Source organism: Nocardia sp. MDA0666 (genome assembly GCF_003023875.1).
GTDB lineage: Bacteria > Actinomycetota > Actinomycetes > Mycobacteriales > Mycobacteriaceae > Nocardia > Nocardia aobensis.
The window spans coordinates 57,672-114,441 of the sequence record NZ_PYHT01000022.1; the positions used below are offsets into that span (position 1 = coordinate 57,672).

Here is a 56,770-nt window from a genome sequence, read left to right on the forward strand (position 1 = left end):
TCACGGTCAGGAAACCGAGGATGATCACCCACGGAAATCCGCCGTCGGTCCAGAACGCGGACGCGACCAGCACCTGCACCGGCTCGCGGCGCATGTTGTGCAGATTCGTCGAGGCCGACAGGATCAGCCGATGCCCGGCGAAATCGCTGATCCCGCGCAGTGTCCACCAGGTGACGAACAACGTGAACGCGTAGGCGCAGGAGGCGGGCGCACCGGCCAGATGGTCGTGGACGGCCTTCCCGGCCCGGTAGATCCGGTCCGGGCCGTGCCACCAGTCCAGCAGTTGCCGCCGCCCGGCGTCGAGGTCGAGAGTCCGGGTCCACGGAGACCGGTAGTGATTCATTGCGGAGGGCGCCACGTATGCCAGTGTCGCCCGCGCCGGGCTGCTGCGCCCACCGACCCGCGTAATCCGATGCCGCGGGTTCGCCTCGCGGCGGATTCCTGCGAGCGAGCTGTGCGATCACCGGATTGCGCGGGGTTCACGACCGCGGTCGTTATCGACGGTGCCGATGCGTCTCGTCGGCGGGGTGCTCCTCACGGGCGAACGGCTCGGCCGCTCGGGGTCCGGACTCGGCGCTGCTCGGCCAATACCGGCTCGCGCGCTGCCCACGGATACGCGACAGATCCGGTTCGTGGATATCGGTGATGCCGACCTGCAGGAACAGCAGCAGCGTCACCATGCTCACGCCGATGATCAGAGGGGTCAGCAACTCGTTGGCCTGGGCGCCCGACGGTGCCTGCATATGGTCGGCCATATGGGCCTGCATGGCGTACATACCGGTGTAGTGCATACCGCAGACCGCGACGCCCATGATCATCGCCGAAACGATGGTGGCGAGCAGCCCCTCCACGTGCAGCGCGAACCACAGCGCCGCGGTCGCCGCCACCACCGCGATCACGATGGAGACGATGACCGGCCAGGGGTCGTAGTGCATCGCGACATCGGTCTTCATCGCGTACATGCCGGCGTAGTGCATCGCGGCCACACCCAGTCCGGTGACCGCCCCGCCGGTCACCAGGGCGGAGGTGTCGCCCTGCCGGCGGCTCACCAGCGACAGGCCGATCCACACCACGACCACCGCGATGGCGGCGCTGATCAACGTGATCGGGATGTCATAGCGAATGGTCGCCCCGCGGACCGAGAAACCCAGCATCGCGATGAAGTGCATCACCCAGACGCCCGTGCCGCCCAGGGCGACCGCCGCGGTGACGATCCATCCGCGGTGCCCGGGGTTGGCTCGGGCGCGCACCATGCAGCGCAGCGCGAGCAACGAACCGATGACGGACATGAGGTAGGCCAGTGTGGGTGTCAACCACCCGTAGGTGAACTGGTCGATCTGAAGCATGCGGACTCCTTGCCGAAAGTGCGTCACCGCATCCCCATGCCGGTGACCGTCCGCACATTAGCGATATACTCGCAGGTAGTAAATTTCCCGAACGTTAGTCCTGGAAAATAGCTGGCGTTTGCCGGAGCTCGAGCCCAGTTCACATCGGCGGTTCGCCCGACCGGTCGCCGATCGCCGTCACCTGTTCAGGGGACTCGACCGCGCCGCGAGCCCCGCAATCTCACAGCAGCGGCGGCGGGCGCAGATCCAGTCGGCGCATCACCCGATCCACCAGATCCGGCGGCATTCCCGGTTCGCGCCGGGCCGCCAGGGCTTCACCGCGCCCGGCGTCGAGGACGTCGTTGCTGATCGTGCGCAACTTGCCGGTCAATCGCATGGCGTGCTCGACGGCCTTGCTACCGTCGGCGGCCTCCGCCGCTTCCGGATCGGCGCGCATCAGCCGGCGTTCCACGGTGTCGCGCAGCCGCTGATACACCTCGTCGGGCAGATCCTCGTTGTCGGCGATCTCCTCCAGCCGGGCAAGTTCCGCCCGCAGGATCCGCGTCCACAACCGCCGCTCCATGGCCCGTTCGACCTCGGTATCGGCCTTCACTCCGGTCCAGCGGGCCACCCAGGGCAGCGTGGGTCCCTGCAGCAGCAGTGTGAACAGCACGACGACGAACGCGATGAACAAGACCTCGGTGCGGCCGGGAAAGTCCGCCCCCGAATCGGTGGTCAGCGGCAACGCCAGCGCCAGCGCGACGGTCACCACCCCGCGCATGCCGGCCCACCAGGTGACCACGGTTTCGCGCCAGGTGTAGGGCTCGTCCACGCGCCGGCGCCGCCACCAGCCGCGGAACAGCCCGGTACTGGCGAGCAGCCACACCAGCCGTAGCCCGACCACCACGCCGACCACCGCCGCCGCACCGCCGAGCAGACGCGGCCAGTTCGGGCCGGTGGTGGCGAGCACCGTGCTCAGCTCCAGGCCTACCAACCCGAAGGCGAACCCGGTGACCAGCATGTCGATCACATCCCAGAACGAATCGCCGACGATCCGGTACCCGACATCGCTGAAATCCGTTGCCGCATCGGTGAGATACAGCGCGCACACCAGTACCGCGAGCACCGCCGAACCGTGTGCGGCCTCGGCCAGCCCGTAGGCGGCGAACGGCAGCAGCAAGCCGAGGGCCACCTGCCACGGCGCTTCGGTCAGCCGCCGCATCATGGCACTGCCGGCCCAGCCGAGCGCGAGTCCGACCGCCACCGCCACCACCGCGGAGACCACGAAGTCGATCGCCGTCCGCCACGCCGAGAATTGTCCGGTCACCACCGCGTGCACCGCGACGTCGTAGAGCACCACGGCGGTCACGTCGTTGAACAGGCCCTCACCTTCGAGCACCGCCACCAGACGCCGCGGCAGGCCCAGCCGGTCCGCCATAGCGCTCACCGCCACCGGATCCGGCGGCGCCACCACCGCGCCCAGTGCGAACGCCGTGCCCACCGGCAGCGCCGGATACCAGACGTGGAAGATCGCGGCGACCGCGGCCGCGGTGGCCACCACCAGGCCGACCGCGCGCAACAGGATGGCACCCGCGTTGGACGCGAACTGCTGCCAGGAGGTGCGCCGGGCCGAGGCGTACAGCAGCGGCGGCAGGACCAGCGGGAGGATGAGATCGGGCGCCAGCGCGATATTCGGCACGAACGGCAGGACGGCCATGACGAGTCCGAAGACCGTCATCAGCACCGCGGGCGCCAAACCGATGCGCCGGCCCAGCGGCTGCGCCAGGATCGTCGCGAACGCCAGCACGAAAACCAACACCAACTGATCCACGACAGCCCACCCTATGGGGCCGTCGCGGCGATACGCCGGACATAACGACGATGCCGCCGAGGCGGAACCTCGGCGGCATCGTCGGTGGCGTGAATATCAGTCCAGGTAGTCGCGCAGCACCTGGGAGCGGCTGGGGTGGCGCAGCTTGCTCATGGTCTTCGACTCGATCTGGCGGATGCGCTCACGGGTGACCCCGTAGACCTGGCCGATCTCGTCGAGGGTGCGCGGCTGGCCGTCGGTGAGGCCGAAGCGCAGCCGGACCACGCCCGCCTCGCGCTCGGACAGCGTCTCGAGCACCGACTGCAGCTGATCCTGCAGTAGCGTGAAACTCACCGCGTCGACCGCGACGACCGCCTCGGAGTCCTCGATGAAGTCGCCGAGTTGGGAATCACCCTCGTCGCCGATGGTCTGGTCCAGCGAGATGGGCTCACGCGCGTACTGCTGGATCTCGAGGACCTTCTCCGGCGTGATGTCCATTTCCTTGGCGAGCTCTTCGGGCGTGGGCTCGCGGCCCAGGTCCTGCAGCAGCTCGCGCTGGATGCGGCCCAGCTTGTTGATGACCTCGACCATGTGCACCGGAATACGAATGGTGCGGGCCTGGTCGGCCATCGCGCGGGTGATGGCCTGCCGGATCCACCAGGTGGCGTACGTGGAGAACTTGTAGCCCTTGGTGTAGTCGAACTTCTCCACCGCGCGGATCAGACCCAGGTTGCCCTCCTGGATCAGGTCCAGGAACGCCATGCCGCGGCCGGTGTAGCGCTTGGCCAGCGAGACGACCAGTCGCAGGTTGGCCTCGAGCAGGTGGTTCTTGGCACGGTTGCCGTCGCGCATGATCCACTGCAGATCGCGGCGGGTGGCCACCGGCAGCTTCTCGCCCTTGTCGGCGAATTCGCGCAGCTTCTCGGTGGCGTAGAGACCGGCCTCGATCCGCTTGGCGAGTTCGACCTCCTCCTCCGCGTTGAGCAGCGCGACCTTGCCGATCTGCTTGAGGTAGGCGCGCACCGAGTCCGCGGACGCGGTGAGCTCCGCGTCCTTGCGGGCCTGGCGCAGGGCCTCGGACTCCTCTTCGTCCCAGACGAAGTCTCCGGAGGCCTTGTCCTTCTCCGAGGGCTCGTCGGCTTCCTCGTCGGCTTCGGCCTCTTCGTCCTCGGCGGTCTCTTCGACCAGATCTTCGCCGTCCTCGCTCAGATCGTCCTCGGAGACCTCCAGATCACCGAGATCGTCGAGCTCCAGCGACTCGTCCTCGAGGGGTTCGTCGGATTCGTTGTCCGCGCCGGGGGCCGCCTTCTTGGTGGTGGCCTTCTTGGCGGGCGCTTTCTTCGCAGCCTTGGCTCCCGCCTTCTTGGCGGGGGCCTTCTTCGCGGCGACCTTCTTGGCCGGGGCCTTCTTCGCGGCAGCCTTGCGGACCGGCCGTGCTGCGGTGCCTTCTGCGGAGTCGGCAGCTTCGGCCGATTCGGCGGTCTGTCGGGTATTCGTGGCTACCACGTACGCCCTTTCGTGACGGTCTCGTGCGGCGTCACGCCAGAGTAATCATCCGGCGGAGCGGTTCTGTCGGGGTTGAACCCGGCTCTACGTGCCGGGGTTGTTTTCCGGCTCACCGCCGGTCTCGTTCCATTGTAACTATCGGCAACGAGTGCTCACGGCGCGATACCGCTATCCACGGCCATCGCGGCGCCCACGATACCCGCGGTATTGCGCAGATGGGCGGCCGCGACCGGAGTCCGATTGGCCAGCAACGGGATCCAGTGCTCGGCATCGCGGCTGATCCCGCCGCCGGCGACGAACACCGTCGGCCAGAACAGGTCCTCCAGGGTGACCAGCACCTTGGTCACCTCGGCGGCCCACTCCTTGTACGACAGATTCTTTCGTTCCTTCACCGACGACGCGGCCCGATGTTCGGCCTCCTTGCCGTGTACCTGGATGTGGCCCAGCTCGGTGTTGGGAACCAGGACGCCGTGGTTCAGCAGCGCCGAGCCGATGCCGGTGCCGAAGGTCAGCAGCATCACCAGGCCGTCGATGTTGCGAGCCGCGCCGTAGCGGTCCTCGGCCAGGCCCGCCGCGTCGGCGTCGTTGAGCACCACCACCTCGCGTCCGCCCAGCGCCAGCGAGAACAGCTGACGCGCGTCGGTGTCGATCCAGCTCTTGTCGATGTTGGCGGCGGTGCGGGCGATACCGTTGACCACGACGCTGGGCAGGGTGAGGCCGACCGGGCCGTCCCAGTCGGCCTGGGTGACGAGTTTGGCGACGGTTTCGGCGATGGCGTTGGGGGTGGCCGGGTGGGGCGTGGAGATCTTGATCCGTTCGTGGGCGAGGTCGCCGGTGGCGAGGTCGACGACCGCGCCCTTCACCCCGCTGCCCCCGATATCGATACCGAATGCTTGCCCCCGAGCGGACATCGCGAACTCCTCGTTCCCTGTGGTCTAGGCCGATGAAGGTGCCAGCGGCACGTTACACCGCGCGACGCGCCCACGGCTGCGACCGCGCAGATGCGAGTCCGGGCGGATCTGTGGTCGGATGGAAACCGTGCCCGAGACGAATTCACCCGCCGATATCGCGGAAGCGCCCGTCCTCGATCCTGCCGAAATCGCCGAATTACGCCGTGTCTCAGTCTATCTGGCCGAAACCGCGGCCGCACACGTCCGCCGCCGCCGTCCCGAGGTCTTCGGCCCGGGGCGGACCGAGGGCGGCTCGGTCCGTACCAAATCGACGCCCACCGATCCCGTCACCGTGGTCGACACGGAAACCGAGCGGCTGATCCGCTCGCTGCTGGAAGAGGCCCGCCCGGGGGAGACGGTCCTCGGTGAGGAGGGCGGCGGCAGCCTCGGCGCCGCCGGCGAGATCGTGTGGGTGGTCGATCCGATCGACGGCACGGTCAACTTCGTGTACGGCATCCCGGCCTATGCGGTATCGGTGGCGGCGATGCGCGGTGGCCGCTCCCTGGCCGGTGCGGTCGTCGACGTGGCCGGGGAGCTCACCTACAGCGCCGGACTGGGCGCGGGCGCCACCGTGTCCGGCCGCGACGGCGAGCCGATCGCATTGCGCTGCAACGATATCGACTCGGTGCGGCTGGCCCTGGTGGCCACCGGCTTCGGCTACGGCGCGGCGCGGCGGGAACGGCAGGGCGAGCTGGTGGCGCGGCTGCTGCCGCAGGTCCGCGACATCCGCCGGATCGGCTCGGCCGCCCTCGACCTGTGCATGGTGGCGGCGGGCCGCGTGGACGCCCACTACGAGCACGGCCTCAATCCCTGGGACTGGGCCGCCGGAGCGCTGATCGCGGCCGAGGCGGGCGCGGTGCTGCGGCTGCCCGGGGCGGACTCCACCGGTGCGCAGGGGGCGCTGACCGTGGCCGCCGCCGCGGGCATCGCCGATGAACTCGCCGAACTCTTCGACCGGCTCGGTGTCGCCGCCCCCATCCCGGAGGAGTGAGCGCGGCCCCACCCCGGAGGGGTAAGTGCGGCTCAGCAGCGGGCGGTGCGGGCGGCCTGCAGCAGCGCCGAATCGACGTCCGGGCCGTTCGGGGCCGGGTTCTTCAGGGCGCGCAGCACTTCCTCGGCATCGGTGCTCGGCTGCAGATCGTTGCCGAACAGCGTGCCCAGGGCCAGGTCGACCGTGTCGTCGGTGCGCTGGTCCTCGATCAGCTCCGCGCACGGCGCGACGAGCTGGACCGCGGCCGCGGCGGGGCGTCCGCTCACGCCGTAGCGGATCTGGCCGGTGCACACCAGGTCGCCGCTCAGGTAGACCGGATCGTTGCCGAAGACCGGGGCCGGCGGGCTGGCGAAGCCGTAGTCACCGAGTTTCGACGCGATGTGCTCGGCCAAGCCGCGCTGGCCGGAGCCGTTGAGCACCCGGACCTTCGCCTGAGCCAGCGGCGCCGGCTCCACATCGTGCAGCCGCGACGGGGAGACCACCTCGCCCAGCGGCGCGGGCTGCGGGGCGTTCGGATCCGACGACGCGGGGGCCGGCGAATTGCAGGCCATCGCGGTATGGGCGGTGTCGGCGGTGGTCAGCGCCTTGATCCACACGATTGCGCAGATGAGGGCGAGAACCGCGATGAGTGCGACCCACGGCTGGTAGCGGCGCCGCAGGAACGGACGGCCCTTGTTGTCGACCGCGCTGCCTTCGGTGATCAGTGAAACCACACGCACACCTTACGAGTTGGCGGGCCGCGGTCGCGCACGCGGACACCTGCGCGCCGATTCGCTGGGGCGGCATCGCGGGAACAGGGGGCTACCGGGACAGCGGAAATGTGGCTACCGCCGCGGTGGAAATCGGCGGTTGCGGCCGCGGTGGATATCGGGATCGTAACGATCGGCGGGGCCGCGGGAATCGCGATCGGGTCACAGGCCGGGGAACCGCCGGGCACGAAGCGGTGGCGTATCGCCACACCCGTGCGGTCGCAGTGACGATTACCCGTCGGTTTCGACTCGCTCGAGTTTTGATTGCGACTTTTGCCCCGGCGTCCGCTATTGTCTGGCGGCCCGATACGAATCGGCTGATGTGAATCAGGGAAGCGATTTCGGGAACAACCAGGGCATGCCCTGCGTTGACCGAGCGCGATCCGGTATGGGTCAGGGTGATCCGGCCGGGCGGCGAGCGGTGTACACGTGACGTACACCACGGCGGGGCGGCATCGCCGGGCGATTCCTACAGGGATCGACGTTCGGCGGAGCCGGTCCGGGATATACGGAGTAAGGACGAGGGGAAGACGACATGGCAACCGACTATGACGCACCTAGGCGCAGTGAATCCGACGAAGTGTCGGAGGACTCGCTCGAGGAGCTGAAGGCTCGTCGCAACGAGGCCGCGTCCGCCGTCGTGGATATCGACGAATCCGATACCGCGGAGTCGTTCGAGCTTCCCGGCGCGGATCTGTCCGAGGAGGTGCTCTCGGTCCGGGTGATCCCGAAGCAGGCCGACGAGTTCACCTGCTCGAGCTGCTTCCTGGTTCATCACCGCAGCAGACTCGCCAGCGAGGCCGGCGGGCAGATGATCTGCATGGATTGCGCTGCCTGAGCGGATCCGTGCGGCCGCAGCGGATTCGTTCCGCGGGTAGCAGAAGAAACGACGACAAACAGCCCGGCAGGTCCCGTCAGCCCGCGCTCGGTACGCCGAGCGCGGCCAGCACCTGTTCGGGTTTACGCGTGCTGATCAGCCAGTACGGAGCGGGGTCGTCCGGATCGTCGAGGACGAGCAGGATCATCGGCCCGATCCACGGACGATGCTGGACGAATGCGGCCGGGTCGAGCTGACGACCCAGCGCCGCGCTCTTCGCGCTGGCCGGCACCGCCACCGCCCGGGATACATACGTTACCGGTAGGTGGGCCCGGTCCGCGCGCAATTCGAGGATGCCGTCGGCATCCGGCGCCACCTCCACGCGGTGGCGGCTCATCCATACCAACGCCCAGACGGGTACCGGGAACAGCAGTACGTACGGCAGCCACGCCCGGATCCCCGGCGCGCCCATGTGGATTTCGGCGGCCAGCAGACCGGTCACCGCCAGCGCCACCGGCCACCACCACAGCGGGACCCACAGCCGTTCGGAGTAGACCGGGGCGGGGGCGTCGGCGTGCGCGCGCGCCGGAGACTCGTGGGGAGGTACTGCGGGGGACTGGTCGGACACCACATCATGCTAGGTCAGGCCGACATATTCGCTGTCGGCGGGAGCCGCTGCGCGCCGTCCGCGACCGCCGTCGATCGTTGCCGCCACATCGGGGCCCGGCGCTCCCACGGCCCGGCCGCCGGACGCGTAGGCTCGCTGGACGTGACCGGAAATGCACCCATACCTCTGCTGCGGCTCGATCCCGGCGTCCCGGTGCCCACGCGTGCGCACCCGGGCGATGCCGGAGTGGATTTGTGCACCACCGAAGACGTCATCCTGGAGCCGGGTGAGCGGGTGCTCGTCGGTACCGGAATCGCCGTCGCGTTGCCGGTGGGCACCGTCGGCCTCATTCATCCCCGGTCGGGACTGGCCGCCAAGACGGGCCTGTCCGTCGTCAATACGCCCGGCACGGTCGATGCCGGCTACCGGGGTGAGATCAAGGTCTGCCTGATCAATCACGACCCGCGTACGGCGATTCAGTTGCGTCGCGGCGATCGGATCGCACAATTGCTGGTGCAGCGTGTGGAACTGGTGGATTTCGTGGAGGTCGACCAGCTCGACGAGACATCGCGCGGCGCAGGCGGTTACGGGTCGAGCGGCGGACACCACAGTCTGTCGCCGCAATCCGGCGGGGTGGGCCGCGCCGGAGGGGAGGTATGAACATGTTCGGCCGTGGAGATCATCGATCCGATCATGACTCCGAGCGGGACGACACCGACTACGGCGATTCCTATTACGGCGAGGGATACGCCGAGGGCGGCTACCGGACCGGCACCCACCGGGCACCGGATCTGGGGGACGGGGGAGAGTACGGCGAATCCGGCTACGCCACCGGCTATTCCGAGCCGGAGTACCCGGGCGGACACACCGGGGGGCGGCACGGCCGCGCGGAGCCGGACACCGAGATGACTCCGCCCGGATACGGATCGCCGGGCCGACCGGTGCCTCCGCCGTATCCCGGCGCGCGACCGGACCCGTACGAGACGGGCACGCACGCACGAGTTCCGGCGCGGCCGGGTACTCCGCCGCACGGTGAGGCGCCGGTCCGTCCGCCGCGGCGAGCGCCGGGCGGATCGCGGCCGGATCTGCCGCCGGCGCACGGAGATATGGACGACACCGGGCCGATTCCACGGATTCCGCCCGGCCCGCTGCCTCCGCGGCACGCGGGCGGCACGGGTGCGATCCCGCGCGTACCCGACGGCCCGGCGGGTACGGGCGCGATGCCGCGTATTCCCGGCCCGGCCGGCACCGGTCCGACCCCGCGTGTGCCCGGCGGCCCGATCGGTAGCGGTGCGACCCGGCGCGTCCCGGGCGGTCCGGCGGGAACCGGTGCGACGCCGCGGATTCCGGGTGGTCCGGCCGGCACGGGGGCCACGCCGCGGATTCCCGGCGGACCGCGTGTCCCCGGTGCGGTGCCGCGCAATCCCGGCCCGCCGGCCGGTACGGGCCCGACGTGGCGCAATCCTCCGGGTCCGGAAGGCACGGGTGCCGTGCCGCGGCTTCCCGGCGCAGCGCCCGGACCGGTAGGGCCGGTGACGGGAGCGGTCCGGCGGATTCCGCCCGGCCCGAACCCGGCAGGCCCCCCGACGGGCTCGGTCCCACGCCTTCCCGCCGGCCCCGGACGTCCGGCGCCGGGTCCGGGTGCGCTGCCGGGCGGGAGGCCGGCTCCGGCGAGCCCGCCGCCAGGAGCTCCGCCTCCGCCGCGACGCAGGCAGGAGCCGATGGGGGCGCCCGCGCCGACGGCTACCGGCCGGCACCCCGTGGTGCCCGCCCATCAGCGCCCGGATTTCGGTGACGCCGACTACGGCCACCCGCAGCGGGGGCGCCATCGCCCCGCGGATGTCGACGCCGGCTATCGCGAGCCCGCGCAGCCGCGTGCGGCGGTGCCGGACCCCTACGCCGACCACGGCTACGATCCCGCCGAATCCGGCCCGGCCACAGGCGGTTTCGCCGCTGCCGACCCCTACCGGCAGCCGGCCGCGGCACACCCGGGCGACGCGTACGCCGAGACTCCCGGTTACGCCGATGCCTACGCCGAGGAGCCCGCCGGAACACCCGGCTACGCGGACGGTTCCGCCTATGCCGGTGCGGAGGCGTACGCAGAGGACGACGGGTACGACGCCGAACCGCTCGATCACGGCGCCGACGAGTACGACGCCGACTACTCCGACTATGACGACGAGTACGACGCCGACGACTACGACGACGAGGACGGCGAGACCGAGGATTCCGCACCGCGGACCGGCCCCTTCGATTACGAAGAGGTGTCCGAGATCCTCGCCGAGATCTCCGATCAGCATCTCGATCTGGGTTCGGTGCTGCTCCCGGTCCCCGACGGCGGTCAGTTGCAGGTGGAGATGACGCCGGACGGCACGCCGCAGGCGGTCCATCTGGCGACCCCGCACGGACGTCTCACCGTGGCCGCCTACGCGGCACCGAAGTCGCCGGGCCAGTGGCGCACCGTCGCCGCGGACCTGGCGGAATCGCTGCGGGCCGACGGCGCGCAGGTCTCCGTGCAGACCGGGCCGTGGGGCCGCGAACTGCACGCGGTGACCGAGGGCGCCGATCTGCGTTTCATCGGCGTCGACGGCTATCGCTGGATGGTCCGGCTGGTGGCGGCGGGGCCGTCGGGCGCCGCCGACGAGGGTGGCCCGCTGGTCGAGGCGGCCCGCGCGATCCTCGCCGAAACCGTCGTGCGTCGCGGCGACGAGCCGATGCCGGTGCGGGAACCGCTGCCGGTGGTGCTGCCGCAGGAACTCGCCGACCAGTTGATCGCCGCACATCAGCAGCAGGTCGAGGCGCAGCAGCAGGCGCTGGCCGCGCAGGCGGCCGCGGCCGAGGCGGCCGCGACGGGCACCTTCCCCGTGGTCACCGCCGAACAGCAGGGCCCGCGCCGCGGCGCCGAAGGTTCGGCGATGCAGCAACTCGGTCGCAACTGATCGGCGCCGGGCGCCCGCGGTAGTGCGGGCGCCCGGCGGCCGTCACGCCTGCAGCCGGGGCGCGATCAGGCCGGGGATGCCCCGGGCGCCGAGAATCCCCGGATCGGCGCCGAGTTCGTCGAGGGTGATGCGGTGGATGCGCGCCTGCGGGATCAGCTCGTACCACTGTTCGGCGACGGTCAGCGGATGCACCGGATCGTCGATCGCGCCCACGATTGTGGTCGGAACCCGCAGTGCCGCAAGCAGTTTCGTGTCCGGCCAGGCATAGGCGGCGGCCTCTTCCAGTGCCCACGGCAGATCGGGCCAGTGGGTGCGCCACGACTGGGTCAGCGCCCGTCCCAGCCAGGCCGGGCTACCCGCCCGCATCCGTTCGATCACCGGCTCCAGGCCGTCGGCGCGCAGCTGAGCCGCCGTGGCCGCCGCGCTCAGCGCCGCCGGGCAGCCCGTGATGTCGGAGCCGGTCCACGCCGGCAGGGCCGCAACCACACCGAATGCCGATTCCGGGTGGGCGGCGGCCCATTCCACCGCGATCGCGGCGCCCAGCGAGATCCCCGCGGCGAGCACCGGCCCGGTGCGGGCCGCCTCGTCGAGCGCCGCCCGGCAGCTCGCGACCACGGCCCGCGGATCCGGTTCCACCGCGACGAACGGCAGATCGATTGCGGCACAAGAAGGTTCGAACGCGCGCCGGGCGAAGTCGGCGTCGGATCCGGTCCCCGGCAGGGCGACGACGACGGCCGGGCGCGGGCTGCCGGAACGGGGTAGCTCTGACACGGGCCGCAGCCTAGCCGGTGGGCCGGGCGAGCCCGCCTCGCGAGGCTCGGAAAACGTGTTCTCGACCACTCGAATCCGAGGGTTCGCGCGCGGATCGGCGGGGAACCCAGCAAACGGTGCGGTCAGCGCCGTCTCGGTGGTGCCGGGCTCCCGTAGCGAGGGCGTCCGGGTGCATCTACAGTGGCGGTGTACGGCCCATCAGCCGGTCGTGTGGGAAACCGACGACGTGTGACCCACGCCGTCTGTAGTGCAGGAAGTGTTGCAAGATGCCTTTCACAGGCGGAAACAAGGCGGGTTCCGGTGCCACGGGCAAGGTGGGACCCGACAGCGGTTATTTCCGGCGTCTGGGGCGTCGTCTGACGGCCGATCTCGACGTCCTCGATGCGGAGGAGCTGGCGGAGACCTCCGAAGCGTCGGGCGCGTGCAGGGCGGCGGAATGCCGACGTGGCGAAGAGGTCACCATGCTGGGGCGATTGCGCAGTGTGGAGGCGTGTCCGAAGTCGGCCAGCGCTTCGGTGGAGGCCGAATTCTTCGACGGCACGGATGCGGTGACACTGGTGTGGATCGGCAGGCGCCGCATACCCGGTGTCGAATCGGGACGCCGTATTCTGGTCCGTGGTCGCATCGGTGAACGCGATGGCGACAAGGTGATGTATAACCCCTACTACGAACTCCGCGAGAATTCCTGACGTATGCCGATACCCCACAACGACGAGGGCGCCGACCCGGCCGCCGTGGCCGGATTCCGCGCGAACCCCGTTGCGGGGCGCGGCCGTCACCGCCTGCGTGAGTCCGACGGTGAATCCCCGGCCCGGCATCCGGCCGCCGGCGAGGACGGCCATGCCTACACCGGCGAGGACCGCGAGGAAGAGATCCAGCAGACGCTGCTCGAGCAACTCGGCGGTATCAGCGGACTGATCTATTCCACGCTGCCGGTGGTGGTGTTCGTCCCCGCGAACACGCTGTGGGGTCTGACGGCCGCCATCTGGACGGCGCTGGCCACCGCCGCCGGCGTCCTGGTCTGGCGGCTGATCCGCCGGTCCCCGATCCAACCCGCGATCTCCGGATTCATCGGGGTCGCGGTCTGCGCCTTCATCGCCCACCGCACCGGCGCGGCGAAGGGATACTTCCTCTTCGGTATCTGGGCGAGCCTGGTCTACGCCGGAGTCTTCCTGGTGTCGCTGCTGGTGCGCTGGCCGCTGGCCGGGGTGATCTGGGGAGTGCTCAACGGCCACGGCCACAGCTGGCGTTCGGATCGGCGCGCGATGCGACTCTACGATCTGGCCACGGTGGTGTGGGTGGTCGTCTTCGGCGCCCGCTATCTGGTGCAGAACCACTTCTACGACACCGACAGCACCGGCTGGCTGGCCGCCGCCCGCATCGCGATGGGCTGGCCCTTGACCGCGGTCGCGCTGCTGGTCACGGTGTGGGCGGTGCGCCGCGCCGGCCATATGCCGGTCTCCTCGGCCACCGAGTAACGCGCCGGACGTTCGACCGGCGGACCGAACCGACTCGAAGTCGGCTTGTGCCCCCGATTCTGGGGGCATACAACGATGGGGTGGGGTGAACCCACCCCTGGGGTATCTATTCCGCGAACCGGATTCAGCGCACGATCGTGTTAGTCAGTAGCGATCGGCGAGAGGATCCCCGGTGGATACCGAGAACAACACGGTGACGGCACTCGGCCCGGCGAAGGGTGCGGGAGTGCGGCCACCGAGATCGGCGCCCGTGGGTTCCGACAGCCGCCGCGCCGCCGCCGAACTGGACCGCCTGATCGGGCCGGCCGCCGCGGGCGATCAGCGCGCGGTCACCGAGATCATCCGCATCGTGCATCCCCTGGTACGCCGCTATTGCGCCGCGCGCGTCGGAAGCAGTAACAACCCGCACGTCACCGCCGACGACATCGCGCAGGAGATCTGCATCGCGACCGTCACCGCGATTCCCCGCTACCGCGATCAGGGAAAGTCGTTTCTGGCCTTCGTCTACGGCATCTCCGCGAACAAGGTGGCCGACGCGTTCCGCCGCGCCCAGCAGCACCCGTCCTATCCGGTGGCCGAATTCCCCGACAGCGCCTCCACCGCACCGGGACCCGAGGAGCTGGCGCTCAATCTGGAGCGCCGCCAGGCCACCCGCGAGCTGATGAAGATCCTCGCGCCCGCCCATCGCGAGGTGCTGGTGATGCGGATCGTGCTCGGCTGGACGGCCGCGCAGACCGCCGAGGCGATCGGTACGAGTCCCGGCGTGGTCCGGGTGATGCAGCATCGCGCGCTGACCAAACTGCGCGCGCAACTCGTCCCCGAAAGCGCTTGAGCGAAGCTCAAATCGAGGTGTGCGGCTCCGCGCCGGTGGGCGCCGCGCCCGCCGGTTCCGTGGCCAGGCTGCGGCGCAGTTCGTCCTCGGCCTCCACCGTGGACACGAACAGCAGCTCGTCCTCGCCCTCCAGCGGATCATCGGGCTGCGGGACGATCACCCGGCCGCCGCGCAGGATCGTCACCAGGGCGACGTCGCGGGGCAGCGAGAGCGTACGGACCGCGCGACCGGCCAGCGCGGTATCGGTGGGCAGCGTGATCTCGACCAGATTCGCCTGGCCCTGACGCAGCGTCATCAGCCGGACCAGGTCGCCGACCGAGACCGCCTCCTCGGCCAGGGAGGCCAGCAGCCGCGGTGTCGAGACGGCGACGTCCACACCCCAGGAACCGTCGAACAGCCATTCGTTGCGCGGATCGTTGACGCGCGCGACCACCCGGCGCACCCCGAATTCGGTCTTGGCGAGCAGGCTGAACACGAGATTCGCCTTGTCGTCGCCGGTGGCCGCGATCACCACCTCGTAGTCCTGCAGGCCTGTTTCCTCGAGCAGTTCGAGTTCGCATGCGTCGCCGTGCATCCAGGTGGCCGAGGGCGCGACCGTCGGGTCGATGTGGTCGAGCCGCCGCTCGAGCAGGGTCACCCGATGCCCGCCCCGCAGCAATTCCTGGGCGATGGAGCGGCCGACTGCGCCTGCTCCCGCGATCACTACGTTCACGACTTGTCCTCGCTCGACGGTGCGGTGGCGGCGACGGCGACGGCCTCGCCGACCTTGTCGGAGACGGCGGCGATGTAGACCGCGTCGTCGGCCTGCAGCACCGTTTTGCTGGTGGGCAGCAGTGCCTGCCCGAAGCGGACCAGGAAGGCCACCCGCACCGGCACCGCATCCTCCAGATCACGCACGGTACGCCCGTACCAGTCCTCGTGCAGGACGAGTTCGGTGACCGAGCCGGTGCCGGTCGGATCGCGCCAGGTGGCGGTGGTTTCGTCGCCGGTGAGCGTGCGCAGGAACCGGTCGGTGGTCCACGGCACGGTGGCGATGGTCGGGATGCCGAGCCGCTCGTAGACCGCCGCGCGTTTGGCGTCGTAGATGCGGGCCACCACCCGTTCCACGCCGAAGGTCTCGCGGGCGACGCGCGCGGAGATGATGTTGGAGTTGTCGCCGTTGGACACCGCGGCGAACGCGCCGGCGCGCTCGATGCCCGCGCGGGTCAGCACTCCACGATCGAAGCCGACGCCGGTGACCCGCTCACCGGGAAAATCCTTGCCCAGGCGCAGGAATGCGCCCGGATCCCGGTCGATCACGGCTACGTCGTGGCCGATCCGGACCAGGGCGCGCGCCAATGCGGAGCCGACTCGGCCGCACCCCATGATCACTACGTACACCGTGTCAACCCCAATTCCGCCGAAAACCGTGGTGTGCGGTCTGGTTCCCTCTCGGGGGAACCGTACCCGTTGACGGTTCCCCGCAGCACGTTCCCCCATTCGCCGGCACCGAAACGCGAGTGAACCGCCCGCTATGCCCCTCGAGGCCGTGCCCTTATGCTGTGCCGAGTGTCCAAGTTGACGACGGCCGTCAAGCGTATGGTGGTCGGCCGCCCTTTCCGTAGCGATTCCCTGGGACATACCCTGCTGCCCAAGCGGATCGCGCTGCCCGTCTTCGCCTCCGACGCCCTGTCGTCGGTGGCGTACGCGCCCGAGGAGATCTTCCTCGTGCTCTCCACGGCCGGCCTGTCCGCCTACGTCTATACGCCGTGGATCGGGCTGGCGGTGGCGGCCGTGATGGCGGTCGTGGTCGCCAGTTATCGCCAGAACGTGCACGCCTATCCGTCCGGTGGCGGCGACTACGAGGTCGCCACCGTGAACATCGGGCCGATGGCCGGGCTGACCGTCGGCAGTGCGCTGCTGGTCGACTACGTGCTCACCGTCGCCGTATCGATCTCCTCGGCGGCCTCCAATATCGGTTCCGCCGTTCCGTTCGTGGCCACCCACAAGGTGTTGTTCGCGGTCGCGGCCATCGTCTTGCTCGCCGCGGTCAATCTGCGCGGCATTCGCGAATCCGGTACCGCGTTCTCCATCCCGACCTACGCGTTCATGGTCGGCGTCTTTTTGATGCTGGCCTGGGGTGTGGTGCGCATATTCGTCCTCGGCGACGAACTGCACGCCGAATCGTCGGGTTTCAGCCTGAACGGCAACGAATCACATTTGCAGGGCATCGCCTTCGCCTTCCTGATAGCGCGGGCGTTCTCCTCCGGATGTGCGGCGCTGACCGGTGTGGAGGCGATCAGCAACGGCGTGCCGGCCTTCCGCAAACCGAAATCCCGCAACGCCGCCACCACACTGCTGATGCTCGGCGCCATCGCGATCACCCTGTTGATGGGGATCATCCTCATGGCACGCAAACTGGGAGTCGTCTTCGCCGCGGACAAGGCGGATCTGGTGGGCGCGCCACCCGGCTACGAGCAGAAGACGCTCATCGCTCAGCTCGCCGACTCGATCTTCTCCGGCTTCCCGGCCGGCTTCTTCTACATCACCATCGTCACCGCGCTGATCCTGGTGCTGGCCGCGAACACCGCCTTCAACGGATTCCCGGTGCTCGGCTCGATTCTCGCGCAGGACCGGTTCCTGCCCCGACAGCTGCACACCCGCGGCGACCGGCTGGCGTTCAGCAACGGCATCCTGTTCCTGTCCGGCGCCGCGATCGCGTTCGTGGTGCTGTTCGGCGCCGAGGTGACCCGGCTGATCCAGCTCTACATCGTCGGCGTGTTCGTCTCGTTCGTGCTGAGCCAGACCGGCATGCTGCGGCACTGGACGCGGCTGCTGCGCACCGAAACCGATCCGGCGGTGCGCCGGCGCATGTTGCGCTCGCGAGTGATCAACGCCATCGGCCTGACCATGACCGGCGCTGTGCTGATCATCGTGCTCATCACGAAGTTCCTGGCGGGCGCGTGGATCGCGATCGTCACCATGGCCGCGATCTTCGGCCTGATGCGGCTGATCCGCCGCCACTACGACACGGTGGGACGCGAACTCGAGGAGCAGGAGTTCACCGGGGTCCTGCCCAGCCGCACCCATTCGATCGTGCTGGTGTCGAAACTGCATCTGCCGACGCGCCGCGCGCTCGCCTATGCCCGGGCCACCCGGCCGGACACGCTGGAGGCGGTCACCGTCAACGTCGACGAACCCGACACCCGGGCGCTGGTGCGGGAGTGGGCCGACAGCGATATTCCGGTGCCGCTCAAGGTGATCGAATCGCCCTATCGTGAAATCACCAAGCCCGTGGTGGATTACGTCAAGCGGGTGCGCAAGGATTCGCCGCGCGACGTGGTGACGGTGTTCATCCCCGAATACGTGGTCGGCCATTGGTGGGAGCAGTTGCTGCACAACCAGAGTGCGCTGCGGCTCAAGGGCCGGCTGCTGTTCGAGCCGGGTGTGATGGTGACGAGTGTGCCGTGGCAGTTGAGTTCGTCGGCCAAGGCACGCCGTCCCGAAGTGGTCAACGCACCCGGCGCGGTTCGCCGCGGCTACGAGGACCGTTCGTGAGTGCCGGGCCGGACTGGTCCGGGCGCACACTGCAGGTGCGGCTGGGGCCACCCGGCCACGGTGGTTTCTGTGTCGCCCGGCACGAGGGCCGGGTGCTGTTCGTCCGTCACGGTCTGCCCGGTGAGCTGGTGCTAGCCCGGGTGGCCGAGGACCGCGGCGGCTCGTTCTGCCGCGCTGAGGCGATCGAGATCCTGGAGCCTTCCCCGGACCGCGTGGCGCCGAACTGCCCGGTCTCCGGTCCCGCCGGCGCCGGCTGCTGCGATTTCGCCTTCGCCACCCCCGAAGCCCAGCGTGGACTGAAGGCGGCGGTGGTGCGCGAGCAGTTGCAGCGCCTCGCCCACTGGGACACCGACATCGTGGTGGAACCGCTGCCGCTCGGCCTCGGCAACGAGACGCCCGTGGGGGGAGCGGCTCCCGAGCGATCCGGTGAAGTGCCCGAAACCGGGTGGCGGACCCGCGTCCGGTTGGTGGTGGACGCCGAAGGCCGGGCGGGCGTCCATCGTTATCGCAGTAGTGACGTGATCGCGGATCTGCGCTGCCCGCAACCGGTTTCGGGTGCGGTGGACGGCATTGCCGAGAGCAGATGGACGCCCGGTGCGGAACTGGTGATCGCGGTGGACGCCGACGGTATGCGGCATGTGGTGGAACTCGCCCCGCCGGCCACGCCGCCGCGCCGAGGGGGCGACCGTCGCGCCACCGTCGCCCGCCGTGCCGCGGCCCATGCCCGCCGCCGCGAGCGGGTGATGTCCGGCAGCGGACGGGCCGTCCAATACGTGTCCGGCCGCCGCTGGGACGTCTCGGCGACCGGGTTCTGGCAGCCGCATCGCGATGCGGCACAACGCTATTCCGATGTGGTGGCCGGCTGGGCGGACCTCGATCCCGGCTCCATTGCCTGGGATTTGTATTGCGGCGTAGGAGTTTTCGCGGCCCGGCTGGCCGAGCAGGCGGGACCGCGCGGATCGGTGTTCGGCGTCGAATCCGCCCGCTCGGCCGTCGCGGACGGCGCCGCCGCGCTGCGCGATCTCCCCGCCGTCGATCTGCACGCCGATCGGGTGGAACGCTGGATCGCCACCCAGGACCGCGCCCCGCAGGTCGTCGTCCTCGACCCGCCCCGTGCGGGCGCCGGAAAACAGGTCGTCACCCCGCTCGCTGCCGCCGCGCCCGCGCGCATCGTTCATATCGGTTGCGACCCAGCCGCTTTCGCCCGCGACGTGGGTCTGTACCGCGAGGCGGGGTACCGGGTGCGTGAACTGCGCGCGTTCGACGCCTTTCCCGCGACACACCATGTGGAGTGTCTGGCCCTGCTCGAACGGGCGTAACGGCGACGTCGCTGCTCAGGCCAAGTGCCAGGTGGCCCGCAGGTCGGCTGTGACCTCGTGTTCGCCGTATTCGACGGGGACCGGGGCGCCGGGGGCGGCCGAACGAGCGGCCACGAAACGGATGTCTCCGCGGGGTTCCGGTGTGCCCGCGGCGTTTTCGGTGATCTCGAGGACCGATCCGAGACTGCGGCCGGCTCGCGCGGCGTAGCGGCGGGCGCGGTCGAGGGCGTCGTCCCATGCCGCCTCGCGGGCTCGGATCAGCAGGTCGGCGCGGTCGGCGACAGCGAGGTTCAACCCGCCCAGGCGCACGTCGTCGCCACCGGCCTCGACGGCACGGGCGATGACGGCGGCGGGATCGGCCGGTGCGGTCGCGTCGGGACGGGCCGTGGTCCCGAGGTCGGCTGAGGACGCGGTGGGAGCGCCGGGGATGCGCAGGCTGACCGTCAGCGACGTGGTCGCGACGTAACCGGTGATCCGGGTGCCCTCGTTCTCGGTCCAGGTCGTCTCGGTCCGTACGGACAAGCCGGTGGTGGCGATATCTCTCGCGGCCACCCCGTCTGCGCGTAGTGCGCCGGTGACCGCGGCGGTGCGTTCGCCGGCCCGGCCGTAGGCGACGGCCACCGCCTCGGCGCGCGTCTCGATCGAGATCGATACCTGCATCCGGTCGGGCGTCGCGGTTGCCACACCGTGTCCGAATGTGGTGACAGTGGCGTGTCGCTGCCGCGCCGAAGAGTCGGCTCGTTGCTGCTCGACGGTCATATCGTCCTTCCTGCGGGCGGGACGGGCAGTCACCCACTGTAATGCGGTTGATCTATGTCGAGCCTCACACCGAGATCGGATGTCGCAGCTCGCCGGTCGTTCCCGTCGTCGGGCCCGGATGCGGCTCCGTAGACTGTTCCAGACAGACGAGCCACGGAGAGGGAGCGAGAACGGTGGGAGTTCTTTCCCGGGTCGATACGCCCGAGGACCTGCGCCGGCTGACGGTGCCGCAGCTGCGCGAACTGGCCGAGGAGATTCGGGAGTTCCTGGTCCGCAAAGTAGCGGTCACCGGCGGCCATCTGGGTCCGAACCTGGGGGTGGTGGAATTGACCATCGCCCTGCACCGGGTCTTCGACTCCCCGGCCGACCCGATCATCTTCGACACCGGGCATCAGGCCTACGTGCACAAGATCCTCACCGGTCGCAAGGACGGGTTCGATCGGCTGCGCAAACACGGCGGGCTGTCCGGATATCCGAGCCGCGCCGAGAGCGAGCACGACTGGGTGGAGTCCTCCCACGCCTCGGCCTCGCTGTCGTATGCCGACGGTCTGGCCAAGGCCTTCGCGTTGACCGGGCAGGATCGCCACGTGGTCGCCGTCGTCGGTGACGGTGCGCTCACCGGCGGTATGTGCTGGGAGGCGTTGAACAATATCGCCGCCGGTCAGGATCGGTCCCTGATCGTCGTGGTGAACGACAACGGCCGCTCGTATTCGCCGACCATCGGCGGATTGGCCGACCGGCTGACCGCGCTGCGCATGCAACCGGCCTACGAACAGGCGCTCGACGCCACCAAACGGTTCGTCCAGGGCATTCCGCGCGTCGGCAGCTCGGCGTATTCGATGCTGCACGCGCTCAAGGCCGGCATCAAGGACGCGGTCGCTCCGCAGGAGCTGTTCAGCGATCTGGGCCTCAAATACGTCGGCCCGGTGGACGGGCACGATCCGGTGGCGCTCGAAGCCGCGTTGCGGCGCGCCAAGGATTTCGGCGGTCCGGTCGTGGTGCACGCGGTGACGCTCAAGGGTCGCGGATATCAGCCCGCGGTCGACCACGTCGCCGACCAGATGCATTCCATCGGCGCCATCGACCCCGAGACCGGACAGCCGACCGGCGGCAAGTCCGTCGGGTGGACGTCGGTGTTCTCCGAGGAACTGATCCGCCACGGTGAACAGCGCGACGATATCGTCGCCCTCACCGCCGCCATGTCGGGGCCGACGGGGCTGGCGCCGTTCGGTGACCGCTTCCCCGACCGGTTGTTCGATGTGGGTATCGCCGAACAGCATGCGATGACCTCCGCCGCCGGCTTGGCGCTGGGCGGCCTGCATCCGGTGGTCGCGATCTATTCGACCTTCCTCAACCGCGCCTTCGATCAACTGCTGATGGATGTGGCGCTGCTGAAACTGCCGGTGACCCTGGTGCTCGACCGCGCCGGTATCACCGGTGACGACGGCGCCAGCCACAACGGCATGTGGGATCTGTCGGTGCTGGGCATCGTGCCCGGTATTCGCGTCGCCGCCCCGCGCGATGCGGTGACCCTGCGCGAGGAACTGGCCGAGGCGCTGGCCGTCGCCGACGGGCCGACCGCGCTGCGTTTCCCGAAAGGCCCTGTCGTCGAGGAGGTTTCGGCGCTGGAGCGGCTCGACGGCGTCGACGTGCTGCGGAGGCCGGAAGGGTCCTCGGCGCAGGCGGTGCGCGGTGACGTCCTGCTCGTGGCGGTCGGCGCGCTCGGCGCCACCGCGGTCGCCGCGGCGGATCTGCTGGCGGACCGAGGAATTTCGGTGACGGTGGTGGACCCGCGCTGGGTGCTGCCGGTCTCCGACACCGTCGTCAAACTGGCCGAGAACTATCGGATGGTGGTCACCGTGGAGGACGGTGGCCTGCACGGCGGTATCGGCTGCACCGTCTCGGCACGGCTGCGCGATTCCGGACTCGACGTGCCGACCCGCGAACTCGGCGTGCCGCAGCAGTTCCTCGAGCACAGCTCGCGTGCCCAGATCCATCAGGAGCTGGGCCTGACGGCCGAGAACATCGCCGAGCGCGTTACCCGGTGGCTGACCGGTGGCGCGGTGTAGATTCTGAAACCGGTTACAGTTTTCGTCGCCGGTAGGAGTCTGCATGTCGTTCGTGCTCGTCGAGAAGCCTCGCCCGCAGATCGCGCTGGTCACCCTGAACCGGCCCGAACGCATGAACGCCATGGCGTTCGACGTGATGATCCCGCTGCGGGAAACGCTCGAGTCGGTGGCCGCCGACAACGACGTCCGCGTCGTCGTGCTCACCGGAGCGGGTCACGGCTTCTGCTCCGGCGCCGATCTGCAGGGCGCCGGCCGGGTGCCGAATATCGAGGGCCTCACCCGCACCACCGTGGCGCGGCGTTCGATGGACCTGCTCGACCACGTGATGACCACGCTGCGGCGCATGCATCAGCCAGTGATCGCGGCGATCAACGGGGCCGCGATCGGCGGTGGATTCTGCCTGAGCATGGCCACCGATATCCGCATCGCGTCGGAGCACGCCTATTTCCGCGCCGCCGGCATCAACAACGGCCTGACCTCGGCCGAACTCGGCATCAGTTATCTGTTGCCGCGCGCGATCGGCGCCTCCCGGGCCTTCGAGATCATGTTGTCGGGCCGCGATATCGATGCCGCCGAGGCCGAGCGGATCGGCCTGGTCTCCCGCACGGTCGCCGCCGACAAACTCCTCGACACGTGTTACGAACTGGCCGAACGCATCATCGGCTACAGCCGGGTGGGCACCGAGCTCACCAAGCGCATGCTGTGGAGCGGGATGGAGGCCGGCAGCCTGGAATCACATATGCAGCACGAGGGTACGGCGCAACTGTATGTGCGGCTGACCACCGAGAATTTCGACGAGGCCATCCGCGCCCGCCGCGACCGGCGCTCCCCGGTCTACGAGGACTGATCCGAGCCCGGGAACAACGCCGCGGTCAGCTCGGGAACCGCCAGTTCACGCTGCCAGGCCCGGGCGCCGCCGGCTTCGAGATATTTACCGATCGCCGCCGCCGGGTCCGACGGCGTTGTGCCGGTACGGAATTCGGGCAGGCCGTCCCAGCAGAGCCGGCGCAGCAGATCCGGGGTCAGCAGATTCTCCACCGGCACCGCATGTCGTTCCGACAGCCCGTTCATCGCGGCCCGGGCAGCGGCCAGACGAGCCGCCGCGACCGGATCGCGGCGCTCCCAGCGATTGACCGGCGGCGGGCCGTCGAACGGTTGCGACATCGGCGGCAACTGCGAATCCGGTAGCGCGCGAGCACGTTCCACCGCGTTGAGCCATTCCCGCGAATATCGCCGCTGCCGCGGCCCGCCGAACACCGGCAGCGTGCGCAACTGCGGAACGGTCTTCGGATCCGCCTGCGCCGCGGCGATGATCGCCGAATCCGGCAGGATCCGCGCCGGCGCCACATCGCGATGGCGCGCGATACCGTCACGGGCCGTCCACAATTCGCGCACGGTCGCGAGCTGTCGCGCCCGCCGCAGCGTGTGGATGCCCGACGTGCGCCGCCAGCGATCCGGCTTCGGCGGGGCGGGGCGTGCGGTGCGCACATGGTCGAATTCCTGTGCGGCCCAGTCGGTTTTACCCTGTTCGGTCAGCACGGCCGCGACCTCGTCGCGCAATTCGACCAGCAGTTCCACGTCCAGGGCCGCGTAGTTGAGCCAGTCCTGCGGCAGCGGCCGGGTCGACCAGTCGGCGGCGCCGTGCCCCTTGCGCAGTTCCCGGCCCAGCAGCCGCGCCACCATGGCGGCCAAGCCGACCCGCTCGAATCCGGCCAACCGGCCACCCAGTTCGGTGTCGAACAGCCGGGCCGGTCGCAGTCCCAGTTCGGCCAGACACGGCAGGTCCTGGTCGGCGGAATGCAGCACCCATTCCAGGTCGTTGATCACCGCCGCCAACGCGTCCACCGCGGCCGGATCCGGAATCGGATCGATGAGGAAGGTTCCGCTGCCGCGCCGGCGCAGCTGGATCAGATAGGCCCGATTGGAGTAGCGGAATCCGGAGGCGCGTTCGGCGTCGACGGCCAGCGGGCCGGAACCGGCGGCCAGCGCGGCGGCCGCGTCCGCGATCTCGCGGGCGGAATCGAGAACCGGGGGGATGCCGTCGGCCGGGGCGAGCAGAGGAACCGCGCTGTCCGCGTCGTGCTGCGCGGGCTGCTGCGGTGGTTGTGATGTCCTCGCGATGGTGTCGGACTCGTCGGCTTCGGGCATAGCCCGAACTCTACGTGTCGCTCAGAACTGGTCGTCGGCAATCTGCGGATGCGGCCGCAAATGGGTGATACCGGCCGGGGGCAGCCCCGCGGCGTAGGCGAGCACCTCACAGAACGCCTCGACGTGCGGGGCCAGCTGGGGCGAGCCGACCGTCCACGAGGCACGCAACTCCAGTTGATAGGCGCGCGGCGGTCCGGCGATATCGCCGTAGCGGACCGAACTCGTCGAGGTCACCGTGCCACCCAGGGCCGTGAACTCCTCGCCGCGCGATTCCAGGGCGTCGACCAGCCAGCTCCAGGCCACCTCGGGCAGCAGCGGATCGCCGGCCAGCGCGGCATCGATATCGGCCTGGATGTAGGCCACCAACCGGAAGACCCCGTGCCAGGCCTCGTGCCCGTTCGGGTCGTGCAGCAGGATCAGGCGGCCGAAGGCGTCGTCGTCGGAATCGACCGGGATGACATTGGTGTCGGGATGTTTGACCTCGGCTCCGATGGCGTACGAATAGGGTGCCAGGCGTTGTGGGGGCCGGATCGGTGCGAGCTCGATCCGAGGATGGACGGATGCGGTGCCCATCGCATCGACCGCGGCGCGAAACTGGGCTGGTTCGCTGTCAGGGCCCGGGGTCGGTGCGGCGCCGTCGCGGAAGTCGAGCGGTGTCACGACTGTGAACGGTAGACCTCTCCGCTGTCCGGCACGCGGAGGCGCGCCGCTACGGGCGCCGTGACCGGGCGGGGACGGCCGCGCGGGTAGGCGTTCGGCGGCGGCATACGATAGCGGGGATGAGCACACCAACCCGCCGCCGCTTGCCCGATGCGCCGTTCCTCGCCGCCGCCACCGGCGCCGGACCCGGCCGCCGTCCCGTCTGGTTCATGCGGCAGGCCGGCCGGTCGCTGCCCGAGTACCGCGAACTGCGCGCGGGCATCGGGATGCTGGAATCGTGCTTCGACCCGGAGCTGGTGTGCGAGATCACCATGCAGCCGGTCCGCCGTCACGGTGTGGACGCGGCAATCCTGTTCTCCGACATCGTCGTTCCACTCAAGGCGGCCGGCATCGATCTCGATATCGTGCCCGGCGTGGGCCCGGTCATCGCGAATCCGGTGCGCTCGGTCGACGATGTGCGCGCGCTGCCGCGACTGCGGCGCGAGGAGGTCGGCGCGGTCACCGACGGCGTGCGCCTGTTGCTCGATGAACTCGGCGAGACACCGCTCATCGGATTCGCCGGTGCCCCTTTCACTCTCGCGTCCTATCTGGTGGAGGGCGGCCCGAGCCGCCACCACGAGCGGACCAAGGCGCTCATGCTCGGCGATCCGCAGACCTGGCACGCGCTGCTCGGTGTGCTCACCGATATCACCGTGGAATTCCTGCGCGCCCAAATCACAGCCGGCGTGGACGCGGTGCAATTGTTCGACTCGTGGGCGGGCGCGTTGTCGCTGGCGCAGTACCGGGAATTCGTTCTGCCGCATTCGGAACGGGTCTTCGCCGAGATCGGGCAAGCCGGTGTGCCGCGCATCCATTTCGGAGTCGGCACCGGTGAACTGCTGGGCGTGATGGGGGAGGCCGGAGCCGATGTCGTCGGCGTCGACTGGCGGGTGCCGCTGACCGCCGCGGCGCGCCGGGTCGGACCCGGAAAAGCGTTGCAGGGCAATCTCGATCCGGCCGTTCTGTTCGCCGGCAGCGAGGTCGTCGACCGGGAGATCCGCCGCATCGCCCACGAGGCCGACGAGGCGATCACCCTCGGTGCCACCGGCCACATCTTCAACCTGGGCCACGGCGTGCTGCCCGACACCGACCCCGGCGCGATCACCGCGGCGGTCGAGCTGATCCACAACCTGCCCACGCCGTTGTAAGCCGCACCCCTCGCCGAACGCCAGGGGCGCCGGCCGTCCGGTGACTCGGAGGCAGGACCGGGGCTTGCTTCGAGAGACGGGTACGTTGCAGGGGCGGTAGCGCCGCGGGTACGAGTGAGGAGCAGGCTATGCGGGTCGTGGTGGTCGGGGGCGGGATCAGTGGTCTGGTCGCGGCGTATCGGCTGCGGACGGCCCTCGGCTCGGAGCTCGAACTGGTGTTGCTGGAACGGCGCCACCGGGTCGGCGGCATTCTGCACACCGCTGAGCTGGCGGGCGAGCCGGTGGATCTGGGAGCGGAGGCGTTCGTGGGCCGCCGGCCCGAAATTCCCGCGCTGCTCGCGGAATTGGGCCTGACCGAGCAATTGGTGCACCCAGCCGGGCGGCGACCGCTGATCTGGTCCGGCGGCACCGCCCACCCCCTGCCGGAACGCACGCTGATGGGCATTCCCGCCGGGCCCGAGGCCGTGGCAGCCCTCGTCGACGCCGACACCCTGGAGCGCATCACCACCGAGCCCACCCGGCCGCTGCGCTGGGAACGCGGCAGTGACGTCTCGGTCGCCGAACTGGTCGGAGACCGCTTCGGCGCGCAGGTGGTGCGGCGCAGTGTCGATCCGCTGCTGGGCGGGGTGTACGCCGGGCGTGCGGAGTCGATCGGGGTGCGAGCGGCGCTGCCGACCCTGGCTGCCGCCCTCGACGCCGGCGCCCCGAATCTCACCCGCGCGGTCGCCGCCGCCCTGCCGCCGCCGTCCACGGCCCCGGTCTTCGGCGGCCTGCGCGACGGATATCGCGTACTCCTCGACGCCCTGCGCGAGGCCGCCGCGCCGAAGATCGAAACCGATACCGCGGCAACGGGTCTGACCCGGACGGCCACCGGCTGGCGGGTCGACCCCATCGGTGAGGTGGATGCGGTGATCGTGGCCACCCCGGCCCCGGTCACCGCGACCCTGCTGGGCGCGGTCGCACCCGCGGCCGCCGCGGTCGCGGCCACCATCGAACTGTCGTCGTCGGCCGTGGTGGCGCTCGGACTTCCCGCCGACACACCCCTGCCCGACAATTCCGGCATCCTGGTCGCCACCGGAGAATCGTTGCGCGCCAAAGCCTTCACCCTCTCCAGCCGCAAATGGCCGCATCTGGCCGGACGTGATGTGGCGCTCGTGCGCGCGTCCTTCGGTCGCTTCGGTGACGACACCCCGCTGAACTGGTCGGACGAGGATCTCGTAGCGGCCGCGGTGGCCGATCTGTCCACCGTCACCGGACTACCGATCCGTCCGGAAACCGCCCTCGTGCAGCGCTGGCGCGGTGGCCTGCCCCAGTACGCTCCCGGCCACACCACTCGCATCGCGGAACTGGAATCGGCGGTCGCGGCACTGCCCGGCCTCGCGATCGCCGGGGCCTACCTGCACGGCGTCGGCGTCCCGGCCTGCGCTGCCTCGGGAACCGCTGCGGCGCAACGCATTCTGTCCCGCTGAGAGGGTGGTTGCGCTGGGTGGACGGGTCGGCGACCGGCCGGTTCTGCTCAGTGCATCGCGGCCTCGGACCCCGGCGACGCACGACCGCGCCGCCCGAGATACCAGCATCGTGCGGCGGCCGCAGCAGCGCTGCCGGCGGGTCCGCGCGATCCCACGACCGTTGCCGTGCCGCAGAACATGGGATGCGGCCGTTCTGTCCCACAGCGCCCAGTGGCACGATGGAGGCTATGGCGCGACTCGATTACCAAGCTCTCAATTCGACCATCCGGTATCTGATGTTCTCGGTGTTCCAGGTCAAACCCGGAGTGCTGGGCGATCAGCGCGACACCGTGGTCAAGCAGGCGCGGGAGTTCTTCGACTCGCTCGAGGAGCGTGGCGTCGTGGTCCGCGGCCTGTACGACGTGGCCGGCCTGCGCGCCGACGCCGATTTCATGATCTGGTGGCATGCCGAGCGGATCGAGGATCTGCAGGCCGCCTACGCCGATTTCCGCCGCACCACCGATCTGGGCCGTGCCAGCACGCCGGTGTGGAGCAACGCCGCACTGCACCGCCCGGCGGAGTTCAACAAGAGCCACATCCCGGCCTTCCTGGCCGGTGAGGAACCGGGCAACTACATCTGCGTCTACCCGTTCGTGCGCTCCTACGACTGGTACCTGCTGCCCGACGAGGAGCGTCGCCGCATGCTCGCCGACCATGGCAAGCAGGCCCGCTCCTATCCGGACGTGCGGGCCAATACGGTGGCCTCGTTCGCCCTCGGCGACTACGAGTGGATCCTCGCCTTCGAGGCCCCGGAGTTGCACCGCATCGTCGACCTGATGCGCGATCTGCGTGCCACCGACGCCCGCAACCACGTGCGCGAGGAGATTCCGTTCTTCAGCGGCCCGCGCGTGGACGTCGAACAGCTGGTCAACGCCCTGCCCTGAGCCGCGAGTCCGCCGGTGCCCCCGGAATTCGGGGCGTGCCGGAATGCGGCCGGGCCCGTAAGGTCTTCCCGTCAGCTCGGTCGCGCGCCTGCTCGGCGCGCGATCCGCAGCGGCCGGCGGATCGCATCCGGCACTCGGGCGGCGGGTTCGAACCCTCGCCCTGTCGCGATCAGCCCGCCGCGTCGTCCGAGGGGTGCAGGCGCAGCGCGATCGAGTTGATGCAATACCGCTTGTCGGTCGGGGTCGGATAACCCTCGCCCTCGAAGACGTGCCCGAGGTGGCTGTGGCAGTTGGCGCACAGCACCTCGACCCGGCGCATACCCAGCGAGTCGTCGGCGCGCAGGATCACCGCATCGGAATCGGCCGGATCGAAGAACGACGGCCACCCGCAGTGCGAATGGAACTTCTCGGTGCTGCGGAACAATTCGGCGCCGCAGGCCCGGCAGGTGTAGACGCCGGTGGTTTCGGTGTCGGTGTATTCGCCGGTGAAGGCGCGTTCGGTGCCCGCTTCGCGCAGCACCGCGTACTCCTGCGGGGTCAGCCGCGTCCGCCATTGCTGCGGACTCAGCTCGATCTTGGGTGCCGGAAGCGATGAGGTCGCGGGCGAACCATCCTGTGAGCTCATGACGCGAGTCTAGTGTCGCCGCCCGACCACTACCGGGCCGCGCCGGATCACCGCAGGTCAGCGCAGTGCGCCGGCCTCGGACTGAGCAGTCGGATCCAACGTCTCGTCATCGGGGACCGGTTCGTGGCGCTCGATGCGCGGCGCCGGCTCGGCAGGAGCGGCGGGCGTCGTGGTCGCCTCCGGCAGCAGGAACGCCGGCTCGATGCCCGAATCCAGCCGGCCCTCACGCCGTGCCGTGAGGTACCGATCGCCGAGGACGCAGAACGTCACGATCAGCAGCAGCGCCCAGCCGAAGGTGACCCGCAGGTACTCGAGCGCGCGCCCGGTGCTCTGCCAGTGGTCGAGCAGCCATTTGTCGTAGGTCATGAACCCGAAGATCGCCAGCCAGGCCGGCCAGTTGCGCAGCACCGAATTACGCAGCACCACGGTCATCAGGAACGGGAACAGCATCATCGAGTAGTACTGCTGTCCCAGACCCGACAGCAGCCAGAACGCGGTCAGGATGATGCCGGCGGTGGTGCAGACGAAGAACAGCTCGTCGTCGCGGCAGTACCGGTACAGCAGCCACAGCGAGACCAGCACGAGGACACCGAGCACGATGCGCATGCCCCAGGTCAGCCACATCGGCAGGCCGTAGTACTCGGCGTTGCCCACGATCGCGCTGTTGAAGTAGTCGCGCGATTTGAGCAGATAGGGCAGCGTGTGATGGACGAAGTCCATCGGATCCTTGATCAGCGGCCACGAGACCGCCATCAGCACCGCCGGCACGCCGATCGCGGTGATGAAGACCTGCCACTGGCGACGCGCCAGCGGTATCAGCAGCATCGGCGCCAGCGTCGGTTTGACCGCGATCGTGAGTCCCATGACCAGTCCGGCCAGCAGATCGCGCCGCTGCAGCAGCAGGTAGATGAACAGCACCTCGGCCAGCAGCAGGCAGCCGTTGACATTGCCGAAACCCAATGTGTTGATGACGGTTTCGGAGGCGAACATCAGTAACAGCAGCAGCGGCGCGGCCACCGATTTCGTCGAGTACTTGAACAGCCGCAGCAGCAGATACCAGGCCAGGATGATCGCCACCGCGTTGAGCGCGATGAAGCACCAGCGCGATTTCTCCGGGTCGATCAACGCCAGCGGCGCGATCAGCAGGGTGCCGCTGGGCGGGTACAGGTAGTGCGGGTCGACCAGGTCGAAGTTCTCGCCGTAGATGGCGCGTCCGTTGAGGAAGGCCAGCGACGCCTTGTAGACGGGCGCGAAATCGTCGGTGATGGAGAAGTTGGTCCCTTTGACGATGACCTGATGCAGCACTGTGAGGATCGCAAACGGCCACAGTGCGAAGTTGAACACTTCGGCGGTGGTGCGAGCGGTGCGCGGCTCGAGCTGACGAAGGAACACTGGGGCACGGTACACCGGAAACCTGGGCGACGGTTGCGCGGACCCGCCGTCGGGCGCGGCGGAGACCGCTTTTGCCGGGTGTGTGCCGCGCCACTTCGTGCGTACCCGCACGATCACCTCAGGCCGGGCAGGCGGTGCCGTCGGCGGGCAGCGTGCCGTCCTTCAGGTAGCCGATGATGTTCTGCTGTGCGCAGCCCGAATGGGTGAACACCGGATGGCCCCAGCCCTGCCACTGCACGGTGGAGGTGCGCGCACCGGCGGCGCCCAGCGCGCCGGTGACCGAGGATCGCCCGTCGCCGCCGACGACGGGATCGGCGGTCGTGCCCAGCACCAGCACCGGCAGGGTGAACTTGTCCGGCAGTCGCGGCGCCTGCGCCACCGGCCACGCCGAACATTCCATCAGTCCGGTCGCCGCCGTCTTACCGAAGGCGGGATATTTGGCAGCCCAGTCGATTTCGAGCTGCTTGGCGCGGTCGGGGGTGGCGGGCTGCTGGTCGTCGCTGCACCGGGAGACGAACTGCCCGTCGGCTCCCACCGCCGCCGCCTCCCGGGTGACCAGAGTCTGCAAAGCCCCCTGATCGCCGCGTCCGGCCGCCGACAGCGCATCGGCGAGTTCGGTGGTGTGTGCGGCCTGATCCGCGCGCGGATCGCCGAGGAACGCGGTGATCGTGGTGGTCAGCGCCGAGGCCGAGAGTGTGCCGAGCTGTCCCGCTCCCGCCCGGTTGATCAGATCGGTGATCGCTGCGCGCGGATCCGCGCCCAGTGCGCATCCGAGATCGGCGCAGCGGCGGGCGAATCCGGTCAGCGCCGCCTCCGCGCCCTTGACCTGCTGTTCGGTCCGGGTCACCGCGTCGGTGTTCGCCGGTTCCGGCGAATCGAGCACCAGCCGGGCCAGCCGGTCGCCGAATTTGGCGGCATAGCTCAGCGCCACCCGCGCACCGTTTCCGGTGCCCAGCAGATCGATGTGGTCGACCTGCCACTGCTTGCGCAGTTGTTCGATGTCGTCGGCGGCGTGCGGGGCGTCGAAGGTGCCCTGATAGGGCTGCAGGAAGTCCTGGCAGGCGATGGTGGCGTTCTGGCTCAGTGTCGCCACCGCGTCCACCCGGTCGCCGCCGCCGGGCGCGAACTGGGCGTTGTCGGCCAGTCCCTGCCGGGTGTCGTCGGGCAGACAGTCGATGGGCTGGGAGCTGCCGATACCGCGCCGGTCCACCCCGACCACCGGCCGGCTCGCCAGAATCGCCGCACCCGGTCCGGAGATCAGGCCCGCGACGGTCGCGGTGGAGGAACGGTCACCGCCGGAGGTCACCACCAGCGGGGCCGCGTCGGCGGGCGTCTGCGGCGTGCGCGCGCGGACCGCGGCGATCCGGAAGGTGCCCAGGACGGTGCCACCGGAATCGATCGGCGCCGAGAACTCCGCGCAATCGAAACTCACCCCGGCCGGGGCCGCCCCGGTCCCCAGCAGCGCGAAGGTGGGTGCCGCGCAATCGTGCCAGGCGAGATCTGTTTTGGGGACCTGGGCCTGCGGTGGCGGCGTCGGCGCGGCGCTGGTGCTGGTGGCCGGACCCGAGCCGCCGTGCGGTTGTTCCACCGCCACGCCCGGCCGCTGCGACGGCCCGGCACCACAGGCGGTGGTCAGCAGAACCGTCAGCGACGATGCCAGCAGAGCGGCGCGAGTCCAACGCATGCGCTACAGCCTGCCAGGTCCGGTGCGCCGTTTCAGCCTTGGGTGCGGCTGCGCTCCCACCGCGTCAGCACCGTGCCGTCGTCGTCGATCAGTGCGTGGCGCAGGCTCATCGCGGTCGGCAAGGCATTGGGCGACACCGCGATTCGGCCCGCCGTACCGCCGACCAGCAGCGGCGAGACGGTCAGGCACAACTCGTCGACCGCGCTCGCGCCGATCAGTTCGCCGAACAGCGACGGCCCGCCTTCGCACAGCACCCGCAGCAGTCCGCGTTCGGCCAGGACGCGGCGGATGTCGGCGGCGGTGACGGTGCTCTGCCCGGCCTCGATCACCTCTGCGCCGGTCTCGGCGAGCAGGCGTTTGCGTTCGCCGTCGGCCGCGGCGGTGGTGAGGATCATCGGCGGGCGCTGGGTGTCGGTGAACAGCCGGCTCGCCGGGTCCAGCGCCGCGCTGGCGGTCACGACCGCGATCGGCGGCGGCGCACCGTCGCGCGCCCCGCCCAGCCCGTGGTGATGCAGACGCATGCGGCGCCGGGAGTCGGTGCGCGCACCGCCGTAGTTCTCCACGCGCGCGGTTCCGGCGCCGACGAGGATCACGTCGGCCAGATCGCGCAGGATGGCGAAGACGGTGGCGTCGGCGGGGCGGCCCAGGGCGCCGGAGCGGTCGTCGACGGTGACCGCGCCGTCGAGGCTGGCGATGAAGTTGACCCGGATCCACGGCCGCTCCAGGGCCGTCGGATAGGTGTAGAGCTGAACCAGGTCGGTGATCTCGCCGGCACCGTCGGTGGTCAGTGCTGTGAACTGGATCGCATCGGGGACACGCTGCATAAGGTCCGATCACACCACGTCAGTACGCTACGAGCGTGCAGCAACGCCTCGTCGATCGTCATCCGGAGGTTCCGGCCGATCAACTCATCGCCCAGATGGTGCCCCCGCCCACCTTCGACGAGGTGAGTTTTGCCTCCTACATTCCCGACCCCAAGGAGCCGACTCAGGCCGCGGCCGTGCGCGCGGCCGAGGATTTCGCCGCGCGGGTCGGCAAGATCCACGCCGCCGCCGGTAAGAAATCCCTGTTCGGGAAGAAGAAGCAGGTCGACGGCGCCGGGCTGTATCTCGACGGCGGATTCGGTGTCGGCAAGACGCACCTGCTGGCCTCGATCTTCCATGCCTCGCCCGGTCCGAAATCGTTCGGCACCTTCGGCGAGGTGACCAATCTGGTCGGCGCGCTGGGCTTCACGAACGCGGTGGAACGCCTGGGCGGCAACAGCGTGCTGTGCATCGACGAATTCGAACTCGACGATCCGGGCGACACCATGCTCGTGTCGCGACTGCTCACCGAATTGACCGCGCGGGGCGTGTCGGTGGCGGCGACGTCGAACACGCTGCCCGATCAGCTGGGCGAGGGCCGGTTCGCCGCGCAGGACTTCCTGCGCGAGATCCGCAAGCTGGGTTCGCTGTTCGACGCCGTCCGCGTCGACGGTCCCGACTACCGCCACCGGGATCTGCCGCCCGCGCCGGAGCCGACCGATCCGGGGCTGCTGTCCGAAAAGGCCGCGGCCACACCGGATTCCACGCTCGACGACTTCGACGCGCTGCTCGCTCACCTGAGCACGCTGCATCCGTCGAAGTACGGTTCGCTGATCGCCGGGGTGTCGTCGGTCTACATCTCGGCGGTGCACACCATCACCGATCAGGCGGTGGCGCTGCGAATGGTGGTGCTGGCCGACCGGCTCTACGACGCCGGCACGCCGGTCACCGTGTCGGGCGCGCCGCTGGACAAGATCTTCTCCGAGGAGATGCTCGGCGGCGGCTACCGCAAGAAGTACCTGCGCGCGATCTCGCGGCTGCTGGCGCTGTCGCGATTCGAGGTCCCGGCGGGCTGAGTCCGGTTCGTACGGCGTACTGTCGGGAGGCGAACCCATCATGGACGACTGTCCAGTTTCCCTCTGAACGGAGCTGACATGGCCCATCGTTCGATTCGCCTCGCCGCCACCGTCGCCGCCGGTGCCCTGATCGCGACCGGTCCGGCGCTGGGTGTCGCGGTCGCCGCCGACCCGCCCGCGGCCCCCTCGCCGGTCTCGATGAACACCGAGGATCGGTCACTGCGTCTGGCGCGTGTGCAGAACGCCCGCGATATCGGCGGATACCGCACCACCGACGGCCACGTCGTCCGGACCGGCCTGGTGTTCCGTACCGCCGACCTGAGCAAACTGTCCGACGCGGATTCCGCCGCGCTGTCCGCTCGTGGGCTGCGGGTCGTCGACGATCTGCGCACGAGCTACGAGCGCGCGCTGGGACCGGACCGGGTGCCGGTGGGGGCGACGCTGAACATCCGCGATGTGATCGGCCAGGCGCCGCCGCAGGTCATGGCGTCGACGCTGAGCGCCGGCAGCGACCTGTACCGCGCGTTCATCACGGCTCCCGGTGCGAGCGAGGCGTTCGCCGGAGTCCTGCACGACATCGCCGGCGGCGACGGGGCGGTGCTGTTCCACTGCTCGGCCGGTAAGGATCGCACCGGCTGGACCGCGGCCGTGCTGCTGACCATCCTCGGCGTGGACCGCGGCACGGTGAACTACGACTTCCTGCTGTCGAACTACTACCGCGACGCCGCCGCGGGCGACACGATCAACGGGGTCGTGCAGTCGGCGCTGGATTCCGCCTTCGATCAGGTGGATCGCAGCTACGGCAGTTTCGACAACTACGTGCACGACGGATTGAAGCTGACCGGCGGCGATATCGCGACCTTGAAGGCGAAGCTGCTGTCCTGACCGGAGATTTCGGCACGCGGGGTGGAATCCGGTTGCGGGACAGCCGGATTCACAACTCCCGTTGCATCACGAAGTCGTGGCACACCTGGTCGCCGACGGTGAAGGTCTTGGCGCCGATTCGCTGGAAACCGTGCTTGGCGTAGAAGCGCTGAGCTCGCTCGTTGCGTTGATTCACACCCAGCCAGATCACCGGATATCCGCCGCGGCGGGCGTAATCCACCGCCGCGTTCATCAGGGCGGTCGAGACGCCACTGCCGTGGTGTCCGGGCATCACGTACATCTTGCTGATCTCGAGCGCGGGGCGTGCTTCGATGAGGGTGGCGACGGCGGAATCGACCGGTTCACCGGAGATCAGCATGGTGTAGCCCACGATGTCGCCGCCGAGGACGGCCTTGAGCACGATCCGCTGCGGATCGCTCAGATAGTCGCCGAAGCGCTCGCCGGACAGCACCTCGGCGATGAAGGTGTCGATGCTCTCCTCGGTCAGCTCCGGCGGGCAGGCCAGGGGAAATGTCGCGGTGGCGACATCGCTCAATTCCTCGGCGTCCCAGAGTCCGGCGCGGTCGACGACGACTTCCTGCTCGGTCATGGGTCCAGTACAACATGTCCGGTGCGCGTCGCCGACAGGTCGCCGGGCGCCGGACGCGGCCGGAAGAAGCGCGCGGTGGCGATGAGGACCAGCGCGAACAGCAGCGGGATCACGAACCCGATCCGCAGGCTCGACGCGGCGGCGACCGCGCCGACCACGCCGCCGCCGATCAACGTGCCCGCGTAGTTGAACAGGTTGAGCCGGGCGATCACCGCGTCCAGTCCGCGGCCTCCCGTGAGTCGCCCGGCCTCGCTGAAGCACAGTGGCGCGATCACCGGCAGGCCGAGGCCGGCGATGAGAAATCCGACGAGTGCCGTGGCCGGTCCGGGCGCGGCCACCACGAGCGTCAGTCCGAGCACGCCGATACCGGCGGCCACCCGCACCACCACCCGTGCGCCGTAGCGGCGCACCCACCAGTCGCCGCTGAGCCGGGTGAGCAGCGAGGCGCCTTGGTAGGCGGCCAGTGCCAGGGCCGCCGTCGCCGACGAGGACAGCAGATCGTCGGTGAGGTAGAGCGCCGACCAGTTGCCCACCGCCAGATCGATCGCGAACACCAGCGCCATCGCGATTCCGAGGGCGAGATAAGCCCGCAGGGCAACGGCCGCGACGGGTTCGGGGGTACGGCCCGAATCGGTGGGCTGGGCCTCGGCCTGGGCGGCGCCGAGCAGTCGCGGCCCGAACACCAGACTCGCCACCGCGACCACTGCGGCGGCGACGGTGACCGCATAGGGCAGCGTGATTCCCACCTTCTGGCAGCCGGAGACGAACAGGGCGCCCAGAATCGACCCGGCACTCCACGCGGCGTAGAACGACGACAGCACGAATCGCCCGTACCCGTGCTGGATGAAGATCGCTTGCATATTCGTGCCCGCGTCGACCATGCCCACCGCGACCCCGTAGCAGCCGAGCGCGATCAGATCGACCACGAGATTCGGGGCGACCGCGATCGCGAGCCCGCTCACCGCTATCAGCGTCAGCCCGGCCCGCAGCGCCACCCGGCTCGACCAGCGCACCGCCACCCGCTCGGCGAGCAGGCTGCCGCCGGCGGCCAGGCCGGAGATCATCACGACCGCGACCAGGATGACGGTGTCGGTGAGCCCGAGCCGATCCCGCTGTTGCGGCAGTTCGGTGAGAACAACCGCGAGGAAGAAGCCTTGGAGCGCGAATGCCACCGAATTGGCGGTGCGGGCGGCCCGCAGCGTGGTCGATACAGGAATGTATCCGCGGTCGAACATCTGCGCAGCCTAATGGGTGAGTGCCCGGAGGCGGTAGCGGAGAGATCGGGCCCCGGGGCTGCCGACGGACGTTCCGGCTTCGCAACGTCGCTATTACGCCGCTGTCCGAGGGCGGGCGATTCCGCAGTTCACCGGACTCGATGATCACGTCGGGCTCCCGGTTGGATAACGAAACCGGTCACGGGGACGTGTAGCCCCCTGGCCGGTGCGGCACTCTGGATACAGCGGACCGCACGGGCCGCTGGTGCACGGGTAGGGGAGTGGTCGCGTGAGTACGACAGAACGGGCCGACACGAGGCAGCAGACGACGACGCTGACTCCCCTGGAGCCGGTGAAACTGCCTGTGGTGGAGCCGAATCCGCGCGGACATCAGGCGGGTGACCGGTGTCGCGAACCCGGATGTGGCGACTGTCACTGGGATGTGCAGCGGCTCAAGTACTGGTTGCGCGGCAGGCTGCTGGCGGCGGGCGCCGACGATGCCGAGGTGGACAAACCGCTGGGTGCGCAGACACCGGGTCTGCTGTGGCGGCGTGGGAACCGGTTGTGCGCTATCGAGGTGCGCAGCGCGCCGGTCTCGATCGAGGAGGCGCGAAAACGCACGGCCCGGTTGAAGGCGGTGGGTTGTGACGAGGTGTTGTGGCTGTGCCCGACCGGATACTGGATCGGGCAGATACCGGCGCTGGGCGTGGACGATTTCGCCGCCGCCGGCTGTGAGTACCGGGCATTGTCGGGTGGGCTGGTCGTCGATTCCGACGGTATCCTCAGCCCCAGGCAAACCCCCTGGGGAATAAGGGAATTCATCGATGGTTGGGTCGCGGGCACGTTGGCCTGCGGGTATCTGGACGAGGACACGAGAGGGTGGGCGACGGTGAGCGATTGGGAGGCCCACACCCACGCACAGGCGATGATGATCGCGCAGCAGCGGCAGGAACTGCTCGACCAGCGCACTGAATTGGCCTTGGCGCGCAGGGCGACTCGCGACAAAGCCAAACAGATGCACAAGATGATGCACCGGCTCGAACGCGCCGAAATCGTCGCCGGGGAGTTGGATGCGGTCAAACGCCGGCTGTCGGATCGCGACCGGCTGGAGGCCGGTCTGCGGGTGCGGATCGCGCGTCAGCGCGAGGCGGTGCTGCACTGGCAGCTGATGACCTGTTTCGCGATGCTGGTGATCGTGACGTTCATCGTTGCGGGATTCATGTTGAAGTAGGGCTGGTCAGGTCGCGCTCAGCCGGAACGGGGCGCGATCCCAGCGCCAGCCGTGGCGTAGGACGAGCGCGATCAGGTCCACCGGTTCCAGGCCGGTCTCGTCGGCCAGGCCGCGGAACTCGGCCCAGTGCACGGCGCCGGTGGCGATCCGGTTGCGGAGGATGTTCTCCGAGCGAGGGGGCACGGTGTGCCGCAACAGATCCGGCTCCCCGAGCCGGCTGCCGGTGAACACCAGCCAACCCCAGCCGCGGGCGTGCGCGTGCGCACGGGCCGCCGCGAGCCGCACCCGGTTGGCGTGTAAACCCAACTGCCCCAACGCGACCACATCGATCAGCAGCACCCGTCCGTCGGTCAGTCGCGTGCCGACGGTGGGGCAGTAGGAGTCCGCGACATCATCGACGGCGAAGTCGACGGCCACGGGCCGCTCGGTGTAGCTGTCGACCTGTTCGCCGTCGTCGAGCATGCGCAGCAGCCGGGCCTGCAGCGCGGTGTCGAATGTGGTTTCGCGGCCGAGCTTCTCGGCGAACATGTGGCCGCGGGCGTCGTCGTCGGCATCGACCGTCGTGATGGGCAGCTCGGGCAGGTCGTCGGGATCGCCACTCGGCCAATCCACGCGCCGCAGCAACGGAAGCAGTTGCCCGGCAGCCGGTTCGGCCGCACGGGGGCGATCGAGATGCCACCGGCTGCGCTGCTGCCATCCCGCGATGCGCTGATAGACGAAACCCGCGACCCGTTTGGCGTCGATCAGCGAATGTCCGGCCAGCCGCAGCTTCAGATACGCGAGATCCTGAGCGGCGATATCGCAATCTCCGACGTAGGTTTCGATGAGCAGCGTGCGCGTCAGCCGCTGATCGCCCCAGCCGACCGGATACTGTCCGGCGAACACGGCGGGGTCGGGGTAGCCGGTGGCCTGTACTCGCCGCAGCAGCTGCCCCGCCGCTCGCGTGTAGAGCTGCCGCACCCGGTCGCGGGAGAGTTCGAAGCGGGCGCCCAGCAGCGTCAAGGTCTCCGGTCGCGCACCGTCGAGCCCGAGCCGGCGGGTGAGCAGCTCGCCGTCGCGGGGTCGTTCCTCGGCCTGCGCCGCCACCATGTCCGCCAGCGTGTCGGCCATCTGTTCGGAGGTGAAGGAGATGCCGTCGCGCAGGTCGTCGAGCAGCCCGGCCTGTATCTCCTCGATCCGGTTGGTCGTCACCGCATGCCTTTCGCTGTCTCGCACGTCCATTCGAAAGCCTATGCCCTCGTGCGGGTTCCGGGCGCTCGGGCGCGGGCGTGTCGATGTGGTGACCGAATTCGGTGGCGGGCCGCTCGGGTGACGCAGCGGCGGGCCGCTCCGGTCACTCAGCGGCGGGCCGCTCTGGTCACTCAGCGGCGAGCCGGTTCGGTGAGGCGGGTGTTGCGATCCGCTTCGGCCGCTCGCGGCCCGCCGGCTTCGATGGCGAACACGGTGATCAGCAGCGCCACCACCCACGCGAGCGCCGATCCGATCGCCAGCGTGTGGATGGCGCCGACGAAGCCCGGCCCGGTGGGCGATCCGGCCACCGCACCGAATATCGCGACCCCGCACGCGGTTCCGACCTGCCGGGCGGTATTGGACACGCCCGTCGCCAGTCCGGACCGGTCCGCCGGTGTGGCGCGTACCGTCGCCGCGACCACCGATGTCGTGATGAGGCCGGACCCGCAACCGAGCACGGTGAAACTCAGCAGCAGCCCGCCGCTTCCACCGCGGCCGTCGAGTATCAGCAGCATCGCCGAACCGCAGGCCGCGAGGGCGCAGCCGATCGCGATCGCCGGGCGCGGACCGTACCGGGCGGTCAACCGCCCCGATACCGGTGCCAGCAGCACCAGCGGCAGGGCCAGCGGTAGCACGCTGACGCCGGCGGCGACGGGGGAGTGCCCCAGCGTGTCCTGCAGATACAGCATGCCGATGAACAGGATGCCGTTGAAGATCAGATTCATCATCAGGGCGACGACATTGGGAGCGAGAAATTCCTTGTGCCGCAACAGGTCCACCGGCAGGAACGGATGCGTTCCGCGCCGCGCCGCGCCATACGCGCCCGCCAGAGCGCCCACCGCAACCGCCGCCGCGGTGCCGGTGACCGCGGTCCCCGCGTGGTGGCCCGCGGAGATGATGGCGAACACCAGCGCGCTCAGGCCGAGGACGAACCCGGCCGGCCCCGGCACATCGATACGCCCGCCACGCCGTGCTGGTGCGGCCGGTACCACGGCCCGCGCCGCGACGGTCGCCGCGATCGTCAGCGGCACCGCGATCCAGAACACCGGCCGCCACCCGAAGCGGTCCACGAGTATTCCGCCGAGCAACGGCCCCGCCGGCAACGCCAGCGACGAGACCGCCGCCCACGTGCCCAACGCCTTCGCCTGTCGGGCTCGATCCGGGAAGACGTCCACGATGACGGCCATGGTGCTGGGCAACAGCAGCGCCCCGCCCACGCCTTGGACGACCCGCGCCGCGATCAGCACCCCGATCGCCGGAGCCAGTGCACACGCCAGCGACGCCAGCCCGAAGACCGCGAATCCGGCCAGCAGCATCCGGCGATGACCGATCCGGTCGCCGGCGGTCCCCGCCGCCAGCAGCAGTCCCGCGATCGCGATCACATATCCGTCCACCACCCATTGCAGCGAGGCGACGTCCGTATGCAGACCACGCCCGATCGCAGGCAGGGCCACATTCACGATGGTCACGTCCAGCAACACCAGAAACATCCCGGCGCACATCACCGTGAGGATGACGGCCGGGTTGCGCACCTGTGCAGTCGAAGTCATATCCGCAGTGTGGGTGCGGAACCCTTCGGTCGGGGCCGAAGTATCGGCGGGTCAGTTCCGGCCGCGGAACCACCTGCGGCGCCGGCGACTACGGCGATAGACCACGGCGGTGACCTGCGGGCCCAGGGAGTCGGTGACGTAGAAGTATTCGCCGCCGAGGTCGGCGGCGGCATAGGCGATCTCGTCGATGGAGCCGTGGATGTCGCCGGCGCCGAACCGGCTCAAAGTCATCTCGACCGCTCCGACCCGGTCGAATCCCTCGGTCGGCGCCGCATCGAGTTCCTCGGCACGCGCACGCACCACCCCAATGTCGGCCGAACCGGGACCATAGTCAAGGTTGGGAGGCGGGTTCCGGCGTGGCCACGGGCGGACGGCGACAATTCGGTGCGGACCGAAGTGTTGTCACGGCAGACTCGAGTCATGACCGATCGCCGACCTCTCTACGGGTATGCCGATATCGCTGCTGTCGGCGCGCTGCTGGCCGACGCCACCCGGGCCCGCATGATGATCGGCCTGGCGGACGGGCGCGCGCTGCCCGCGTCGGTACTGGCCGCGGAATCCGGCGTCGCGGCGTCCACGGCCAGTGAGCACCTGGCCCGGTTGGTGGAGGGCGGGCTGCTCACCGTCGAGCGATCCGGTCGGCACCGGTACTACCGCATCGCGAATTCCCGGGTCGGCGCCGCGATCGAAGCGCTGGCCGTGCTGGCGCCGACGCGGCCCGTGCGCTCCCTGCGGGAATCCACCCGCGCGGCAGCGCTGCGCCGGGCCCGCAGCTGCTATGACCACCTGGCCGGGCAACTGGGTGTCGCGGTCACCGAGGCCCTGCTCGACCGGCAGGCTTTGACCCGGACCGATGGTGTCGCGGGAACCGCACGCGCACAGGGAGATCCGATTTCGGCGCCGATGACCGACCACCCGTACCGCCTGGGCCCGAATGCCGAACCCCTGTTCGCCGAGCTGGGCGTGGATCTGGACGCCGCGCGTGGCCGGCGCCGCCCGCTGCTGCGTTTCTGCGTCGACTGGAGCGAGCAACGCCATCATCTGAGCGGCGCGCTCGGCGCCGCGGTCCTGACCCGCATGGAAACCGCGGGCTGGGTGGAACGCCCCGGCGCCCGCCGCACGCTGCGGTTGACCGACAACGGAGCGCGGGTGCTGGACCGGGTGCTGGGTGTCGAACTCGCCCGCTAGCCGGGCCGGTTTCAGCCGTGCTCGACCGCGATCTTCATCCGGTTGAGCGTGGTGGCCATGTCGTTGTGGTTGCGCCGTCCGCGCGCCCACCCGAGCGCCGTCCAGTACAGCCGCAACGGCGCGATCGCCGCCAATTCGAACGATTCGGTGACATCGGTGCCACCGTCGCGCGGTTCGAGCCGGTAACTCCACCTGTTGATACTCATCCCCCCGGGCCCGAGGACGGTGAAGGCGAATTCGCGTTCGGGCTCACACACCTCGACCCGGCAGGTGGTCCAGTACACCGGCCCTATCTGGTTGCGCCGCACATGCCCCCGGAACTTCGCCCCCACCGCGGGACCCGTTGCCCCGCCGACCCATTCGGCCTCGAACGTCTCCGGACTGAACTCGCCGATCCGGGTGACATCGCTGACCAGCGCCCACACCTGCGCCGGCGACGCGGCCATGTGAACGGTTACCGAATCGCGCACGACATCTCTCCTTGCCGCTCGGCTGGTTGTTCGACCGTATCCCAGTCGACGGGACAGCGGACGCGTTCGTCCCTGGTCCGGATACAAGAAAGCCCCGGTCGAAACCGGGGCTGACCTGTTCTTCGTTGGTGCGCGATACTGGGATTGAACCAGTGACCTCTTCCGTGTCAGGGAAGCGCTCTCCCGCTGAGCTAATCGCGCGTGGTTCGCCTACTAAGAGGCGGCGACGGGAATCGAACCCGTGTGCACGGCTTTGCAGGCCGTTGCCTCACCACTCGGCCACACCGCCAACCAAGGCCGGGTTGGCCTTCGAGCGGATGACGGGATTCGAACCCGCGACCCTCACCTTGGCAAGGTGATGCGCTACCAACTGCGCTACATCCGCATGCTGCGTCTCCGGGGCTTTTCGGCCCCTTCCGGCTGCGAGAGAGAACATTAGCCCACAACCCGCGCGCTCAACAAATCGCCTGGTAGATCGGGGTAAAAGTGAATAACACGGGTGTGTTTTCCGGGGTGCGAGTTGCGCCCCATCGGGTGACACCGGTGTGGTGACCTAAGCCGCGTGTCCTTCCGGCGTCGCCGACCCCCGCCCCGAACGGGCATCCGTTCGGGGCGGCGACTGCGGCCGCGGAGCCCAGTGGGCGCCTGCAGCGCGCTGCGGTTGACTGCGGAGCGCGGGTACTGGACCGGGTGCCGGGTGTCGAGCTCGCCGGCTAGCCCGGACCGGCGACGGGTAGTCCGGTCGGCCTTCTCTCTGCGACGCAGGCAACCGCAACTGCAACTCCGTCGGACGCGGCCCCGCCCGATGTCTCGCGATGCTTCACGTCGATACCGGGCGCCGACCGCGCGACGATCCGGCTCACACGAGACCTTCTGCGCCCGTTCACGTTCCGTCCATCGCCGGCCGGCTGAAACATCCAGGTCAGGCCCCGATTTGGTGTGACCCCAGGGATGCGTGTTAAGGTTCCTTCTCGTTCGGAACGGCACTCCAGCCGCCCCGAAATATCCCGGTCCCATAGCTCAGCGGGAGAGCGCTCGCCTCACACGCGAGAGGTCGCTGGTTCGAAACCAGCTGGGACCACCAGAACCTCTTTATTCGAAACAGTGACCGCCCGCAGGTGTGCATCGCGGCGGCTGGTCCTGGGTTTATCCGCTGCCAGATTTGGGTGGTTTCGGGCTGCCGAGTGAAGGTCAGCGAACATGACGGTCTTGTCGTCGGTGATTCGTAGGGCAGTGGCGTCTTCCAGGTCGTCGATGTAGAAGCACTCGAAGAAGGTCTCGTTCAGCAGTCGCCGTACGTCTGGGCCTGCGTCCAGATACAGGCTGTACGGGTCGGCGATGAGGTCGAGGGCGTGACGTAGAACCGTCGTTCCGACGCTGAGTTCTTCAGAAGTGTTGGTGAGCGCTGCTTCGATGCGGTTGCGCTGGGCTTTGATCTCGATGAGTTTCATGCGCACCTTGGCTTGAGGCATCGAGCCATCAGCGAGCAGATCGACCAACCGGTTTTCGCTTTGGTCGAGTTCCTTCATTTGGCGGTTCAGGTTGGCATGCAACTCTCGGGTGGTGTTCTGCTCGTCGGAGACGACCTGTTCGAGCAGGCGTCGCGTCGTGGCGGCGAAGTCGGTCGGCAGCTGCAGGGTGCGGTAGTGGTCGAGGATCGCGTCTTCGACGGTCTCGGCTGGCAGGTGGGGGAGGTCGCAGAGGCCTTGTTTGCTCCTGCGGCAGACGAAGTAGGCGTACCGCACTCGGTTGCGGCCGGTGGAGACGTTGTAGACCAACCTGGCGGTGGTGTCTTCGTCTCGGCAGCGTGCGCAGAAGAGCCACCCTTTCAGGTAGTGGGCGTGTATGCGGTCCCGGGTACCGTTGCCGCTGCGTTTGCGCAACACGTTCTGCACACGTTCGAAGAGTTCGTGGTCGATCAGTGGCTCATGCCGGCCGGGATAGATCTGGCCCTTCCAGGTGACGTAGCCGACGTAGTAGGGATCGCGCAGCATGTTGTGGAGGGTCGCCGCGGAGACGGGCCGCGGGTTCGGGCGGGCGCCGGTGGGGCGGGATGTGAGGCCCATGTCGGCCATTGCTGCTTCGAGGTCCTCGATCGAGTAATCGCCGGTCGCGTAGAGCTCCCATGCCCGAACGACCAGTGATGCGCGTTCTTCATCGGTCTTGATGGTGTTGACCTGGCGGCCCTCGACGGTGATCCGTGCGTTGACGTAGCCGAGTTTTGCCCGGCTGCAGGTGCCGCCGTTCATGGCCTTGTTCAGCATCTTGGTGCTGATGTCCTGGCCTGACAACCGATTCTGGGTGTCGTTGAAGATGTCGGTGATGGCGGCCATCATGTCGCCGTAGATGCCGTCGCCGAAGTCTTCCTTGGCCGAAATCAGCTTTACGCCGAGCAGGTCGAGTTGGCGTTTGGTGATAGCGGCGTCGATGTAATTGCGGAAGGCGCGGGAGCGCATGTAGACGATGACGTACTTGATCTGCGGGTTCTGCTGAAGGTAGGTGAGCATCCGCTGGAACGCGGGCCGCTTCTCGATCGACTGGGCCGAGACTCCTGGCTCGACGAATTCCTGGACGATCTGGGCGGGCAGTGTCTGGGCTCGTTGTTCGACGATCGTGCGTTGGGTGGCAATGGAATTGCCGTCGGGGTCGATGTCGATGGCAGTGTTCAGCTGCTTCTTGTCCGAGACGCGCAGGTAGGCGACAGCGAGCGCGACGGTGCCGTTCAACGGGTTTCCTCCTCGATGGTTTTCGACTCTTTCGCCAGCTCGATGACGACTCGGCTGAGCCTGCGAAGATCCGGCGGATCGCGCCGATCGCTCTCGACGACAAGGTGATGCTCACGTCGCTCGCCGATAGGTCTGCCGCCGCCGCTAGGCATCGGACATTCCTGAGACGAGACGGAGGGCCGAACTGCGTGCGGTTCGAGCCTGGCTGCGGGTATGAAGATTCTCGGCTCTGCATCGAATTACAAGAACCGAATATTCGCTAGAAGATAGCTGCTGAAGTGCTCTGCCGGTGAGAAACCAGCGTGGCTGAAGCAGCCGGCGTGGAGGGCGACGCTGTACCGCCTGGTCGAAGCCGAGTCCCTCGGTCATGCTGCCCGCATCGGACGGAACCACGGTCGCCGCGGAAGTGAGAATCGGTGGCCAAATGTAGGCAGCCGCAGGGGACAGCTTCCGAATCCGACTAGTGCGCTCGGCGTGCCGGGCGTGCAGCTGTGTTCGGAATTGTCGGCGCAACTACCTTGGCGGAAATTCCGGAGTCGCAACATGGTCGAGGCCTCGATTCGGTTCCTATCGAGTCCCTCGCGCTACGCCAGATATGTTCGAGGCTTCCATCCGCGTCGCCAAAGGGGAAGGGGTATATCGAATCTTGCTCTGTTTCTTCGGAGGATCTCAGGCGGTACTGCAGGGATGGCGAGGCTCTGGTTGACTGGTTTCGTGGCACTGACGAGCACCACCATCAAGGTCCGTAGTCTCGACGGCCTGCACCTGGCGGCCACCCTCGTCGCCCCCGACCACACGGCTGGGCGTGCGGTCGTGATGGTGCACGGCGGCGGTGTCACACGGGACGAGGGCGGATTCTTCACTCGCCTCGCTGCCGGCCTCGCAGAAGCCGGGGTGACGTCGCTACGGTTCGATCTCCGTGGCCACGGCGAAAGCCAAGGACGACAGGAAGAGCTGACCCTTGCAACCATTCTCAACGACATCAGGGTGAATCTTGCCTACCTGCGCGACGTTGTGGGCGCGAGAGAGGTTGGTCTATTGGGTGCCAGCTTCGGTGGCGGAGTCTGCGCCTACTACGCGGCGAAGCGGCCAGAGGATATCGATCGGCTGGTGCTGCTGAATCCGCAGTTCGACTACAAGTGGCGCACGATCGACAGCCGTGATTACTGGACGAACGACGTCATCAGCGATGAACGAGCTGCAGAGCTGAACGAGACTGGCGCCGTTCAATTCACGCCGACCCTGAAGCACGGTAGGCCGCTGCTGAACGAAGTCTTCTGGCTCAAGCCCAACGAAGTGCTGGGCGAAATCACGATGCCGACTTTGATCGTCCACGGAAACGCCGACACCCTGGTGCCGATCAGCGGCTCCCGCGAGGCCGTCTCCAAATTCACTGCGCCCGTCGAGTTGATCGAGATCGAAGGATCGCAACACGGGTTCGCGGTTCATGATGATCCGCAGTACCTGAACCCGAAGAGTCGGGAATACCAAGCCGAGGTCATCGATGTCGTTACGCGTTGGTTCACAACAGGTTCCGCATCACGGCAGTAACAGTTCGCGAAGTTGTCGAACCTGAGGGCGGTGTCTCCACGGGTCGAGCGTGCGTACGACATCGACGATGACATTCATTGTTCGCTCCGAGTGCGTTTCGCGTGCCACAGCAACCGATTGCGCGGCCACTGTCGCGGCTTCGTCGGGCTCGCCGGAGAGTGCCAGGGCCTTAGCTCGGCGAGCGCCGAAGAATCCGACATCGCGCCGGGATAGGGAGCTATTCAAAAGCACGTGGCCGAAGAGTTGGCTCGCAGTTTGTGGTCTGCCGGCTTCGGTGTAGCAGCAAGCCGAGCGTACGAGGAGTGTGTCCTGGTTGAAGTAGCTGACGAGTTCGTGGGCTCGCCGATCGCCTGCACCGCTCAGCAGTTCCTGGGCTTGGTCGAGATTGATTTGCACGACTTTGGCTGGCTCGCCGGTCATTGCCAACCCCAGGGCCTCTTGCTGCACTACTTCTGCCTGGACGTATGCCGGCAGCTGCCATGGGCCTTCTTTTGCCGCTTGCGCGAGCGTCAGAAGCGTTGCAGTGTCACGGATTTCATATGCCATCTGGGATTTCTTGAGCAGTATGTAGCCCTGCATGGGCAAGTTTCCCGCGGCCTGCGCCCACTCCATCGCGCGGTCGTAAAGCAGCTGCGCGGTCAACGGGTCGTGGAGGTCGCGGTACAGCCAGCCGGCGAATTCGGCTCCGTCTGCGCCGACCGCCAGGAGTCGTCGGCGGATGTCCGAGGGAACGTCTTTACCGTGCCGCTGGACAGCGCCGATCACACCGAGCACCAACGGCAGGGCGGCTGCCGGCCCCAGAGCGCCGTCGTCACGCTTGCAGCGCTCGAGCTGGGCACGAAAGAAGTCGACGATGGACCCGTCGAAGTAGCGGCGTGCGTCTTCGAGAGCTCGGCCGACGCGCTCGAGTTCGTCGGCATGCCTCGAAGGAGGAGCACTCGCACCATTCGACGCCAGCCATCGAGCCAGGCCGACAGTGTCATGGCTTGCAGCAGTGCATGTTTCGGATGCATCGCTGGCATCGATATCGTCGATCTGCGGCACCTTGAACCACAGGAGCCCGCTCGGTATCCCGAGGCACTGCGACCAGCGGATCAATTTGGAAAGCTGTTCCGGTGCGTCGCCCTTTTCGATCCGGCTGAGCTGGGCCTGCGTGAGTCCGAGCCATCCGGCGACCAATTCCTGCGGCAGTTGCCGACCGTGGTACGGATGCGTCCTGTAGGCGAAGATCACTCGGCCCATGTGCCAGGTGCCCAGGGCATCGCGTATCTGATCTGTCTGCCAAAACCCGCGTGGCACGGCAGGTGGCTGGTGTAGCTCGTCGCGGGCAATAAGTTCGCAAGCGCCACAGAGCGTCTGCACGTTGTAGCTGTTGAGCCTGCCGCCGCATCGAGCGCAGTAGCGCCGTTGGTCAGATCCCCGATTCATGGCTACTCCGGATTGTTCTGGGTGCCGTGACCCCACCCGTTTGCCCTGGTCGCGCGACTGTAACAGGGCCAACACCTACCCGCCATACGTTCGGCGCATGCCGCGTATACCCCAGTGGTGTGGTCATCTCGTGCGGCGCAGCCAACTCTTGAGTCGTCTTTGAAACTGGCCGCCAGGAGAGGGGTTGGCGTGACGTTATCCCTGGTAGTTCCGCTCTTCGGCCCACCGGCTGCGGGTAAAACCACGCTGACATTACAGCTGGGACGATCGCCCGGACGCCGAGTATTTCGCCTTCGAGAACACGTGCCACAGCAGGTGCTGGCCGCCACCGCGTCGGATAGTCGGCGTCTCGGTTGGATCGATGGGGCTACGGTGGCGGAGGCACTCGACGATTATTTCGCTGCGGTGGATGCGGATCCGGATGTTCACACGGTGTTGCTGGACAACTTCCCCGGCTCCGGCACTCAGGTGCGGCAATTGCTGGCCACGCTGTGGATGTTGGAACAGCCTCCGCATATCGAGCCGATCGAGGTGCTGGCAGATGTTCGGACCCTTCGGCAGCGGGCGCGTAGCCGGAAGGTGTGTCACCGGTGTGAGCGCGATCCGATCCACGATCCGCGATTACCCGCAGTCCCCAGTGGCGAAGACCCGTGGCGGTGCGGCCGCTGTGGTGGTCTCCTGCATCCGCGGAGGGGCGACTCGCCGGGGCTCTTCAGATCGCGCCTGCAGCGCTACGAGCAGGCAGCTGAGGGCATCCGCGCCGGCTTTACGGCCTCGGGCATCGCTGTCACCGAGTGCGAGACAACGAACACCATCCATGGGGCAGCCGATCTGATTGCTCCCCTGCTTATTTCACGGAGCCGAGTGTCATGACAAGCACAGATCTGCCCATGCCGTCACTGCGGACGAGCCTCGACGGTTACGGCCACGCTCGGATGCCGCGGGGCGGACATGTTCCCCAATCGCAGAAGATCGATCGGGTGGCCTATGGACGTTTCCGGAACGTCTACCTCTACATCACCGAGGCGTGCCAGTTACGTTGCGAGCACTGCTATATGGGTGATCGGCTGGATCGGGCGCTGAAGATGCCGCTGCCCAGAATCGTCGACACGCTCACCACATGGCGCCGGCTCGGCGGGAGCAAACTGACCGTTCTCGGTGGAGAGCCGACGCTGCACCCGCATTACTGCGAGGTGATCCGGCTCAGTCGCCAACTCGGCTACGAGCACGTCATCACCACGACCAACGCGCAGAAACCGGCGCTTCGGCGCTTTCGTCAGCTGGCTCCGGATGACTTCGCCTATGTGCAGGTCAGCCTGGATGGTGGCAGCCGGGAGACCCACGATGCGGTGCGGGGCGAGGGCACTTTCGATGAGGCGATGGAGACCACGCGGGAGCTGTGCGAGCGGGGCTTCGACGCCCGGATCATCTGTACCGTCAACAAAGCCAATGAGCGAGATGTCTTGCAGCTGTTGGACATCGCTGACGTGCTGGGCGTCAGCCTGGTGAAGTTCCACGTGTTTTCCACAATAGGCACCGGGCACGGCAACTCGGAGCTAGCGATGTCGCCACCGGAATGGGTCGACTTCTGCGACAGCCTCAATGTGATTGCCCCGCAGTACAACACGCGCGTCTGGTACCAGCCGACGTATGCCCGACGGGATCAGATGCAGCGGTACGCCGACGAAGGCTACCAGGGCTGCATCGGTCGGACATTGGATCGAATTTCGATCTTCCCGGACGGCCGGTGCTACGTCTGTTCGTACCTGTTCGACACCGATCTCTACTTCGCTCGAATGGTGAACGGTCGAGTCGAGCTCAATTCCGGGGCGAACGAATTCGATCTGTTCACAGGCGTGCTCGCCGACAGTTCCTGTGAGGGCTGCAAAGTCAGCGGCTGTATGGGCGGCTGTCCTGCGGAAAAGGTGGTTATGGGCCAGTCGTCGTGCGCGGCTTACGAAGACATCGTGCCGGTGTGCCGACTGTGGAAATCCAGCGCCAAGCCCGAGGAGTAGACCGATGGACCGCGTGATCGCAGAACTGTGTGGGATCGACTGGAACGACATCGACGAAGTGGAGCGGGCATGCCGCGCCGCGCTGGACGAGCTGGCGGGACAGCCCAGCCTGCTGAGGGACCGGCTGCTCGATCTGCCGAATCGGCCTGAGCTGATGCAGCTGTGCGAGCACTACGACATCCTGGACAAAATCGTGCTGGCCAGCGCCGACGATCCCGGGGTGCGGGTGCGGCTGCACGTGTTTCTGCCGGGCTATTTCGACCGGCCGCACAACCACCGCTGGAGCTACGCCAGCAAGATCCTGCGCGGACATTACCGGCACTATCTGTTCGGCAACGCCGAGTTGGACGAGCAGGTGGAACCGAGAAAGCTGCCGGTGCTGCACGTCCGCGAGGAGCCGGTAGGCACCATCTACGCGCTGCACCACTCGATGGTACATGCGGTGGTCGCTGAGCCGTTCACCGTCAGTTTGGTGGTGCGCGGGCCCGCGGTAAAAGACAAATTCCTGGTCATGGACCGGCACACCGACCAAGCGTGGTGGCAGTTCGGCGCCAAGGACGAACCCGAGGAACAGGCCAAGGCGAAGCAGATGAGCCGAACGCGGTTCGCAGAGGTGAGCGGATGGCTCAGAGAGTGGAATCTGATCTAGTCGCGGGCAGATGCCGCCACCCCGCGACCGCAGCAAGGACCGCCCGCTTCATCGGCGGCTAGGAATCTTCCGATGCGGGTGGTTCGGTTCGGTCGATGACCGCCAGCAACTCCGTGAGGCTCGGCAGTGGTGCGCTGTGGTGTCGTGCACATCGCAGCGCCCCACTGGCACATCCCAGTCTGAGGCTGTGCAGCATCGACCACCCTTCTCGCAGACCGTAGAGCAACCCGGCTGAGAAGGCCGCCCGCGCGCAGTGTGTATGCCGCACGTTCACCGGAAACGACGGCACGGCAAGTTCGTTCGATCGGCTGACAGCGACGGCACCGAACGCACCGGCTGTAACGACTGCCCACTTTCCGCTGGTTCTCTCGAGTAACGCCGTCGCGACCGCGACGGCTTCGAGATGGTCCGAGTCGTCGACGTTGGTCTGCACCAGGAGCCGCGGATAGCCGGCAATGGCCGCGGCGGTGGGCTCGGCAAGAGATGAGCCACCGAGGTTCAGCAATATAGGAATTCCGGCTCTCCGAGCGGCGGCGATCGCGCGCAGGACTGCACCCTCGATTATTTCGTAGCTGTCCACGTACAGGAACGAGGCAGCCGTGACCGGCGTGAGGTCGATCCGATCGAGGCTGGCTACGACGTTGGGCAGATGCGCGAACCACGTCCGCGTGTGAGCGTCGTCGGCGGCCACCACGATCCGAGGTGTCGTTGCGTACGGTCTCGTGGTCACTGGTATTACGTCGCGCTGGGCCAACCATCGCCGCAGGAAGCGGCCGTGCTCGTCATCGCCGATGTCATTGGCTAGGAGGCGGACTGGCGCTCCCATGCCGGCCAGCGCCGCCGCTACCATCGGTCCGTCCGCTGCGATGGACCATTCGGTGGTGCTGATAGCCGTGCCGTAGTTGACGCGCGGAAACCGCGGCACTGTCCACAGTTCCGCGAGCGCCACATAACTCACGCATACGACCGGGCCGGACGGATCGCGCACCGCTACCAACCGTAGGTCGAAAACGAACGTCTGCTGGCGATATGGCCCATGGCCACTCGGCAGTAGTCGATCATGTGCTCGGGCAGCTCGTTTGCTGAGAACCATTGCAGCTCAGCGCATTTATCTGGCTCCATGTTCTCCGGCTGCCGCTCCCATGACCGGACCGAGAAGAAGAATGCCATCCGGCCACCGGATGATGAGTTGTGCATGACGTGGACGAAGTGGACGTCCTCGGCCTTGACGGTGATCCCGACTTCTTCCTGTGCCTCACGGATCAGCGCTTCGATCACCGATTCGTCTGCTTCGAGGTGCCCGGAGGGCAGGTGCCAGGCGCCATCCTCGAAGCCGGTGTTCGTGCGGCGGCCGAACAGGATTTCGTTGTTGCGGCACAGCACCAGGTGAACGTCCCCGGTGACCTTGTGCCGGTGGAAGCCTGAGCCGTGTGCGGGCCGGGCGACTACGTCTGTCATGAATTGGCTTTCCTATTCATGCTCGGTGAGCTGGGCCTTCGTGCGGAATGACTGCTGTGCGCACGCAGCCTAATGCGGGCGGTGGCGACGGAATATGCGCCGAACGCATAACCGCCCGGATGGGCGCGGCATAGTGGTCGGCCGTTGCCGATTCCAAGCTTTCTCCAGGTTCACACCACCCGAATCGCAAGGGAGGCAGGCACGATGGGACGGCGGATTCGGCATATTCGCATCGAATCTGGCGCGTTGACGCTGGATTACCAGGCATCCGCGGAGCAGGCGCAGAGCGTCGCCTGCAACCTCGCTCAGGGATCCGCCGGTGTCGTCGTCACAGTCGATGACTACGTGACCGCAGACCTCCCAGTACTGCCATGCGCGCGATTGTGGGACTGAACCATGTCGATGTCAGAACCGCTGCGCTACAGGACCTTTGTCCATGCCGACGGAAGGCTGGCAGAGTTCATGTGCCAGGTGCACTTGATGGAGTTGACCGTCGAGCGCGCCCGGGAGCTTCGGCATATCCACCGCTTCCACCACCCGGACGAATGCCTCGTGCACTCCGAGGCGGCCTACCTGTTGCTGTTGGACGACGATGATCTGTAGGCGCCACCGCAGGTTGGGATAGGAACCGCATGTAGCAAAGCCGTGTCGGCTCGGACGAGCAGCCGTTCGTCTAGCGGCCCTTTACTCGCTGCAGCAGCGCGGTCCGCGCCACCGCCGCGGTCCCACGCACGACAAGCCCAGCCGCGACCAGCGGTGCGAACACGATCCAAGGCGAACCCTGGTGGTAGTCGCAGTAGAACCGCAGGGCGCTGCGGTGGTGGGAGCGGACCTTGCGGAACGGTGCGGACCGCATGCTGCCGCCTTCGAGGTGGCGGATTTCGACCCTCGGGTCGAGCACGACTCGCCACCCGACGCGGTGCATATCGAGGGCCATCTTGGTTTCCTCGAAGTAGAGGAAGTAGCGGTCGTCGAACCCACCTACTGCTTCGAAGGCTTCGCGGCGAAACAGCATGCAGCATCCCGAAATCCAGTCCACATCGCTGACTTCGGTGACCGGGGCACAGAAGTAGCGGCGCGTTGCCGGGTTGTTCGGCCAGATACCGCCCAACAGTGCGTGCGCGATACCGACCGCCAGCGACGGGAAACGGCGCCCGCTGGGGTACGGCTCGCCGTCCAGGCGCAGGATGCGGGGGCCGATCATGCCGATCCGGTCATCGGTCTTCGCCGTCTCGATGAGCGCCGCGATCGACCCAGGTGTCAGCTTCGTGTCGGGGTTTGCGACCAGGATCCACTGGCCGCCGGTGGCCGCGGCGCCCTGATTGATCGCTGCTGCCAGCCCGACGTTGCGAGTGTTGCGGATGACTCGGCCACCGAACTCTTCCATGATCTCGGCGCTGCGGTCGGTGGAGACATTGTCGATACCCACGACGTCCACGGTGTAGGGCTCCACTGCCGCGGGCAGGGTCTCGAGGAATCCGGGAAGGTCTTTTGCACTCTGGTAGGTGACCAGGGCCAAGCCGACAGTCTTGTCATCCGAGCTGGGCATGCCGGCGAACATATCAGCCCAGCCATAGACACGCGGACGCTGCAGATCGACGTCGACGACGTCAGCCTTCGGCAACGGCGATGTGTGGCGTCGGAGCCGAGGCCTCGACCCGTTTGAATGGAGGCAGGCGGGGAGGCGCCGATCCACCGGCGAGTCCGCGTAACGTTTTGGGGGTTGCAATCAGATAGCGAGGCAAGAAGTTTCGCGCACCTTGGGAGTGTGCGTCCGGAGCTCGCTAGATGAGAGGCGGATCGACGGTGGGCCGCAGGCGGGGCTTTTTCGCGGAGTTGCAACATCAAGCGAGAGTCGCTGAACAGCGACGGCAGCGGGAGCAGGCCGCGGCGGTGCGCGCGCATAGCCAGGCAGTTCGCGAGGCTGAGCGAGCTCGTCAACGCGAGGAGCGGGCGCGCGTTGCATTGTCGCGGGCGCAGGAGAGCGAGCGGCGTGCAGCCGAAGCAGCGGCGCTGAGGGCTTATCGTGACCGGCGCGTCAGCGAAGCAGAGGCCGCGACGGCCCGTTATGCGGAGATCTACGACCAGATCGACACCATATTGGCTGCAACCCTGGACGTAGACGACTATGTCGATCTCGAGTCGCTTCGTCGCACCGCTGAACACCCCGAGTTCGCCCCTGGGACGTTGGGTACGTCCGTCCCTCATCCGGCGTGGGTGCAGGCGCCACCGGAGCCGCAGTTCACGCCGCCACCCGAACCGGCCGGGTTGGGAAAGCTGTTCGGAAAGAGCAAGTACGAACAGCAGGTCGCGGCTGCGCACCAACAGTGGCAGCAGGCGCATGCTGCGTGGCTGCACCATGTGCAGTTCGACATTCCTGCTCAGAATCAGCGGTTGCAAGCCGAGCATCAAGGCTTGGAAGTCGTGCGTCAAGAGCGGCTCAGCCGGGCTCGCGCGGACTACGAGGAACAGTGCCGACAGCGCGAGGCCGCTATAGCGGAACACAACGCCCGTGTCGACGACCTCATCGCTCGGCTGGCTGCTGACCAGCCGGCTGCCATCGACGAGTATGTCGGGATCGTGCTGTCCAACTCGACGTATCCGGACGAGTTTCCCGTCGACTACGACTACACCTTCGACGGCGAGCTACGGGAACTCACCCTGTCGGTCACTGTGCCCGCGCCCGACTCGATACCCTCGATCAAGCAGGTCAAATACATCGCCGCGTCGGACGAGATCAGAGAGACGCCTCTTTCGCAAAAGGATCAGCGACTGCGTTACAACACGGCGGTGACCTCGGTGGCTCTGCGTACTCTGCACGAAATCTTCGAGGCAGACCGGGCCGAGCGCATCGAGTCCATCTCCATGACCGTAGCAACTGTCGCTACCGATCCGGCGACGGGTCATCCGGCCGAGGTGCCTTTCGTCGCCGCAGCGGTGTCGCGTGAGCAGTTCCTGCACCTAAATCTGGCTGAAGTCGAGCCAGCCGCTGCCCTGACGGGCCTGCGCGCCCTCGTCTCGAAGAATCCGTTCGCGCTGATCCCCATCGCAACGTCCAGCGGAGTCCGGCGATGACCCCCGACCCAGTACGCGACCCGTCTACTGAACTGATCCGCCTCCGGGCGGAGAACGACGATCTGCGAGTTCGCTTGCAACAGAGCGAAGATCAGAGCGATGCTGACTTCGTGGCCGCGGGTTTCTACACGTATCAACACCCGCTCGAAGACTCCACCGCATACAGTGACCGTCTCGCGAAACTTCGTGGCGAGCTCAAAGAAGTGATCCGAAACAAGGCCGCGATCGAGACATCGCCGGGGTTCATCTATGACAACTCCCTTGCCAAGGGGAAGAAGATGACCAGCGACCTGGCCCAGTTGATGCTGCGCGCGTACAACGCGGAAGCCGAGAACTGCGTTCGCTATGTCAAGGCGGGCAACCTTCGGGCAGCGATCACCCGGTTGGAGAAGTCGGCGGCAGCAGTTGCCCGGCTCGGCGCGATGATGGACATGCGTGTCAGTCCCGGCTATCACGATCTGCGCGTCGAAGAACTCACTCTCACCGCCGAGTTCCTGATGAAGAAGCAGGAAGAAAGGGACGCCGCTCGTGAAGAGCGGGAACGACTTCGAGAGGAAGCGCTCGCCCAGAAAGAGTTCGAAGCCGAGCGAGAACGACTCGACAAGCAGCGTCGGCACTATCTGAACGTGCTCGCGGCGCTCGATACGTCAGATCCAAACCGTCAGGACATCGAAGGGAAGCTCGCTGACGTCGATGCAGCCATCGAACGTAACGACTACCGGATCGCAAACATTCGAGCAGGCTACGTCTATGTCATCAGCAACCTCGGAGCCTTCGGCCCTGGAATCGTCAAAATCGGCCTTACTCGTCGCCTCGAACCTATGGACCGCGTGCGCGAACTCGGTGATGCGTCAGTGCCCTTCTGGTTCGATGTCCACGCTCTGTTCTTCTCGGAGGACGCCGTGACGGTCGAGGCAGAACTTCATCGGCGGTTCGCGGACCGCCGGGTCAATCGCATCAATCTCCGGCGAGAGTTCTTTTATGCCACACCGCTCGAGGTCAAAGACCAGCTAGCCGAAATCGCCGGACACCTCATCGAATTCACAGCCGAGCCCGAGGCGGAACAATATCGGCTGAGTGTTTCG

The 56,770-nt window shown here is 68.0% G+C and carries 52 protein-coding genes, 4 tRNA genes and 1 pseudogene (2 of these 57 only partly in view); 26 read left to right on the forward strand and 31 right to left on the reverse strand.

Annotation, left to right across the window (positions count from 1 at the left end; genetic code table 11):
- The 5 genes from C8258_RS25385 to ppgK all read right to left on the reverse strand — a co-directional run.
- Window positions 1-358, reverse strand: partial view of a rhomboid-like protein gene (locus C8258_RS25385; RefSeq protein ID WP_199195847.1) — the beginning only. The gene continues 509 nt to the left of window position 1, outside the view; the window shows 358 of its 867 coding nt (coding positions 1-358); its start codon is at window positions 356-358; the stop codon falls past the left edge of the window.
- A 136-nt stretch (window positions 359-494) separates the two neighbouring features.
- Window positions 495-1,346, reverse strand: a complete 852-nt coding sequence (locus tag C8258_RS25390; protein WP_106957332.1) for an MHYT domain-containing protein — start codon at window positions 1,344-1,346, stop codon at window positions 495-497.
- A gap of 220 nt (window positions 1,347-1,566) precedes the next feature.
- Window positions 1,567-3,156, reverse strand: coding sequence for a Na+/H+ antiporter (locus C8258_RS25395; RefSeq protein ID WP_106957333.1), 1,590 nt, complete (start codon window positions 3,154-3,156; stop codon window positions 1,567-1,569).
- 96 nt (window positions 3,157-3,252) lie between these two features.
- On the reverse strand, window positions 3,253-4,641 hold the full coding sequence (locus C8258_RS25400; RefSeq protein ID WP_106957334.1) for an RNA polymerase sigma factor: 1,389 nt from the start codon (window positions 4,639-4,641) through the stop codon (window positions 3,253-3,255).
- Window positions 4,642-4,793: 152 nt separating this feature from the next.
- Entirely contained in the window at window positions 4,794-5,552 is a 759-nt protein-coding gene (ppgK, locus tag C8258_RS25405; RefSeq protein WP_106957335.1) for a polyphosphate--glucose phosphotransferase, read from the reverse strand.
- A gap of 118 nt (window positions 5,553-5,670) precedes the next feature.
- Between ppgK and C8258_RS25410 the strand changes: the two genes are divergently transcribed.
- A complete protein-coding gene (locus tag C8258_RS25410; protein WP_106957336.1) occupies window positions 5,671-6,582 on the forward strand; it encodes an inositol monophosphatase family protein in 912 nt (303 codons plus the stop codon).
- A 32-nt stretch (window positions 6,583-6,614) separates the two neighbouring features.
- Here C8258_RS25410 and cei read toward each other — a convergent pair whose 3' ends face one another.
- Entirely contained in the window at window positions 6,615-7,295 is a 681-nt protein-coding gene (gene cei, locus C8258_RS25415; protein WP_036503086.1) for an envelope integrity protein Cei, read from the reverse strand.
- 571 nt (window positions 7,296-7,866) lie between these two features.
- Here cei and C8258_RS25420 point away from each other — a divergent pair.
- Window positions 7,867-8,169, forward strand: coding sequence for a DUF4193 domain-containing protein (locus C8258_RS25420; RefSeq protein ID WP_025351469.1), 303 nt, complete (start codon window positions 7,867-7,869; stop codon window positions 8,167-8,169).
- A 76-nt stretch (window positions 8,170-8,245) separates the two neighbouring features.
- Here the strand turns inward: C8258_RS25420 and C8258_RS25425 are convergent, their stop codons facing one another.
- A complete protein-coding gene (locus tag C8258_RS25425; RefSeq protein WP_233225338.1) occupies window positions 8,246-8,689 on the reverse strand; it encodes a DUF3093 domain-containing protein in 444 nt (147 codons plus the stop codon).
- Window positions 8,690-8,917: 228 nt separating this feature from the next.
- Here C8258_RS25425 and dut point away from each other — a divergent pair, with 228 nt between their 5' ends.
- Window positions 8,918-9,415: a dUTP diphosphatase gene (gene dut / locus C8258_RS25430; protein ID WP_036503081.1), complete on the forward strand. Its 498-nt coding sequence runs from the start codon at window positions 8,918-8,920 to the stop codon at window positions 9,413-9,415.
- A gap of 1,442 nt (window positions 9,416-10,857) precedes the next feature.
- Window positions 10,858-11,694, forward strand: a pseudogene (locus C8258_RS25435) (DUF3710 domain-containing protein); the annotation flags it as partial.
- Between the two features lie 42 nt (window positions 11,695-11,736).
- Here C8258_RS25435 and C8258_RS25440 read toward each other — a convergent pair.
- Window positions 11,737-12,465 carry an alpha/beta fold hydrolase gene (locus C8258_RS25440; protein ID WP_106957337.1) on the reverse strand — a complete coding sequence of 243 codons (729 nt, stop codon included), beginning with the start codon at window positions 12,463-12,465 and terminating at the stop codon, window positions 11,737-11,739.
- Window positions 12,466-12,731: 266 nt separating this feature from the next.
- Here C8258_RS25440 and C8258_RS25445 point away from each other — a divergent pair, with 266 nt between their 5' ends.
- From C8258_RS25445 to C8258_RS25455, 3 genes are all read left to right on the forward strand, one after another.
- Window positions 12,732-13,154, forward strand: a complete 423-nt coding sequence (locus C8258_RS25445; RefSeq protein ID WP_083870851.1) for an OB-fold nucleic acid binding domain-containing protein — start codon at window positions 12,732-12,734, stop codon at window positions 13,152-13,154.
- A 3-nt stretch (window positions 13,155-13,157) separates the two neighbouring features.
- Window positions 13,158-13,943, forward strand: a complete 786-nt coding sequence (locus tag C8258_RS25450) for a DUF3159 domain-containing protein (RefSeq protein ID WP_369974815.1) — start codon at window positions 13,158-13,160, stop codon at window positions 13,941-13,943.
- Between the two features lie 172 nt (window positions 13,944-14,115).
- Complete coding sequence (locus tag C8258_RS25455; protein WP_369974816.1) at window positions 14,116-14,775, forward strand: sigma-70 family RNA polymerase sigma factor; 660 nt, start codon at window positions 14,116-14,118, stop codon at window positions 14,773-14,775.
- Window positions 14,776-14,782: 7 nt separating this feature from the next.
- Here the strand turns inward: C8258_RS25455 and C8258_RS25460 are convergent, their stop codons facing one another.
- Window positions 14,783-15,487: a TrkA family potassium uptake protein gene (locus tag C8258_RS25460; RefSeq protein WP_106957338.1), complete on the reverse strand. Its 705-nt coding sequence runs from the start codon at window positions 15,485-15,487 to the stop codon at window positions 14,783-14,785.
- Window positions 15,484-16,155 carry a TrkA family potassium uptake protein gene (locus C8258_RS25465; protein ID WP_106957339.1) on the reverse strand — a complete coding sequence of 224 codons (672 nt, stop codon included), beginning with the start codon at window positions 16,153-16,155 and terminating at the stop codon, window positions 15,484-15,486. The genes C8258_RS25460 and C8258_RS25465 overlap by 4 nt, the downstream gene beginning before the upstream one ends.
- 168 nt (window positions 16,156-16,323) lie before the next feature.
- Between C8258_RS25465 and C8258_RS25470 the strand changes: the two genes are divergently transcribed.
- Both C8258_RS25470 and C8258_RS25475 read left to right on the forward strand, forming a co-directional pair.
- Window positions 16,324-18,312, forward strand: coding sequence for an APC family permease (locus tag C8258_RS25470; RefSeq protein WP_106957340.1), 1,989 nt, complete (start codon window positions 16,324-16,326; stop codon window positions 18,310-18,312).
- A complete protein-coding gene (locus tag C8258_RS25475; protein WP_106957341.1) occupies window positions 18,309-19,631 on the forward strand; it encodes a class I SAM-dependent RNA methyltransferase in 1,323 nt (440 codons plus the stop codon). The genes C8258_RS25470 and C8258_RS25475 overlap by 4 nt, the downstream gene beginning before the upstream one ends.
- 15 nt (window positions 19,632-19,646) lie before the next feature.
- Here C8258_RS25475 and C8258_RS25480 read toward each other — a convergent pair whose 3' ends face one another.
- Window positions 19,647-20,390: an SIMPL domain-containing protein gene (locus C8258_RS25480; protein ID WP_106957342.1), complete on the reverse strand. Its 744-nt coding sequence runs from the start codon at window positions 20,388-20,390 to the stop codon at window positions 19,647-19,649.
- A gap of 173 nt (window positions 20,391-20,563) precedes the next feature.
- Here C8258_RS25480 and dxs point away from each other — a divergent pair, with 173 nt between their 5' ends.
- Both dxs and C8258_RS25490 read left to right on the forward strand, forming a co-directional pair.
- Window positions 20,564-22,459 (forward strand): 1-deoxy-D-xylulose-5-phosphate synthase, encoded by a 1,896-nt coding sequence (dxs, locus tag C8258_RS25485; protein ID WP_106957343.1) that lies wholly within the window; start codon window positions 20,564-20,566, stop codon window positions 22,457-22,459.
- 43 nt (window positions 22,460-22,502) lie between these two features.
- Window positions 22,503-23,306, forward strand: coding sequence for an enoyl-CoA hydratase (locus C8258_RS25490; RefSeq protein ID WP_106957344.1), 804 nt, complete (start codon window positions 22,503-22,505; stop codon window positions 23,304-23,306).
- Here C8258_RS25490 and C8258_RS25495 read toward each other — a convergent pair.
- Both C8258_RS25495 and C8258_RS25500 read right to left on the reverse strand, forming a co-directional pair.
- The gene (locus C8258_RS25495) at window positions 23,294-24,607 is read right to left on the reverse strand and encodes a ribonuclease D (protein ID WP_106957345.1); all 1,314 of its coding nucleotides are present in this window, start codon (window positions 24,605-24,607) and stop codon (window positions 23,294-23,296) included. The two genes, C8258_RS25490 and C8258_RS25495, sit on opposite strands and share 13 nt — an antisense overlap.
- A 21-nt stretch (window positions 24,608-24,628) precedes the next feature.
- On the reverse strand, window positions 24,629-25,267 hold the full coding sequence (locus C8258_RS25500; RefSeq protein ID WP_081879712.1) for a DUF3000 domain-containing protein: 639 nt from the start codon (window positions 25,265-25,267) through the stop codon (window positions 24,629-24,631).
- 119 nt (window positions 25,268-25,386) lie between these two features.
- Here C8258_RS25500 and hemE point away from each other — a divergent pair, with 119 nt between their 5' ends.
- The 3 genes from hemE to hemQ all read left to right on the forward strand — a co-directional run bounded on the left by hemE (window position 25,387) and on the right by hemQ (window position 28,846).
- Window positions 25,387-26,454, forward strand: coding sequence for a uroporphyrinogen decarboxylase (gene hemE / locus C8258_RS25505; protein WP_084507347.1), 1,068 nt, complete (start codon window positions 25,387-25,389; stop codon window positions 26,452-26,454).
- 128 nt (window positions 26,455-26,582) lie between these two features.
- Window positions 26,583-27,923, forward strand: coding sequence for a protoporphyrinogen oxidase (locus C8258_RS25510; RefSeq protein ID WP_106957346.1), 1,341 nt, complete (start codon window positions 26,583-26,585; stop codon window positions 27,921-27,923).
- A 227-nt stretch (window positions 27,924-28,150) separates the two neighbouring features.
- Entirely contained in the window at window positions 28,151-28,846 is a 696-nt protein-coding gene (hemQ, locus tag C8258_RS25515; protein WP_063066026.1) for a hydrogen peroxide-dependent heme synthase, read from the forward strand.
- Window positions 28,847-29,015: 169 nt separating this feature from the next.
- Here hemQ and msrB read toward each other — a convergent pair whose 3' ends face one another.
- The 4 genes from msrB to C8258_RS25535 form a co-directional block, all read right to left on the reverse strand.
- The gene (gene msrB / locus C8258_RS25520; protein WP_036502993.1) at window positions 29,016-29,471 is read right to left on the reverse strand and encodes a peptide-methionine (R)-S-oxide reductase MsrB; all 456 of its coding nucleotides are present in this window, start codon (window positions 29,469-29,471) and stop codon (window positions 29,016-29,018) included.
- A gap of 57 nt (window positions 29,472-29,528) precedes the next feature.
- The gene (locus C8258_RS25525) at window positions 29,529-30,863 is read right to left on the reverse strand and encodes a glycosyltransferase family 87 protein (protein ID WP_233225331.1); all 1,335 of its coding nucleotides are present in this window, start codon (window positions 30,861-30,863) and stop codon (window positions 29,529-29,531) included.
- 118 nt (window positions 30,864-30,981) lie between these two features.
- Window positions 30,982-32,547: an alpha/beta hydrolase gene (locus tag C8258_RS25530; RefSeq protein WP_106957347.1), complete on the reverse strand. Its 1,566-nt coding sequence runs from the start codon at window positions 32,545-32,547 to the stop codon at window positions 30,982-30,984.
- A gap of 32 nt (window positions 32,548-32,579) precedes the next feature.
- On the reverse strand, window positions 32,580-33,371 hold the full coding sequence (locus C8258_RS25535; protein WP_106957348.1) for a pyrimidine reductase family protein: 792 nt from the start codon (window positions 33,369-33,371) through the stop codon (window positions 32,580-32,582).
- A gap of 35 nt (window positions 33,372-33,406) precedes the next feature.
- Here C8258_RS25535 and zapE point away from each other — a divergent pair, with 35 nt between their 5' ends.
- Together zapE and C8258_RS25545 are read left to right on the forward strand one after the other, a co-directional pair.
- Window positions 33,407-34,426: a cell division protein ZapE gene (gene zapE / locus C8258_RS25540; RefSeq protein ID WP_063012670.1), complete on the forward strand. Its 1,020-nt coding sequence runs from the start codon at window positions 33,407-33,409 to the stop codon at window positions 34,424-34,426.
- A gap of 78 nt (window positions 34,427-34,504) precedes the next feature.
- On the forward strand, window positions 34,505-35,311 hold the full coding sequence (locus C8258_RS25545) for a tyrosine-protein phosphatase (RefSeq protein ID WP_106957349.1): 807 nt from the start codon (window positions 34,505-34,507) through the stop codon (window positions 35,309-35,311).
- Window positions 35,312-35,360: 49 nt separating this feature from the next.
- On the opposite strand, the gene C8258_RS25550 is transcribed toward C8258_RS25545, so the two are convergent.
- Both C8258_RS25550 and C8258_RS25555 read right to left on the reverse strand, forming a co-directional pair.
- On the reverse strand, window positions 35,361-35,900 hold the full coding sequence (locus tag C8258_RS25550) for a GNAT family N-acetyltransferase (protein WP_106957350.1): 540 nt from the start codon (window positions 35,898-35,900) through the stop codon (window positions 35,361-35,363).
- Window positions 35,897-37,135: an MFS transporter gene (locus C8258_RS25555; RefSeq protein ID WP_106957351.1), complete on the reverse strand. Its 1,239-nt coding sequence runs from the start codon at window positions 37,133-37,135 to the stop codon at window positions 35,897-35,899. The genes C8258_RS25550 and C8258_RS25555 overlap by 4 nt, the downstream gene beginning before the upstream one ends.
- A 268-nt stretch (window positions 37,136-37,403) precedes the next feature.
- On the opposite strand from C8258_RS25555, the gene C8258_RS25560 reads away from it, so the two are divergent.
- A complete protein-coding gene (locus C8258_RS25560; RefSeq protein WP_146161328.1) occupies window positions 37,404-38,345 on the forward strand; it encodes a hypothetical protein in 942 nt (313 codons plus the stop codon).
- A gap of 6 nt (window positions 38,346-38,351) precedes the next feature.
- On the opposite strand, the gene C8258_RS25565 is transcribed toward C8258_RS25560, so the two are convergent.
- The 3 genes from C8258_RS25565 to C8258_RS25575 all read right to left on the reverse strand — a co-directional run bounded on the left by C8258_RS25565 (window position 38,352) and on the right by C8258_RS25575 (window position 41,425).
- Window positions 38,352-39,566, reverse strand: coding sequence for a hypothetical protein (locus C8258_RS25565; RefSeq protein WP_233225332.1), 1,215 nt, complete (start codon window positions 39,564-39,566; stop codon window positions 38,352-38,354).
- 140 nt (window positions 39,567-39,706) lie between these two features.
- Window positions 39,707-41,125: an MFS transporter gene (locus tag C8258_RS25570; protein WP_199195849.1), complete on the reverse strand. Its 1,419-nt coding sequence runs from the start codon at window positions 41,123-41,125 to the stop codon at window positions 39,707-39,709.
- Between the two features lie 51 nt (window positions 41,126-41,176).
- A complete protein-coding gene (locus tag C8258_RS25575; RefSeq protein WP_146161329.1) occupies window positions 41,177-41,425 on the reverse strand; it encodes a hypothetical protein in 249 nt (82 codons plus the stop codon).
- 120 nt (window positions 41,426-41,545) lie between these two features.
- Between C8258_RS25575 and C8258_RS25580 the strand changes: the two genes are divergently transcribed.
- A complete protein-coding gene (locus C8258_RS25580; RefSeq protein WP_106957354.1) occupies window positions 41,546-42,313 on the forward strand; it encodes a helix-turn-helix transcriptional regulator in 768 nt (255 codons plus the stop codon).
- Between the two features lie 11 nt (window positions 42,314-42,324).
- Here the strand turns inward: C8258_RS25580 and C8258_RS25585 are convergent, their stop codons facing one another.
- The 4 genes from C8258_RS25585 to C8258_RS25600 form a co-directional block, all read right to left on the reverse strand.
- On the reverse strand, window positions 42,325-42,783 hold the full coding sequence (locus tag C8258_RS25585) for an SRPBCC family protein (RefSeq protein WP_036502976.1): 459 nt from the start codon (window positions 42,781-42,783) through the stop codon (window positions 42,325-42,327).
- Window positions 42,784-42,909: 126 nt separating this feature from the next.
- Window positions 42,910-42,984, reverse strand: a tRNA-Val gene (locus C8258_RS25590).
- A gap of 17 nt (window positions 42,985-43,001) precedes the next feature.
- Window positions 43,002-43,072, reverse strand: a tRNA-Cys gene (locus C8258_RS25595).
- 23 nt (window positions 43,073-43,095) lie between these two features.
- Window positions 43,096-43,168: transfer RNA gene (locus C8258_RS25600), tRNA-Gly, on the reverse strand.
- Window positions 43,169-43,792: 624 nt separating this feature from the next.
- Between C8258_RS25600 and C8258_RS25605 the strand changes: the two genes are divergently transcribed.
- Window positions 43,793-43,867: transfer RNA gene (locus C8258_RS25605), tRNA-Val, on the forward strand.
- Here C8258_RS25605 and C8258_RS33710 read toward each other — a convergent pair.
- A complete protein-coding gene (locus C8258_RS33710) occupies window positions 43,824-45,509 on the reverse strand; it encodes a recombinase family protein (RefSeq protein WP_369974818.1) in 1,686 nt (561 codons plus the stop codon). The genes C8258_RS25605 and C8258_RS33710 overlap by 44 nt on opposite strands.
- Window positions 45,510-46,223: 714 nt before the next feature.
- Here C8258_RS33710 and C8258_RS25620 point away from each other — a divergent pair.
- Complete coding sequence (locus tag C8258_RS25620) at window positions 46,224-47,060, forward strand: alpha/beta hydrolase (protein WP_233225334.1); 837 nt, start codon at window positions 46,224-46,226, stop codon at window positions 47,058-47,060.
- Here the strand turns inward: C8258_RS25620 and C8258_RS25625 are convergent.
- Window positions 47,049-48,488 (reverse strand): XRE family transcriptional regulator, encoded by a 1,440-nt coding sequence (locus tag C8258_RS25625; protein ID WP_199195850.1) that lies wholly within the window; start codon window positions 48,486-48,488, stop codon window positions 47,049-47,051. The two genes, C8258_RS25620 and C8258_RS25625, sit on opposite strands and share 12 nt — an antisense overlap.
- Window positions 48,489-48,677: 189 nt before the next feature.
- Between C8258_RS25625 and C8258_RS25630 the strand changes: the two genes are divergently transcribed.
- From C8258_RS25630 to C8258_RS25640, 3 genes are read left to right on the forward strand one after another with little or no spacing between them, the layout of a single operon-like run.
- The gene (locus C8258_RS25630) at window positions 48,678-49,361 is read left to right on the forward strand and encodes a hypothetical protein (protein ID WP_106957356.1); all 684 of its coding nucleotides are present in this window, start codon (window positions 48,678-48,680) and stop codon (window positions 49,359-49,361) included.
- Entirely contained in the window at window positions 49,358-50,503 is a 1,146-nt protein-coding gene (locus C8258_RS25635) for a radical SAM protein (protein ID WP_106957357.1), read from the forward strand. The genes C8258_RS25630 and C8258_RS25635 overlap by 4 nt, the downstream gene beginning before the upstream one ends.
- Window positions 50,504-50,507: 4 nt before the next feature.
- Window positions 50,508-51,152 (forward strand): hypothetical protein, encoded by a 645-nt coding sequence (locus C8258_RS25640; RefSeq protein ID WP_106957358.1) that lies wholly within the window; start codon window positions 50,508-50,510, stop codon window positions 51,150-51,152.
- A gap of 58 nt (window positions 51,153-51,210) precedes the next feature.
- Here C8258_RS25640 and C8258_RS25645 read toward each other — a convergent pair whose 3' ends face one another.
- Both C8258_RS25645 and C8258_RS25650 read right to left on the reverse strand, forming a co-directional pair.
- Window positions 51,211-52,140 carry a carbohydrate kinase family protein gene (locus tag C8258_RS25645; protein ID WP_199195852.1) on the reverse strand — a complete coding sequence of 310 codons (930 nt, stop codon included), beginning with the start codon at window positions 52,138-52,140 and terminating at the stop codon, window positions 51,211-51,213.
- Between the two features lie 2 nt (window positions 52,141-52,142).
- Window positions 52,143-52,610 (reverse strand): NUDIX domain-containing protein, encoded by a 468-nt coding sequence (locus C8258_RS25650; protein WP_106957359.1) that lies wholly within the window; start codon window positions 52,608-52,610, stop codon window positions 52,143-52,145.
- Between the two features lie 480 nt (window positions 52,611-53,090).
- Between C8258_RS25650 and C8258_RS33525 the strand changes: the two genes are divergently transcribed.
- Window positions 53,091-53,213 carry a hypothetical protein gene (locus C8258_RS33525; RefSeq protein WP_255420456.1) on the forward strand — a complete coding sequence of 41 codons (123 nt, stop codon included), beginning with the start codon at window positions 53,091-53,093 and terminating at the stop codon, window positions 53,211-53,213.
- 70 nt (window positions 53,214-53,283) lie between these two features.
- Here C8258_RS33525 and C8258_RS25660 read toward each other — a convergent pair whose 3' ends face one another.
- A complete protein-coding gene (locus tag C8258_RS25660) occupies window positions 53,284-54,159 on the reverse strand; it encodes a glycosyltransferase family 2 protein (RefSeq protein ID WP_106957375.1) in 876 nt (291 codons plus the stop codon).
- Window positions 54,160-54,398: 239 nt separating this feature from the next.
- Here C8258_RS25660 and C8258_RS25665 point away from each other — a divergent pair, with 239 nt between their 5' ends.
- Window positions 54,399-55,685, forward strand: coding sequence for a hypothetical protein (locus tag C8258_RS25665; protein ID WP_146161330.1), 1,287 nt, complete (start codon window positions 54,399-54,401; stop codon window positions 55,683-55,685).
- Window positions 55,682-56,770, forward strand: the 5' portion of a protein-coding gene (locus C8258_RS25670) for a DUF4041 domain-containing protein (protein WP_106957361.1). It continues 30 nt past the right edge of the window; only the first 1,089 of its 1,119 coding nucleotides appear in the window; it begins with the start codon at window positions 55,682-55,684; its stop codon lies beyond the right edge, outside the window. The genes C8258_RS25665 and C8258_RS25670 overlap by 4 nt, the downstream gene beginning before the upstream one ends.

Excerpts from the sequence above, each read along its gene's own strand:
- hemQ (WP_063066026.1), top strand. The coding sequence starts at position 28,151 with ATGGCGCGACTCGATTACCAAGCTCTCAATTCGACCATCCGGTATCTG.
- msrB (WP_036502993.1), bottom strand. The coding sequence starts at position 29,471 with ATGAGCTCACAGGATGGTTCGCCCGCGACCTCATCGCTTCCGGCACCC.
- C8258_RS25480 (WP_106957342.1), bottom strand. The coding sequence starts at position 20,390 with ATGACCGTCGAGCAGCAACGAGCCGACTCTTCGGCGCGGCAGCGACAC.
- C8258_RS25495 (WP_106957345.1), bottom strand. The coding sequence starts at position 24,607 with ATGCCCGAAGCCGACGAGTCCGACACCATCGCGAGGACATCACAACCA.
- C8258_RS25535 (WP_106957348.1), bottom strand. The coding sequence starts at position 33,371 with ATGCAGCGTGTCCCCGATGCGATCCAGTTCACAGCACTGACCACCGAC.
- C8258_RS25545 (WP_106957349.1), top strand. The coding sequence starts at position 34,505 with ATGGCCCATCGTTCGATTCGCCTCGCCGCCACCGTCGCCGCCGGTGCC.
- C8258_RS25650 (WP_106957359.1), bottom strand. The coding sequence starts at position 52,610 with ATGACAGACGTAGTCGCCCGGCCCGCACACGGCTCAGGCTTCCACCGG.
- C8258_RS25445 (WP_083870851.1), top strand. The coding sequence starts at position 12,732 with ATGCCTTTCACAGGCGGAAACAAGGCGGGTTCCGGTGCCACGGGCAAG.
- C8258_RS25490 (WP_106957344.1), top strand. The coding sequence starts at position 22,503 with ATGTCGTTCGTGCTCGTCGAGAAGCCTCGCCCGCAGATCGCGCTGGTC.
- C8258_RS25625 (WP_199195850.1), bottom strand. The coding sequence starts at position 48,488 with ATGAATCGGGGATCTGACCAACGGCGCTACTGCGCTCGATGCGGCGGC.
- C8258_RS25635 (WP_106957357.1), top strand. The coding sequence starts at position 49,358 with ATGACAAGCACAGATCTGCCCATGCCGTCACTGCGGACGAGCCTCGAC.
- hemE (WP_084507347.1), top strand. The coding sequence starts at position 25,387 with ATGAGCACACCAACCCGCCGCCGCTTGCCCGATGCGCCGTTCCTCGCC.
- ppgK (WP_106957335.1), bottom strand. The coding sequence starts at position 5,552 with ATGTCCGCTCGGGGGCAAGCATTCGGTATCGATATCGGGGGCAGCGGG.
- C8258_RS25420 (WP_025351469.1), top strand. The coding sequence starts at position 7,867 with ATGGCAACCGACTATGACGCACCTAGGCGCAGTGAATCCGACGAAGTG.
- C8258_RS25580 (WP_106957354.1), top strand. The coding sequence starts at position 41,546 with ATGACCGATCGCCGACCTCTCTACGGGTATGCCGATATCGCTGCTGTC.
- C8258_RS25565 (WP_233225332.1), bottom strand. The coding sequence starts at position 39,566 with ATGGACGTGCGAGACAGCGAAAGGCATGCGGTGACGACCAACCGGATC.
- C8258_RS25450 (WP_369974815.1), top strand. The coding sequence starts at position 13,158 with ATGCCGATACCCCACAACGACGAGGGCGCCGACCCGGCCGCCGTGGCC.
- C8258_RS25665 (WP_146161330.1), top strand. The coding sequence starts at position 54,399 with ATGAGAGGCGGATCGACGGTGGGCCGCAGGCGGGGCTTTTTCGCGGAG.
- C8258_RS25660 (WP_106957375.1), bottom strand. The coding sequence starts at position 54,159 with ATGCCCAGCTCGGATGACAAGACTGTCGGCTTGGCCCTGGTCACCTAC.
- C8258_RS25570 (WP_199195849.1), bottom strand. The coding sequence starts at position 41,125 with ATGACTTCGACTGCACAGGTGCGCAACCCGGCCGTCATCCTCACGGTG.
- C8258_RS25510 (WP_106957346.1), top strand. The coding sequence starts at position 26,583 with ATGCGGGTCGTGGTGGTCGGGGGCGGGATCAGTGGTCTGGTCGCGGCG.
- C8258_RS25530 (WP_106957347.1), bottom strand. The coding sequence starts at position 32,547 with ATGCGTTGGACTCGCGCCGCTCTGCTGGCATCGTCGCTGACGGTTCTG.
- C8258_RS25640 (WP_106957358.1), top strand. The coding sequence starts at position 50,508 with ATGGACCGCGTGATCGCAGAACTGTGTGGGATCGACTGGAACGACATC.
- C8258_RS25390 (WP_106957332.1), bottom strand. The coding sequence starts at position 1,346 with ATGCTTCAGATCGACCAGTTCACCTACGGGTGGTTGACACCCACACTG.
- C8258_RS33525 (WP_255420456.1), top strand. The coding sequence starts at position 53,091 with ATGGAGTTGACCGTCGAGCGCGCCCGGGAGCTTCGGCATATCCACCGC.
- C8258_RS25550 (WP_106957350.1), bottom strand. The coding sequence starts at position 35,900 with ATGACCGAGCAGGAAGTCGTCGTCGACCGCGCCGGACTCTGGGACGCC.
- C8258_RS25555 (WP_106957351.1), bottom strand. The coding sequence starts at position 37,135 with ATGTTCGACCGCGGATACATTCCTGTATCGACCACGCTGCGGGCCGCC.
- C8258_RS25410 (WP_106957336.1), top strand. The coding sequence starts at position 5,671 with ATGGAAACCGTGCCCGAGACGAATTCACCCGCCGATATCGCGGAAGCG.